This window comes from Microbispora sp. CSR-4, assembly GCF_008033685.1.
Taxonomy (GTDB): domain Bacteria; phylum Actinomycetota; class Actinomycetes; order Streptosporangiales; family Streptosporangiaceae; genus Microbispora.
On sequence record NZ_VJVX01000029.1, the window covers coordinates 56,570 to 101,258 of the forward strand.

At 72.5% G+C, this 44,689-nt stretch carries 52 protein-coding genes (1 of these 52 only partly in view); 28 read left to right on the forward strand and 24 right to left on the reverse strand.

The features are described 5' to 3' along the window. The 6 genes from FLV34_RS21665 to FLV34_RS21690 all read left to right on the forward strand — a co-directional run. A protein-coding gene (locus tag FLV34_RS21665) for a DedA family protein (protein ID WP_142646989.1) crosses the window boundary here: on the forward strand, positions 1-55 show its 3' portion. The gene continues 587 nt to the left of window position 1, outside the view; 55 of the gene's 642 nt are visible here — the last part of the coding sequence; the start codon falls outside the window, past its left edge; it ends in the stop codon at positions 53-55. A gap of 55 nt (positions 56-110) precedes the next feature. Then, entirely contained in the window at positions 111-641 is a 531-nt protein-coding gene (locus tag FLV34_RS21670) for a DUF1203 domain-containing protein (protein ID WP_147943909.1), read from the forward strand. Between the two features lie 101 nt (positions 642-742). Next, positions 743-1,204, forward strand: coding sequence for an SRPBCC family protein (locus tag FLV34_RS21675; RefSeq protein WP_142646991.1), 462 nt, complete (start codon positions 743-745; stop codon positions 1,202-1,204). Further along, on the forward strand, positions 1,201-1,551 hold the full coding sequence (locus FLV34_RS21680; RefSeq protein ID WP_142646992.1) for a metalloregulator ArsR/SmtB family transcription factor: 351 nt from the start codon (positions 1,201-1,203) through the stop codon (positions 1,549-1,551). The genes FLV34_RS21675 and FLV34_RS21680 overlap by 4 nt, the downstream gene beginning before the upstream one ends. Before the next feature lie 18 nt (positions 1,552-1,569). Next, on the forward strand, positions 1,570-2,013 hold the full coding sequence (locus tag FLV34_RS21685) for an SRPBCC domain-containing protein (RefSeq protein WP_147943910.1): 444 nt from the start codon (positions 1,570-1,572) through the stop codon (positions 2,011-2,013). Between the two features lie 99 nt (positions 2,014-2,112). Then, positions 2,113-2,733, forward strand: coding sequence for a YigZ family protein (locus tag FLV34_RS21690; protein ID WP_142646994.1), 621 nt, complete (start codon positions 2,113-2,115; stop codon positions 2,731-2,733). A 74-nt stretch (positions 2,734-2,807) separates the two neighbouring features. On the opposite strand, the gene FLV34_RS21695 is transcribed toward FLV34_RS21690, so the two are convergent. Then, positions 2,808-3,236, reverse strand: a complete 429-nt coding sequence (locus tag FLV34_RS21695; RefSeq protein WP_142646995.1) for a DUF2267 domain-containing protein — start codon at positions 3,234-3,236, stop codon at positions 2,808-2,810. 115 nt (positions 3,237-3,351) lie between these two features. After that, complete coding sequence (locus FLV34_RS21700; RefSeq protein ID WP_147943911.1) at positions 3,352-4,578, reverse strand: isochorismate synthase MenF; 1,227 nt, start codon at positions 4,576-4,578, stop codon at positions 3,352-3,354. 171 nt (positions 4,579-4,749) lie between these two features. Between FLV34_RS21700 and FLV34_RS21705 the strand changes: the two genes are divergently transcribed. Continuing rightward, entirely contained in the window at positions 4,750-5,565 is an 816-nt protein-coding gene (locus tag FLV34_RS21705) for a GDSL-type esterase/lipase family protein (protein WP_147943912.1), read from the forward strand. A gap of 38 nt (positions 5,566-5,603) precedes the next feature. On the opposite strand, the gene FLV34_RS21710 is transcribed toward FLV34_RS21705, so the two are convergent. Continuing rightward, positions 5,604-6,296 carry a FadR/GntR family transcriptional regulator gene (locus FLV34_RS21710; protein WP_147943913.1) on the reverse strand — a complete coding sequence of 231 codons (693 nt, stop codon included), beginning with the start codon at positions 6,294-6,296 and terminating at the stop codon, positions 5,604-5,606. A 168-nt stretch (positions 6,297-6,464) separates the two neighbouring features. Between FLV34_RS21710 and FLV34_RS21715 the strand changes: the two genes are divergently transcribed. Continuing rightward, a complete protein-coding gene (locus FLV34_RS21715; protein WP_315985207.1) occupies positions 6,465-8,231 on the forward strand; it encodes a 2-isopropylmalate synthase in 1,767 nt (588 codons plus the stop codon). Positions 8,232-8,353: 122 nt separating this feature from the next. After that, positions 8,354-9,337: a BtrH N-terminal domain-containing protein gene (locus tag FLV34_RS21720; RefSeq protein WP_147943914.1), complete on the forward strand. Its 984-nt coding sequence runs from the start codon at positions 8,354-8,356 to the stop codon at positions 9,335-9,337. Between the two features lie 39 nt (positions 9,338-9,376). On the opposite strand, the gene FLV34_RS21725 is transcribed toward FLV34_RS21720, so the two are convergent. Together FLV34_RS21725 and FLV34_RS21730 are read right to left on the reverse strand one after the other, a co-directional pair. Next, positions 9,377-11,107, reverse strand: a complete 1,731-nt coding sequence (locus FLV34_RS21725) for a GAF domain-containing protein (RefSeq protein ID WP_147943915.1) — start codon at positions 11,105-11,107, stop codon at positions 9,377-9,379. 125 nt (positions 11,108-11,232) lie between these two features. Beyond that, complete coding sequence (locus FLV34_RS21730) at positions 11,233-12,114, reverse strand: LysR family transcriptional regulator (protein ID WP_147943916.1); 882 nt, start codon at positions 12,112-12,114, stop codon at positions 11,233-11,235. A 72-nt stretch (positions 12,115-12,186) separates the two neighbouring features. Here FLV34_RS21730 and FLV34_RS21735 point away from each other — a divergent pair, with 72 nt between their 5' ends. Beyond that, positions 12,187-13,428: a hypothetical protein gene (locus FLV34_RS21735; RefSeq protein WP_222709576.1), complete on the forward strand. Its 1,242-nt coding sequence runs from the start codon at positions 12,187-12,189 to the stop codon at positions 13,426-13,428. Positions 13,429-13,460: 32 nt separating this feature from the next. Here FLV34_RS21735 and FLV34_RS21740 read toward each other — a convergent pair whose 3' ends face one another. Next, entirely contained in the window at positions 13,461-14,033 is a 573-nt protein-coding gene (locus FLV34_RS21740) for an ABATE domain-containing protein (protein ID WP_147943917.1), read from the reverse strand. Positions 14,034-14,054: 21 nt separating this feature from the next. Between FLV34_RS21740 and FLV34_RS21745 the strand changes: the two genes are divergently transcribed. After that, positions 14,055-14,498, forward strand: a complete 444-nt coding sequence (locus FLV34_RS21745) for a VOC family protein (RefSeq protein ID WP_142647003.1) — start codon at positions 14,055-14,057, stop codon at positions 14,496-14,498. 4 nt (positions 14,499-14,502) lie between these two features. Here the strand turns inward: FLV34_RS21745 and FLV34_RS21750 are convergent, their stop codons facing one another. From FLV34_RS21750 to FLV34_RS21770, 5 genes are all read right to left on the reverse strand, one after another. After that, entirely contained in the window at positions 14,503-15,108 is a 606-nt protein-coding gene (locus FLV34_RS21750; protein WP_142647004.1) for a response regulator transcription factor, read from the reverse strand. After that, positions 15,105-16,229 carry a sensor histidine kinase gene (locus FLV34_RS21755; protein WP_147943918.1) on the reverse strand — a complete coding sequence of 375 codons (1,125 nt, stop codon included), beginning with the start codon at positions 16,227-16,229 and terminating at the stop codon, positions 15,105-15,107. Before FLV34_RS21755 ends, FLV34_RS21750 begins: the two co-directional genes overlap by 4 nt. Before the next feature lie 20 nt (positions 16,230-16,249). Next, positions 16,250-16,975, reverse strand: a complete 726-nt coding sequence (locus FLV34_RS21760; RefSeq protein WP_147943937.1) for an ABC transporter permease — start codon at positions 16,973-16,975, stop codon at positions 16,250-16,252. Continuing rightward, complete coding sequence (locus tag FLV34_RS21765) at positions 16,975-17,871, reverse strand: ABC transporter ATP-binding protein (protein ID WP_142647006.1); 897 nt, start codon at positions 17,869-17,871, stop codon at positions 16,975-16,977. Before FLV34_RS21765 ends, FLV34_RS21760 begins: the two co-directional genes overlap by 1 nt. A gap of 111 nt (positions 17,872-17,982) precedes the next feature. Then, a complete protein-coding gene (locus tag FLV34_RS21770) occupies positions 17,983-18,717 on the reverse strand; it encodes a triacylglycerol lipase (RefSeq protein WP_147943919.1) in 735 nt (244 codons plus the stop codon). Between the two features lie 42 nt (positions 18,718-18,759). Between FLV34_RS21770 and FLV34_RS21775 the strand changes: the two genes are divergently transcribed. Then, on the forward strand, positions 18,760-19,719 hold the full coding sequence (locus tag FLV34_RS21775; RefSeq protein WP_147943920.1) for a YafY family protein: 960 nt from the start codon (positions 18,760-18,762) through the stop codon (positions 19,717-19,719). Positions 19,720-19,740: 21 nt separating this feature from the next. On the opposite strand, the gene FLV34_RS21780 is transcribed toward FLV34_RS21775, so the two are convergent. Further along, complete coding sequence (locus tag FLV34_RS21780; RefSeq protein ID WP_142647009.1) at positions 19,741-20,838, reverse strand: NAD(P)/FAD-dependent oxidoreductase; 1,098 nt, start codon at positions 20,836-20,838, stop codon at positions 19,741-19,743. Between the two features lie 145 nt (positions 20,839-20,983). On the opposite strand from FLV34_RS21780, the gene FLV34_RS21785 reads away from it, so the two are divergent. Further along, positions 20,984-21,469: a MarR family winged helix-turn-helix transcriptional regulator gene (locus tag FLV34_RS21785; RefSeq protein ID WP_147943921.1), complete on the forward strand. Its 486-nt coding sequence runs from the start codon at positions 20,984-20,986 to the stop codon at positions 21,467-21,469. Between the two features lie 79 nt (positions 21,470-21,548). Here the strand turns inward: FLV34_RS21785 and FLV34_RS21790 are convergent, their stop codons facing one another. Continuing rightward, positions 21,549-22,400, reverse strand: a complete 852-nt coding sequence (locus FLV34_RS21790; RefSeq protein ID WP_147943922.1) for a helix-turn-helix transcriptional regulator — start codon at positions 22,398-22,400, stop codon at positions 21,549-21,551. Positions 22,401-22,710: 310 nt separating this feature from the next. Here FLV34_RS21790 and FLV34_RS21795 point away from each other — a divergent pair, with 310 nt between their 5' ends. Beyond that, on the forward strand, positions 22,711-23,472 hold the full coding sequence (locus FLV34_RS21795; RefSeq protein WP_147943923.1) for an SDR family NAD(P)-dependent oxidoreductase: 762 nt from the start codon (positions 22,711-22,713) through the stop codon (positions 23,470-23,472). A gap of 33 nt (positions 23,473-23,505) precedes the next feature. Here FLV34_RS21795 and FLV34_RS21800 read toward each other — a convergent pair whose 3' ends face one another. From FLV34_RS21800 to FLV34_RS21815, 4 genes are all read right to left on the reverse strand, one after another. Then, a complete protein-coding gene (locus tag FLV34_RS21800; RefSeq protein ID WP_147943924.1) occupies positions 23,506-24,918 on the reverse strand; it encodes a glycosyltransferase family 4 protein in 1,413 nt (470 codons plus the stop codon). Between the two features lie 76 nt (positions 24,919-24,994). Then, positions 24,995-25,702, reverse strand: coding sequence for a methyltransferase (locus tag FLV34_RS21805; protein WP_222709577.1), 708 nt, complete (start codon positions 25,700-25,702; stop codon positions 24,995-24,997). A 124-nt stretch (positions 25,703-25,826) separates the two neighbouring features. Continuing rightward, positions 25,827-27,110, reverse strand: a complete 1,284-nt coding sequence (locus FLV34_RS21810) for an erythromycin esterase family protein (RefSeq protein WP_147943926.1) — start codon at positions 27,108-27,110, stop codon at positions 25,827-25,829. Positions 27,111-27,154: 44 nt separating this feature from the next. Next, on the reverse strand, positions 27,155-27,766 hold the full coding sequence (locus FLV34_RS21815) for a CatB-related O-acetyltransferase (RefSeq protein ID WP_147943927.1): 612 nt from the start codon (positions 27,764-27,766) through the stop codon (positions 27,155-27,157). Positions 27,767-27,926: 160 nt separating this feature from the next. Here FLV34_RS21815 and FLV34_RS21820 point away from each other — a divergent pair, with 160 nt between their 5' ends. Continuing rightward, a complete protein-coding gene (locus tag FLV34_RS21820) occupies positions 27,927-28,577 on the forward strand; it encodes a TetR/AcrR family transcriptional regulator (RefSeq protein ID WP_147943928.1) in 651 nt (216 codons plus the stop codon). 82 nt (positions 28,578-28,659) lie between these two features. Here the strand turns inward: FLV34_RS21820 and FLV34_RS21825 are convergent, their stop codons facing one another. Further along, positions 28,660-29,787 carry an Rv2578c family radical SAM protein gene (locus FLV34_RS21825; RefSeq protein WP_147943929.1) on the reverse strand — a complete coding sequence of 376 codons (1,128 nt, stop codon included), beginning with the start codon at positions 29,785-29,787 and terminating at the stop codon, positions 28,660-28,662. Positions 29,788-29,922: 135 nt separating this feature from the next. Between FLV34_RS21825 and FLV34_RS21830 the strand changes: the two genes are divergently transcribed. Beyond that, positions 29,923-30,180, forward strand: a complete 258-nt coding sequence (locus FLV34_RS21830; RefSeq protein ID WP_142647019.1) for a DUF3040 domain-containing protein — start codon at positions 29,923-29,925, stop codon at positions 30,178-30,180. Between the two features lie 70 nt (positions 30,181-30,250). Here FLV34_RS21830 and FLV34_RS21835 read toward each other — a convergent pair whose 3' ends face one another. Together FLV34_RS21835 and FLV34_RS21840 are read right to left on the reverse strand one after the other, a co-directional pair. Beyond that, a complete protein-coding gene (locus FLV34_RS21835; RefSeq protein WP_142647020.1) occupies positions 30,251-31,873 on the reverse strand; it encodes a penicillin-binding transpeptidase domain-containing protein in 1,623 nt (540 codons plus the stop codon). 59 nt (positions 31,874-31,932) lie between these two features. Then, the gene (locus tag FLV34_RS21840) at positions 31,933-32,595 is read right to left on the reverse strand and encodes a 1-acyl-sn-glycerol-3-phosphate acyltransferase (protein ID WP_260617189.1); all 663 of its coding nucleotides are present in this window, start codon (positions 32,593-32,595) and stop codon (positions 31,933-31,935) included. A 137-nt stretch (positions 32,596-32,732) separates the two neighbouring features. Between FLV34_RS21840 and FLV34_RS21845 the strand changes: the two genes are divergently transcribed. The 4 genes from FLV34_RS21845 to FLV34_RS21860 all read left to right on the forward strand — a co-directional run bounded on the left by FLV34_RS21845 (position 32,733) and on the right by FLV34_RS21860 (position 35,724). Further along, a complete protein-coding gene (locus tag FLV34_RS21845) occupies positions 32,733-33,290 on the forward strand; it encodes a TetR/AcrR family transcriptional regulator (RefSeq protein ID WP_142647021.1) in 558 nt (185 codons plus the stop codon). A gap of 28 nt (positions 33,291-33,318) precedes the next feature. Then, the gene (locus tag FLV34_RS21850) at positions 33,319-33,903 is read left to right on the forward strand and encodes a DUF4865 family protein (protein ID WP_205830070.1); all 585 of its coding nucleotides are present in this window, start codon (positions 33,319-33,321) and stop codon (positions 33,901-33,903) included. Positions 33,904-34,183: 280 nt separating this feature from the next. Then, positions 34,184-34,717, forward strand: coding sequence for a GNAT family N-acetyltransferase (locus tag FLV34_RS21855; protein ID WP_260617190.1), 534 nt, complete (start codon positions 34,184-34,186; stop codon positions 34,715-34,717). Further along, positions 34,717-35,724, forward strand: coding sequence for an NAD-dependent epimerase/dehydratase family protein (locus tag FLV34_RS21860; protein WP_240971245.1), 1,008 nt, complete (start codon positions 34,717-34,719; stop codon positions 35,722-35,724). The genes FLV34_RS21855 and FLV34_RS21860 overlap by 1 nt, the downstream gene beginning before the upstream one ends. A gap of 7 nt (positions 35,725-35,731) precedes the next feature. Here FLV34_RS21860 and FLV34_RS21865 read toward each other — a convergent pair whose 3' ends face one another. Then, positions 35,732-36,637 carry an alpha/beta fold hydrolase gene (locus FLV34_RS21865; RefSeq protein WP_222709578.1) on the reverse strand — a complete coding sequence of 302 codons (906 nt, stop codon included), beginning with the start codon at positions 36,635-36,637 and terminating at the stop codon, positions 35,732-35,734. 64 nt (positions 36,638-36,701) lie between these two features. Between FLV34_RS21865 and FLV34_RS21870 the strand changes: the two genes are divergently transcribed. Together FLV34_RS21870 and FLV34_RS21875 are read left to right on the forward strand one after the other, a co-directional pair. Beyond that, a complete protein-coding gene (locus FLV34_RS21870; RefSeq protein WP_142647023.1) occupies positions 36,702-37,259 on the forward strand; it encodes a helix-turn-helix domain-containing protein in 558 nt (185 codons plus the stop codon). After that, positions 37,256-38,080: a sulfite exporter TauE/SafE family protein gene (locus FLV34_RS21875; RefSeq protein ID WP_261985858.1), complete on the forward strand. Its 825-nt coding sequence runs from the start codon at positions 37,256-37,258 to the stop codon at positions 38,078-38,080. Before FLV34_RS21870 ends, FLV34_RS21875 begins: the two co-directional genes overlap by 4 nt. Positions 38,081-38,113: 33 nt before the next feature. Here the strand turns inward: FLV34_RS21875 and FLV34_RS21880 are convergent, their stop codons facing one another. The 3 genes from FLV34_RS21880 to trpB are packed head-to-tail and all read right to left on the reverse strand — an operon-like array spanning position 38,114 to position 40,883. Continuing rightward, the gene (locus FLV34_RS21880) at positions 38,114-38,869 is read right to left on the reverse strand and encodes a GntR family transcriptional regulator (RefSeq protein WP_142647024.1); all 756 of its coding nucleotides are present in this window, start codon (positions 38,867-38,869) and stop codon (positions 38,114-38,116) included. Then, positions 38,866-39,681: a tryptophan synthase subunit alpha gene (gene trpA, locus FLV34_RS21885; RefSeq protein ID WP_147943930.1), complete on the reverse strand. Its 816-nt coding sequence runs from the start codon at positions 39,679-39,681 to the stop codon at positions 38,866-38,868. Before trpA ends, FLV34_RS21880 begins: the two co-directional genes overlap by 4 nt. Further along, complete coding sequence (gene trpB, locus FLV34_RS21890; protein ID WP_205830072.1) at positions 39,678-40,883, reverse strand: tryptophan synthase subunit beta; 1,206 nt, start codon at positions 40,881-40,883, stop codon at positions 39,678-39,680. The genes trpA and trpB overlap by 4 nt, the downstream gene beginning before the upstream one ends. A gap of 190 nt (positions 40,884-41,073) precedes the next feature. Between trpB and FLV34_RS21895 the strand changes: the two genes are divergently transcribed. The 6 genes from FLV34_RS21895 to FLV34_RS21915 all read left to right on the forward strand — a co-directional run. Beyond that, positions 41,074-41,454 carry a PLDc N-terminal domain-containing protein gene (locus tag FLV34_RS21895; RefSeq protein WP_147943931.1) on the forward strand — a complete coding sequence of 127 codons (381 nt, stop codon included), beginning with the start codon at positions 41,074-41,076 and terminating at the stop codon, positions 41,452-41,454. Positions 41,455-41,754: 300 nt separating this feature from the next. Then, a complete protein-coding gene (locus FLV34_RS21900; RefSeq protein ID WP_142647027.1) occupies positions 41,755-42,411 on the forward strand; it encodes a maleylpyruvate isomerase N-terminal domain-containing protein in 657 nt (218 codons plus the stop codon). 20 nt (positions 42,412-42,431) lie between these two features. Then, complete coding sequence (locus FLV34_RS40620; protein ID WP_168065766.1) at positions 42,432-42,764, forward strand: hypothetical protein; 333 nt, start codon at positions 42,432-42,434, stop codon at positions 42,762-42,764. Beyond that, positions 42,719-43,084, forward strand: coding sequence for an NAD(P)-dependent oxidoreductase (locus FLV34_RS21905; protein ID WP_222709579.1), 366 nt, complete (start codon positions 42,719-42,721; stop codon positions 43,082-43,084). The genes FLV34_RS40620 and FLV34_RS21905 overlap by 46 nt, the downstream gene beginning before the upstream one ends. A gap of 943 nt (positions 43,085-44,027) precedes the next feature. Beyond that, positions 44,028-44,330 carry a hypothetical protein gene (locus FLV34_RS21910; RefSeq protein ID WP_147943932.1) on the forward strand — a complete coding sequence of 101 codons (303 nt, stop codon included), beginning with the start codon at positions 44,028-44,030 and terminating at the stop codon, positions 44,328-44,330. Then, positions 44,309-44,689 (forward strand): hypothetical protein (locus tag FLV34_RS21915; RefSeq protein WP_222709580.1); only part of this gene is annotated, 381 nt, incomplete at its 3' end. The genes FLV34_RS21910 and FLV34_RS21915, both read left to right, overlap by 22 nt.

Below are 44,689 nucleotides of genomic sequence, written 5' to 3' on the forward strand. Positions count from 1 at the left end.
CGCCAAGGCCGCGCACGAGGAGGAGACCGCGCCGGAGACCGTCAGCGCCTCGTAACGCGCCGTCCGTTTTCCGCCAGCCCTCGGCACGGGCACACGGCCACGATGAGGGCGTGACGTTCGAAATCAGGGCCATCGCGCCCGACGTGCTCGACCAGCTCAGGAAGACCGACGACGCCGGGCGCACGCCGCGCCGGACCGTCGAGGAGGAGGGCGGCAGCCCGCTGCGCTGCTGCCTGCGCCGCTCCCGGCCGGGGGAGGCGATCCTGCTCGCGGCCTACGCGCCGCTGCGCCGCTGGGCGCTGGACACCGGCGCCGACCCCGGGGCGTACGAGGAGGTCGGGCCGGTGTTCATCCACGAGGAGCCGTGTGAGGGGCCCCAGCCGGAAACGGGGCCCGGCTATCCGGCGGCCATGGGCGGGCCGCGGCGGGTCTTCCGCACCTACCGCGCCGACGGCTCCATCCTGGACGGGCACCTCGTCGGCGCGCATCGGTCGGCCGATCCCGTGGCGGCGTCGGCCTTGCTGGACACCCTGCTGGAGGACCCGGAGGCGGCGCTGGTCCACGTGCGGGCCGTGGAGTTCGGCTGCTTCCTGTTCGAGGTGCGGCGCGGCGGGCCGGGGAATCCCGCGCCGGTCCGCTGAAACGAACCTCGCGTGTGCGGCGGCTTTCGCGCAACCGATGGTTGCGCGTCGGCCGCCGTACGGATAGCCTCATGTGCAACCAAAGGTTGCAGGAGGCTGGCATGGAGTTCGGCACCATCGAGCGTGAGATCCACATCGAGGCGTCACCGGAGATCGTCTTCGAGGTGGTGAGCAGTCCCGGCCACCTCAAGGAGTGGTGGCCGGACGACGCCAGGTTCGAGGAGATCCCCGGGGCGGCGGGGGAGCTCGTCTTCGGCGACCCCGGCGCCGGCGGGGCGGTGGTGTCGTTCACCGTCCTCGACGTGCGGCCCCCGCGCACGTTCTCGTTCCGCTGGACGCACCCGGCCGGCGAGACGGCGGCCGAGGGCAACTCGCTGCTGGTCACCTTCGACCTGACCCCCTCGGGGGCCGGGACGCTGCTGAAGATGACCGAGTCCGGCTTCCGCGAGATGGGCTGGGAGGCCGCTGTCCTCGAACAGCAGTACCGGGATCACGTCGCCGGGTGGGACTTCCACCTGTCCCGGCTGGCGCCGTACATCGCGACGCTGCGGGTGCGGCCGTGAGCGCGCCGGCGGCCGAGGACGTCGACGACGACCTCTGGTCGGCGATCGGAGACCCGACCCGGCGGCGGATGCTCGACCTGCTGCTCGCCGAGGGCGACGGCACCGCGACCTCGCTGGCCCAGCGGCTTCCGGTCACCCGCCAGGCGGTGGCAAAGCACCTCGGCGTCCTCGACCGGGCGGGCCTGGTGCGGGGGACGCCGGCGGGCCGGGAGAAGCGCTATCGGGTGGACGACGCCCAGCTCGCCCGCGCGGTCGCCCAGCTGTCGTCCGTAGGGGCGGCGTGGGACGCCAGGCTGCGGCGGATCAAGCGGATCGCCGAGGCGATCCAGCGCACCCGGCAGGACTGACGAGACGAGGAGCCGAAGATGGCGGACATCCTGCACAGGCTCGGGGTCAAGGTCCCGGCGCCGGAGAAGGTGTACGACGCGCTGACGACCGTCGACGGCGTCGCCGGCTGGTGGACCGACGACACGAAGGGGAGCGGCGAGGTCGGCGGCGTGCTGGAGTTCCGGTTCCTGCCCGGCGGCTTCGACATGGAGGTGGTCGAGCTGCGTCCGTCCGAGCGGGTGGCGTGGCGGGTGGTCGACGGGCCCGAGGAATGGCCCGGGACGACGATCGACTGGGACCTCCGCCAGGACGGCGACTGCACGATCGTGCTGTTCAAGCACCAGGGCCGGCGGGAGCCCGTGGAGTTCATGCACCACTGCAGCACGAAGTGGGCCACCTACCTGATGAGCCTGAAGTCCCTGGTGGAGACCGGCGAGGGCGCGCCGTCGCCGCGGGACGTGCAGATCAGTGACTGGCACTGAACAGGACGGCATTGAACGGATCGGCGCTGGGGGGTTCGTCCGGTGCCACAAAGGCCCTACATTACTTTGTAAAGGCGGCCCGCTGAATAAGCTGACCTTGTGGCAGCGCCGTACCAGACGATCAAGCACCCCGTCGAACACGAGATCGAAGTCCGCCGTTCGCGTTTCATCTGCGCGCTCGCGCCCGCCGCAACGGAGGAGGCCGCGCGGGCGTTCGTCGCCGAGCGCAGGCGGCGATACGCCGACGCGACCCACAACTGCACGGCGTACGTCGTCGGCGAGCGTGTGCGCAGGGCGGACGACGACGGGGAGCCCGGCGGCACGGCCGGCACGCCGATGCTGGAGATGCTCACCCGGCGCGGCTTCGCCGACGTGGTCGCCGTCGTGACCCGCTACTTCGGCGGGGTGCTGCTGGGCGCGGGCGGCCTCGCACGGGCGTACGGCGGCGCGGTGGGGGAGACCCTCGACCGGGCTGAGGTGGTCGAGATGGTCCCCGCGGCGGTCGTGACCGTGTCGGTCGGCCACGCCCAGGCCGGGAGGCTGGAAAGCGACCTGCGCGCCTCGCCGTACGCGCTGCGGGGCGTGGACTACGGGTCGAAGGTCGCCTTCGAGGTGGCGGTGGCCGAAGACCGGCTGCCCGCCTTCGAGGAGTGGATCGCGTCGCTCACCGCCGGGCGGGCCGACACCGTCCGCGGCGGCACCGTTCATCTCGCCCGTTGACGCGATCGCGGTGCCCGTCCCCTCCGTGCATGCCGTCCGCGCACAGGCCGCGGTGTGTCACGGAAAGCGGTGTGTCACGGAAACTCGTCGGCCAGATCGCCGGGGATGCTCGACTTGACGTCCTCCCACTCTCCCTCGGCGATGTAGAGCCGCAGGGCATTGAGCACCGTCCTGATCAGTGATTCGACCCCGCCCTCGATCTCGAAGGGGAACTCCCGGCGCACCCGCGCGTGGAACTCCTCCTTGTGCATCTTCACGGGAACCCTGCTGGGATCCCATCCCGTGTAGTACATGCCGCGGACCAGCATCGGCAGTTGAGCGCCGAGCTGGGCGGCCTCCTCGACGGGCAGCCGGTCGCGCAACGCGTGCAGGACCGCGCGCAAGGCGGCCCAGGACTGGTGCCGCCTCTCCTGCGACCACCCGTAGGCCTGCTCGATCTCCTTCAGCAGGCGATTGGTCTTGTCGACCGTGGCGTTGATAGTCGAGTAACCCGTTTCCACCATCGGGGCCGCCTCCTCGAACGGTGCATCAGTGCGAGGCCCTACCCGCACCCCAAACCGTACAAACGGGCACATATCCCACCGATATGGGCGACCAGCGGGAGCCCGCCGTCGGCGCTCACCCCTCCAGGGCGTACCGCATCACGCGGAGCTTGGCCTGCGCCTCGGCGAGCTCGGCGGCGGGATCGGACCCGGCCATGATGCCGCAGCCGGCGAACAGCCGGGCCCGCCTGCCCGAGACGTACGCGCAGCGCAGCGCGATGCCCCACTCGCCGTCGCCACGGGAGTCGATCCAGCCGACCGGCCCGGCATAGCCCGCGCGGTCCATGCCCTCCAGTTCGCGGATGACGCCGAGCGCGGCGCCGGTGGGCGTCCCGCCGACGGCGGCCGTGGGGTGCATGGCCGCCACCACGTCGAGCACCGACGCGCCGTCGGACAGCCGGCCGGTGACCCGGCTGGCCAGATGCTGCACGTTGGGCAGCACCAGGAGCTCGGGCTCGTCGGGGACGTCGAGGGCAGAGCACAGGGGGGCGAGCGCCTCCCTCACCGAGGCGACCGCGCAGGCGTGCTCGTGGCGGTCCTTCTGCGAGGCGAACAGCGCGGCGCCGCGGGCGGCGTCCTCGGCGGGGCCGCCGCCCCGCGCCGTGGTGCCCGCGAGCACCAGCGACTCCACCTCCTGGCCGGTGTGGCGCACCAGCAGCTCCGGCGTCGCGCCGACCAGCCCGTCCACCGAGAACGTGTAGCACTCGGGGTAGCGCTCGGCCAGCCGGCTCAGCAGCACGCGGGGGTCGATGTCCCGCTCGGCGACGGCCGTCAGGTCGCGGGCGAGCACGACCTTGTCGAGCATGCCGTCCGCCTTGATCCGCCGTACGGCCTGCGCGACCCGGTGCTCCCACTCGGGCGCCGTCAGCGACCCGTCGGAGTAGCGGATGCGGCCGGGCTCCTGCGGCGGGGGGGCCAGGGCGAAGGCGCTGCCGCCGATCGTGGTGAGCCAGGCCCGGCCGCCGCGGCGGGCGAGCACCACGCGGGGGACGACCAGCACGGTCCCCGGGGCGTCGCCGTCGAAGGTGAAGGAGCCGAAGGCGACCGGTCCCGAGCCCGGCACGCCGACCTCATCCTCGATGAGCGCCCCGGCGAACAGCGAGGAGAGCCAACCGCGGGCCCAGTCGAACCGGCCAGGGCCGGGCGGAACCGCGGCCCGCGCCGCCTCTCCCCAGCCCACGAGCCCCTCGCCGTGTCTGATCCAGGCGTACGGCGCGGCGTCTGGCAGACGCGCCAGCAGATCGTCAGGGTCGCTCACCGCGACCGTGCGAACCACGAGGGGCCGGATAAGAGCGACACTCACCCGACTCACTCTACGCACGATCTGAACGTGTTCGACAAGAGCCCCCCCTTGCGATGCCGGGTCCACTGTGTCAAGCCGCGATAGGAACTTGGTCATGGAAGGCTCGACTTCCCTGGTGGCGATAGAGCGCACCTCCACGCGATCCCTACCTTTGATCTCCCGGAGGTGCCCATGATCAAGAAGATCACGCCGGTCCTGGCCACGGCCGTCCTGCTCGTGCCGACCGCCGCCAACGCCCGTACGACGCCCGCCGGGATGGCGGCGCTGGGCGACTCGATCAGCGCGGGGTTCAACGCCTGCGGCTGGTACGTCGCCTGCACGTCCCGCTCGTGGTCCGCGGGCGACTCGCCATCGGTGAACAGCCACTATCTGCGCCTGCTCGCCATGAGCAGCGCGATCAAGGGGCACAACCGGAACTTCGCCTCCCCGGGGGCGACCAGCGCCGACCTGGCCGGGCAGGCGCGGAAGGCCGTCGACGCCGGGGCGGGCTACGTCACCGTGCTGATCGGCGCGCAGGACGCCTGCGTGGGCTCCGAGAAGGAGATGACCCCCGTGGCCGCCTTCCGGCGCAACATCGACGCCGCCTTCGACGTGCTGCGGCCCACGGGAGCGCGGGTCTACGTCGCGAGCATCCCGGACGTCAAACGCCTGTGGCGGGTCGGCAAGGACAACGCGTGGGCGCGCCTGTTCTGGGGGATCGGCCGCATCTGCCAGTCGATGCTGGCCGACCCGAAGTCCACGGCCAAGAAGGACGAGGCCAGGCGCGACCGGGTGCGCGAGCGGGTGATGGACTACAACGAGCAGCTCAGGCAGGCGTGCGAGAGCTACGGCCCGGCCTGCCGCCACGACGGGGGCGCGGTCTTCGCCTACCCCTTCACGCTGAAGCAGGTGAGCGCGTGGGACTACTTCCACCCCAACGCCGACGGGCAGAAGGCGCTCGCCAAGATCACCTTTGACGCCAGGTTCTTCGCCGACGTCGAGCCCTGATCCGGCACCCTGCCCTGGTGGCGCGCCGGGCCGGTTCCTCAGCCCGCGCGGCGGAGGCGGCCGAGGGTCCGCTCCAGCTCCTCCTGCAGCGCCCGGCCCGCGGCGTCGGCGTCGCCGCGCTCGACCGCGCCGACGAACGCCGCATGGGAGTCGTCTCCAGGGTTCGGGTCGCCCGCCCGCAGGTCGAGCAGGTCCACCAGGGCGACCAGGCCCTCGCGCAGCCGCGGGACGAACTCGGCGAACAGGTCGGTCAGCACCGGGTTGTGCGCGGCGGCGACGACGGCCGCGTGCAGGGCGATGTCGGCGTCGACGAAGGCGGCGTCGGTGTCCCGGGCGGCGGCCCGCCGGGCCTCCAGCGCCGCGTGCATCGCCGTCACGTCGTCCGGCGTACGGCGCCGCGCCGCCAGCCGGGCGGCCTGCACCTCGACCAGCATGCGCACCTCGTAGACGTCGGCCACGGCGGCACGGCGCAGGCGGGCCGTCCAGTCCTCGGCGGGGCTGGTGGCGATGACGAAGACTCCGGCGCCCTGCCGCGCCTGGACCAGTCCGGCGCCGGCCAGCGCGCGCAGGGCCTCGCGGACCGTGGAACGGCCCACGCCCAGGGGCTTGGCCAGGGTCGTCTCGCCGGGAAGCCGGGTGCCGACCGGCCAGATGCCCTGCGCGATCTGGTCGCGCAGGCTCTCGACGGCCTGGTCGACGAGGGGGTTGCGCTGGAGCGCGCCGAGCGCCATCGCGTTTCACCTCTCAGGTTGTCTGAGGAGTTGTCGTGTGGTTACTCTACCGCCCATGACGCCGTTCGGCCTCCTTCTCGGTCGCCGCGGCGGGGTTTGATCCGATGACCGGCGCCCCGCCGCGGGGTGCCGTGCCGCCGGTCGCCCTCCGACCGAAGGATCATCATCGTGACCGCCGTCTTCACCGTCTCCACCGCTTTTCCCACGATTCGCACCCCGGCCGGCCCGGTGCCCGCCGACGCTCCCGCCTGGAATCCCCAGCGGGGCGGCGCGATGCCCCACCACCGCTACCGGCCCGCGCACGAGCGGGTCGAGATACCCGAGATCCGCCGCACCTGGCCGGGGCGCAGGATCGAGCGGGCCCCGCTGTGGGTGCCCGTCGACCTGCGCGACGGCAACCAGGCGCTGGCCGAGCCGATGGACACCCCGCGCAAGCGCCGCATGTTCGACCTCCTCGTCGCGATGGGGTTCAAGGAGATCGAGGTCGGCTATCCGTCGTCGAGCCGGACCGACTTCGACTTCGTCCGTCACCTGGCCACGAGCGGCGTGGTGCCGGACGACGTGACCCCTGTGGTGTTCACGGCGGCCCGCCGCGACCTCATCGAGCAGACCTTCGCCTCCATCCAGGGCATGCCCCGGGCGGTGGTGCACCTCTACACCGCGACCGCGCCGGTCTGGCGCGACGTCGTGCTGGGACAGGACCGGGCCGGGCTGCACGCGCTGATCCGGGAGGCCGCCGAGCACGTCGCGCGGCTCGCCGACGCAATGCCGGGGACGGCGGTGCGGTTCGAGTTCTCCCCGGAGGTCTTCAACTGCACCGAGCCCGACTTCGTGCTGGAGGTCTGCAACGGCCTCACCCGGTTGTGGGACGCCTCGCCCGACCGGCCGGTGATCCACAACCTGCCCGCCACCGTCGAGATCGCCACGCCGAACCTGTACGCCGACCAGATCGAGTACATGCACCGGCACCTCGAACGGCGTGACGCGGTCATCCTCTCGGTCCACCCGCACAACGACCTGGGCACCGGGGTGGCCTGTGCGGAGCTCGCCATGCTGGCCGGGGCGCAGCGCGTCGAGGGCTGCCTGTTCGGCAACGGCGAGCGCACCGGGAACGTCGACCTCGTCACGCTCGCGCTCAACCTGTACGCGCAGGGCGTCGACCCGATGGTGGACTTCTCCGACATCGACGTCATCCGGCGGACCGTTGAGGAGTGCAACCGCCTGCCGGTCCACGTGCGGCATCCGTACGGGGGAGATCTGGTCTACACGGCCTTCTCCGGCACCCACCAGGACGCCATCAGCAAGGGCCTCGCCCACCACGAGCGCGCGGCGGCCGAGCGGGGCGTGCCGGCGGGAGAGGCGCCCTGGTCGGTGCCCTACCTGCCGATCGATCCGGCCGACGTCGGCCGCACGTACGAGGCGGTCATCCGGGTCAACAGCCAGTCGGGCAAGGGCGGCATCGCCCACCTCCTCCAGGTCCACCACGGGCTCGACCTGCCGAAGGCGCTGCGCGCCGAGTTCTCCCGCGTCGTCCAGGACGCGACGGACCGCAGCGGGCGGGAGGCCACGCCGAAGGAACTGCTCCGGTTGTTCCGGGAGGCGTACATGGCGGAGGACGGGCCGGTCACGCCGGCGTCGCTGACCGCCGGTGGCGACGGCTTCCACTGCCTGGTGCGGCACGACGGGCGCGAGAGCCGGGGGACCGGCGCCGATCCGGCGGCGGCCCTCGCCGCCGCGCTGACGGCGGCCGGGGTCGCGGTGGAGGTGCTCTGGCAGGGCGGGCATCCGGCGGAGGGCGGCGCCGTCGCCTACGCCCGGTGCCGTGTCGGCGGCACTCCCGTCTGGGGAGCGGGCGAGGACGCCGACGCCGCGACGGCGTACACCCGCGCCGTGCTCGCCGCCGTCAACCGCGCCCTGGCCGGGCAGCGGAGGTAAGCGAGGTCGCGTGGCCTGAGGGCCTCCCGAGTGGACTCTCCCACTGTGGGAGGCCCGATGCTGCCGGTCAGGGACCGGGGCCGGGGCGAGCGTGCGCCGCCGTCAGGACGAGGAGAGCGAGCATGGCCATAGTGGAGGGCGTGGAGGCCCGTGGGACGCACCACTGCGAGACGACGGCGCTGGGGGTGCTTCTGCGGCACGAGGGGCTCGACCTGTCCGAGCCCATGCTGTTCGGGCTGGGCTCGGGCCTGTCGTTCGTCTACTGGGACGCCAAGGGCATGCCGTTCCCCTTCCTCGGAGGCCGCGTCAGGCCGTTCGAGCTCACCAGGAACCTGGCCGCCCGGCTGGGGCTGACGCTGACGACCGAGGAGACCACCTCGCCGCGCAAGGCGTGGCAGAACGTGGCCGCCCCGATCGACGCCGGCCGGCCGGTCGGGCTCCAGCTCGACTCCTACCACCTGGACTATTTCCGCTCCGCAGTGCACTTCGGCGGTCATGTCGTCGCGATGTACGGCTACGACGAGCACGACGTCCACCTCGTGGACACCGAGCAGCAGGGAGGAGCGGTGCGCACCAGCCGGGCCTCCCTCGCCCGGGCCCGTGCCGAACGCGGCCCGATGACCGCGAGGAACCGTTCCTTCACCATCACGGTGCCGCCCCGTCCGCTCGCGTGGCAGGACCGGATCGTCCCCGCCGTCAGAGCGTGCGCCGACGCCTTCCTCGCCGCTCCCATCGCGAACCTCGGCTGGCGCGGCATCGAGAAGGCAGGCGCGAAGGCGCCCGGCTGGCTGGAGCGTGCCGGGGACCCAGGGCGGGACCTGCCGCAGGCCGCCCTCCTCATGGAGAAGGGCGGCACCGGCGGCGCGCTGTTCCGCGCCCTCTATCGCGACTTCCTCGGCGAGTGCACCGAACTGATCGGCCACCACGGTCTCCGCGCCGGTCACCGGATGTACGGTGAGGCCGCCGTCCTCTGGACGCAGGTGTCCGAACTGATCGCGAAGGCGGGGGAGAGCGGCGACGCGGGCTGCCTCCGGCAGGCCGGGGCCATCCTCCGCGACCTGTCGCGGCTGGAGAAGGACGCCATGCAGGTGCTGAGCCGGCTATAGGAGTGCTCGCGGGGCCGGTCCCGCTGGACATGACGGTGCTCAGCCCAGCGGGACGCTCCACTCCAGGCGGGCGCCGCCGCCGTCCGGGGAGGCGAGGGCGAGGGCGCCGCCGAGGCGTTCGGCCCGGTCGGCGAGGTTGCGCAGGCCGCTGCGGCGGCCCTCGGCCGGGATGCCGACGCCGTTGTCCTCCACCACCAGGGTCAGCCGCCCGTCCGCCGCGTGGACGGCGACGTCGGCGCGGGTGGCCCTGGCATGGCGGACGACGTTCGAGAGCGCCTCGCGCAGGACGGCGAGCAGGTGCTCGGCGACCTCGGCGGGCACGTCGTTGTCGAGCCGGCCCTCCAGGGTCAGGCCGGGCATGAAGCCCAGATGCCCCCGGGCGCCCTCGACCAGGTCGACGACCTGGGCGCGCAGGCTGGGCGAGGCGTCCTCGTGCGGGGTCTGCAGGGCGAAGATCGTCGAGCGGATCTGCCGGATCGTGGTGTCCAGCTCGTCGATCGCGCTCTGCAGCCGGGAGGAGGCCTCCGGCCGTTCGACCAGGCGCACCGCGCTCATCAGCGTCATGGCCACCGCGAACAGGCGCTGGATGACCACGTCGTGCAGGTCCTTGGCGATGCGGTCGCGGTCTTCCAGCAGGCCGAGCCGCTCGGCGTCGCGGCGGGTCTCGGCCAGCTCCAGCGCGACGGCCGCCTGCCCGGCGAAGGCGTGCAGGGTGCGCAGCTCCGACTGGCTGAACGGCATCCGTCCCGATCGTTTGACCAGGGCCAGCACCCCGCGTACGGCCCCGGGCGCGCCCAGCGGCACGGCCGCCACCGGCCCGGGCTCCAGATCGCCGGCCCAGATCAGGTGCAGCCGACCGTGGTCGAAATCGTCCAGCGCCAGCGGCTCACCGCTCAGGAACACCCGGCCCGACAGCGAGCCCTCGACCGCGACCTCGTCCTCGACGAGCCGGACCGCCGGTCCGTCCCCGATCGGCCCGTCCTCGGCCGGCGCCACATCCTGCAACGCGACGCGCAGCACCTCGCGGTCGCGGTCGGGCAGCAGGATCGCCACGGCGTCGGCGTCGGCCATCTCGCGGGCGCGCCGGGCGATCAGGGTGAGGACCTCCCGCGGCTCGGCCCCCGACAGCAGCCGCGTGGTGATGTCGGAGGACGCCCGCAACCAGGTCTCCCGGCGGCGGCTCTCCTCGTACAGTCGGGCGTTCTCGATCGCCACGCCGGCGGCGGTGGCCAGGGCGACCACGATCGCCTCGTCGTCCTCGTCGAAGTTCCCGCCGCCGCGCTTCTCCGTGAGGTAGAGGTTGCCGAACACCTCGTCGCGCACCCGCACCGGCACGCCCAGGAAGCTGCCCATGGGCGGGTGACCGGGCGGGAATCCGTACGACTCGGGATGGCGGGAGATGTCGGCCAGCCTCAGCGTCTGCGGCTCCTTGATCAGCAGGCCGAGCAGGCCCAGCCCGTGCGGCCAGTGCTCGATCCTGGCGATCTCCTCCTCGCTCAGCCCTACGGGCACGAACTGGACGAGCGTGTTCTCCTCCCCGATCACGCCCATCGCGCCGTACGTCGCGTCGACCAGCGTCGTGGCGGTCTCCACGATGCGCCGCAGCACGACCTCCAGATCGAGGTCGCTGCCGATAGAGACGACCGCCTCCAGCAGCGCGTGCACCCGGTCACGGGTGGCCAGCACGGCCTCCAGACGTGACTGCAACTCCGCCAGCAGATCGTCCAGCCGCATGCTGGGAATCAGCGACCGAGGCTCGTTCTCCGTCATAGTGCGAAGTTTCGCACCGCCGACGTCCGGGTGCCCACCCCAGGTGGTCGTCCGCACCGTCGAAGCAGACGCGGAGCGAGGCCGTCAACGGTCTTCGGTGCGCGCGGACCGGGGTGCGTGGCCGTTCAGCCGGGCCGTCTCGCCGCCGGGCGCCGCAGGCCGAGGCGCCCGGGAAGCGGCCCGGCCATCGCCGTCAGCTCGTGCGGAGCCGGGCGGCGGGTCACCATGAAGAGCGTGAGGCGGCCGGGCAGGGGCGCGGCCGATATGCGATCTCCCTCCTGGGCATAGGCGAGCCCGAGCCCGCGGGGCAGGACGGCCGGGCATCTCAGCAGCCGCGCGAGCCGTACGGCGGTCTCCGCGGTGGCCGCCGCCCGGGGCCTCGCGCCGAGGCCGGACAGCCGCTGGTGCAGCGTGTCGGCGGACATGTCGTAGGTGTAGGCGACGACGTCGAGACCGGCGAACGGCCGCCGGCCGTCTCTCGCGGGCGCGCCCTCCGGCGTCAGGACGGCCAGCCGATCGGTGGCGACGGGTGTGGCGCTGACGGTGGCGGGCAGGCGCATCTGGTCGGCTACGGCGACGAACGCGGCGTCCAGCGACCCCTCGCCCACCCACTCCACGAGCCGGTCGCCGTGGTCGGTCACCTGGTCGACCGTCGCGCCGTCCATCAGCTCGTCGAGCGCGGGGAAGAGCAACGGGGCGAGGCTGCCCAAGGTGCCGACGCGGAAGGTTTTCGCCCGCGCCGCCGCCCGCGCCCGGTCGAAGATCCGGCCCAGATGATCGAGCACGTGAGCCGCCTCGGCGCACAGCGCACGACCGGCCGGCGTCGGCCGCGCCCCCGTCGTGTCCCGGTCGAAGAGCCGCTCGCCGACCCGCCGTTCGAGCGCGGCGAGGCGCTTGCTCGCGGCCGGCTGGCTGATCAGCAGCTCTCTTCCGGCGGCCCCGACCGAGCCGTGCCGGGCGATGGCCTCGACGAGCCGGAGGTCCTCGACCGAGGGGAATGAGCTCATATCCGGATGTTATGAGTTCTGATGGCGATTCGTCGCCTACCGGGGGATTCCGCTCGCCCGGAGGATGACGGCGTGAACACCGGACGCGACATCGTCGCCATGCTGACAACCACGTTCGTGACCTGGATGGGGCAGCGCACGACGGCCGTGGCGCTTCCGCTCGTCGCGCTCGCCGAAACCGGATCCACCTGGTCCACCGGGCTGGTCGGCGGAGCGGTCGGGCTGCCCATGCTCACCTCGCCCTGGTGGGCCAGAGGAATCCGGCAGCGGCTGACCACGGGCAGAGCCCTCGCCTGCGTGCTCGTCGTGCAGGTGGCCGGGCTCCTCGTCGTTCCGGTGGGCGCGGCAGCCGGCACGGTCGGCGCGGTCCACCTCGCCGCCGCCGGTGTCATCACCGGGTGCGCCACCGCGCTGAGCGGGCCGGGGCAACGTGCCCTGCTCTCGGACATCTGCGATCCCCTCGGTGCCACCATCACGACGAAGATGCTGGCCTGGCAGGATTTCATGCACCGCGTCACGATGATCCTGGCGCCACCGGCGGCGGGGTGGGCCGTGACCGTCGGCGGGCCGTCGCCCCTGCTGTGGGCCGAGGCCGCCGGCGTCGGCGTGGGAGCCGCCCTCCTGTGCACCGTGCGCGGCACCGCGACGCCTGCCGTGCATGTCGGCCCTGCCGCATCCGGCGGCCCGGCCGATGGGTCCGGCGCCCCGGCCCTGCGTCAGGTGCTGGCGCGGCACGGGGACATCCGGCGTGCGGTGACCATGTCGGGAGTCGGCGGGCTCGTGTGGTTCGCCTTCACGCTCGGCCTCGCGATCCTCGGAGCCGAGACCGGGCGGCCCGGACTGCTCATTTCGGCCGGCATGACCGGATATGGCCTGGGCTCGCTCGCCGGTGCCCTCCTGGCGCCGGCGCTCGTCCCGCGGATGCCGGCACTGGCGACCATGGCAGTGGGCTGGGCCGTTCTCGGCGTGACGTTCGCCGTCATGCCGGCGGCGGCGTCGTCCCTCGTCGTCCTCGGATGCGTGGCCGCGATCGGGGGCTTTTCCATGCCGCTCGGCATCGGCGCGCTGAACCGGCTCATCAGCACCCGCACCGACGGGGCGGAGCGGCGAGCGGCCTTCGCGGCGGAGAGCCTCGTGCACGACGGGGCGGTCTCGGTCGGCCTGCTCGCCGGTGGCGCGGTCATCGGCGTGGCCGGCGCGGGCCCGACTCTCGTCGCCGCCGGAGCCGCCCAGGTGCTCGTGGCGCTCCTCGCCGGTCCGTGGTCGGGTGCGGCACGACGCCTGGTCTCGTACTTCTCACCGGTCGCCGCCTGAGGCCCGGTCGGATCCCCGTGCGCCGCGGGGTTCTACCTTTCGCGGGAGCGGTGCGCGCGGACCTTGTGGCGGTTGCCGCACCGCTCCATGGAGCACCAGCGCCTGCTGCCCGGGCGTGAGGTGTCGACGAAGACGAGGGCGCAGTTGTCGCCCGCGCACTCCCGTACGCGGTCGGCCAGCGGGCCGGTGAACAGCTCGATCGCGTCCCTCGCGACGGTCGCGACCACCTGGCCGCCGGTCGCGGGGGTGGCCCAGGACCGCCGCCCGTCCGCCGTCATCACGGGCGTCAGCGGCGGCGCGGACGCCGCGAGGTTGACCGCGTCCACGTCCGCCTGCCGGGGCGTACGCCCGTGGATGTGGTCGCCGGCCAGCCCCCACAGGGCGGCGCGCAGGGTCTTCGCGCGGGTGAGCTCGCCGGCCGTCGTGTCCACCTCCGCCAGGCCGAGCCGGGACACGGCGGCCCACCGTGCCAGGTCGGCCGGCTCGTGCAGCGTCTCGTAGTGGGCGTAGACCCCCACGCCGCCGCTCACCAGGAACTCCAGGCAGAGGGCGTCCGGATCGAACCGGAAGGAGCCCCCGCTGCGCGGATGTAGCGTCAGAGTCATGTAACCACTATAAAGGGTTACATGACTCTCGAATGGAAGCTCGTCGTCGACTGCGCCGACCCGCACGCACAGGCCGCGTTCTGGGCGCAGGCCCTGGGCTACGAGGTGGAGGACAACAGCGCCATCGTCGGCCGGCTTCTGGCCGGCGGCGTCGTGGGGGAGGAGGCGGTGACCCCCGACCACACGGCCTTCCGCACGCTGCGGGCCGTACGGCACCCGGACGACCCGGTCGATCAGGACACCGGCACCGGCCTCGGCCGCCGGATCCTCTTCCAGGCGGTCCCCGAGCCGAAGGCAGGCAAGAACCGCCTGCACATCGACCTGCACGCGGGCCCCGAGCGCAGGGACGCCGAGGTCGACCGGCTCAAGGCGCTCGGCGCGACCGTGCTGCGCGTCGTCCAGGAGCCCGGCAGCCACCACGTGACCATGGCCGACCCCGAGGGCAACGAGTTCGACGTGCAGTGAGCCGCTACAGCCAGCCGTTGTGGCGGGCCAGGCGGGCGGCCTCGATCCGGTTCCTGGTGCCGGTCTTGCCGATGGCCGACGACAGGTAGTTGCGCACCGTGCTCTCCGACAGGTGCAGGCGGGCCGCGATGTCGGAGATCGTCGAGCCGTCGGCCGCCGCGGCCAGCACGTCCCGCTCCCGGTCGGTCAGCGGGCTCGGGCCGGTGCTCAGCGCCGCCGCCGCGAGCGCGGGGTCGATGACCCGCTCGCCGCGCAGCACGCGGCGGACGGCGTCGGCGAGATCCTCCACCGGGCCGTCCTTGACCAGGAACCCGCGCGCCCCGGCTTCCATCGCCCGGCGCAGGTAGCCGGGCCGCCCGAACGTCGTGAGGATGAGCACGGCGCAGCCGGGCAGGCGCTCGTGCAGGTCGGCGGCGTTCTCCAGCCCGCCGCGGCCCGGCATCTCGATGTCGAGCAGGGCCACGTCGGGCCGGGTCCGCAGGGCGGTGTCCACCACCTCGTCGCCGTGGCCGACCTGGGCGACGACCTCGATGTCCTGCTCCAGGTTGAGGAGCAGGGCCAGCGCGCCGCGCATCATGCCCTGGTCCTCGGCCAGCAGCACCCGGATCACTGACCGTCCTCCCTCGCGTACGGCACGGCCACCCGGAGCAGGAAGCCTCCGTCCGGCGGCGCCGTGGTCTCCACGGTGCCGGAGGCGGCCCTCACGCGCTCACGCAGGCCGATCAGCCCGTTGCCGTGCCCGTGGGCCTGCTGCGGCGGGCCGTCGTCGCGGATCTCCAGCACCAGGAGCCCGTCGTCGTCGCGCAGGCCGATCTCGCAGGCCGACGCGTGGCTGTGCCGGACGACGTTGGTCACGCCCTCGCGCACGGCCCAGCCGAGCAGGGCGTCGGCCTCGGGGCCGGGCCGTACGGAGGAGGTGCGGACGGTCACCTTGATTCCGGCGTCCGCGAGGGCGGCGCGGGCGGAGTCGAGCTCGGCGGTCAGTCCCCTGCCCCGATAGCCGGTGACGGCGGCCCGCACCTCGGTCAGCGCCTGCCGCCCGATCTGTTCGATGTCGGACGCCTGCTCGGCCGCCGCATCGGCGTCCACCCGGGTCAGCCGGCGTACGGCCTCGGCCTTGACGACCATGATCGAGAGGGTGTGCCCGAGCAGGTCGTGCAGGTCGCGGGAGAAGCGCAGCCGCTCCTCGGTCACCGCGGTCCGGGCCAGCTCCTCGCGGGTGGCCTTGAGCTCGTGGATGGCCTCCCACAGCCGGATGATGATCGCCGGGATCAGGCCCGCGGTGAACGTGCCCCAGATCATGGAGAGCACGCCGGTGAGGCTCGCGTCGGCCCGCACGGCCACGACCAGGGCGGCGACGCACTCGGCGATCAGTATCACCGGCAGGATCCTGCCGCGAACGGCGGTTCCGGTGGCGACGGCCAGCATCATGACCAGGTAGAGCCAGTTGCCCGCGAACCCGATCATAGACGCGAGGACCACCACCGCGAGCAGCCCGAGCGCCGGCAGGGCGCGCCGGTGGTCCGTGAACGCGAAGTGCGTGGTGGCCACGTACAGCCCGGCGGCGGCCAGCGCGGCCGGCCAGGCCAGCCAGAGGGGATGGGATCGGCCGTGCGCGATGTCCCACACGGGCGCCGCCGTCACGGCCACCCACATGTACATGCCCTTGGCGTCGGGGCCGCGCTCGCCCTCGCGCAGCGGATCGAGCCAGGTGCCGCGTTCTGTCGTCATCGGAATCGTCACACTAGCGGTCAGGCCCGGCGACCGGCACGACGGTAGCCGTACACCGCGTAGACGCCGAAGACCAGCAGCCAGGCCGACAGGAGCACGACCTGACGGAGGGTGGGGACGTCGCCGAACGCGATCCGCCACGACAGGCCCGCGTAGCTGTTCGACGGGGTCCACTCGGCGATCGCCGCCAGCCAGGACGGGAACTTCTCGACCGGCACCCACAGGCCGCCGAGGATCGACAGCGTCAGCATGGTCGCGATGTTGGCCATCGCCGCGGACTGGCCCGACAGGCGATAGCCGTTGCCGAGACCGAGCAGGGAGAACGGCACGGTGCCCGCCCACAGGAGCGCGATGATCACCAGCCACCGCTGCGGTGGGAGCGAGACGTGGTTGACCAGCACGCCGGCCAGCAGCACGGCTGCGATGCTGGGCACGACGGCGACCGCGCCGGTGACGACCTTCCCCGCCACGACTTCGGCCGGGGTCAGCGGGGTGAGCCGCAACTGGCGCAGCCACCCCGCCGCGCGGTCCTCGGCGATGCCGCTGCCGTTGTTGAACGCGCCGCCGAGCGCGCCGTACGCCGCCATGCTGACCATCGTGTAGATCGCGGCGTCGTGCTTGTCGCCGGGGGCCAGGCCGAGGTTGGTGAAGACGAGGTACATGACGACCGGCATCACGATCCCGAAGATCACATAGCCGCCGTCGCGGAGGGCCCTGGTCAGTTCGAGCCGTACGTATCCCCACATCACACGTTCTCCTTGGTCGTGAGGGCCACGAAAGCGTCCTCCAGGTCGGCCGGGGCGACTTCCAGATCGCGGATGGCGTCCGCGCGGGCGAGGGCCATGACGGTGGCGTCGGAGTCGCCGGTGCGCAGGTGGACCCGGCCGCCCCTGATCTCCATGTGGCGCACGCCCGGCAGGGTCGCGAGCCAGGCGGACTCGCCGTCGGCGGCCACGCTCACGGTGGTCAGCGCCGCCGCCCGCTTGATCTCCGCGCTGGTGCCGTCGGCGATCACCCGGCCGTGGCCGAGCACGACGACGCGGTCGGCATGCTCGTCGGCCTCATCGAGATAGTGGGTGCTGAACAGGATGGTCTTGCCCTGGCTGGCCAGCCCGCGCATGCCGTCCCAGAACTCGCGCCGGGCCTCCACGTCGAGCGCGGCGGTGGGCTCGTCGAGGACGATCAGGTCGGGGTCGCCGCACACCGCCATCGCGAACCGCACGCGCTGCGCCTGCCCGCCCGACAACCGGTCCACCCGGCGGTCGCGCAGGTCGTCGATCCGGGCGAGCGTGAGCACCCGGTCGAGGGGGAGGGGAGCGGGATAGGTCCCGGACACGAAGGTCAGCAGCTCGCGGACCGTGACCCGGGGGACCAGGCCGCCCTCCTGCGGCATCGCGCCCGCCAGGCCCTGCCTCACGGCCTGCTCGGGGTCGAGCCCGAACAGCGAGGCCCGCCCGGAGTCGGGCGGCAGCAGCCCGAGCAGCAGCGCGATGGTGGTCGACTTGCCCGCGCCGTTGGGGCCGAGGAGTGCCACCGTCTGGCCGCGGGGGATGGCGAGCGTGAGCTCGTCCACGGCCCGTACGGGGCCGAAGCGCTTGGTCGCCGAGGTCAGTGACACGGCGTCGGCGGTGTTCGTGGTCATGGAAACGACGGTAGGCAGGCGCCGTCGGCCCAGGTAGAGAGATCGATACGACCCTGGGCAGGACATTTGTCCTGCCCAGGAAATCTACAATGTAAAGGCGCGCGGGGTCGGTTACGCCGGTTTGGCGAGAAGCGCAGCCAGGTCGCCGGGGCGGGAGAGCATCGGCCAGTGACCGGTGGGCAGCTCATGCAGCTCCCACTCGGGCCCGCCCAGCGGCGCGAACGCCGGATGCCCGGCCGCGATCAGCCCTCTGACCTGGGCGAGCGGGAACGAGCAGCTCACCAGCGTCTTCGGCAGTGCGGCGAACGCCGCGGCGTCGTCACCCAGCGTGAGGGGCTGCGTGATCGTGCCGAGCGGCTGTGCGGTGGCCCGGGCGGCCATCAACGAGCGCTCGTGCTCGCCCAGCCCCTCCAGGCTCGCGCCCGACTCCTGCAGTTCATCCCAGGAAGGCATGGGGTAGCGCCAGTCGTCCTCGACGCGCTTCTCGACGAACTCCCGCCCGGTCAGGTCGATCTGGGCCATGCCGTCCGGCACCGGGCCGCTCTCGACGTACACGACCCGGCTCACGCGGCCGGCGGCGCGGGCGGCGGCCCCGGTGACCGCGGCGGCGCTGCCGCTGTGGCCGACCAGGACCACATCGCGCAGGTCCTCGGCCTCGGCGAGGCCGGTGATGTCGCGGATGTGGGTGTCCAGATCCAGGGCGGGGGAGGCGAGATGGGCGCGGTCGGCGAGGCCGGTGAGGGTCAGCGGGTGGACCTCGTGCCCCAGGCCGCGAAGCGCGGCGGTCACGTCCCGCCACGCCCACGCGCCGAGCCAGAAACCGGGAACGAGTACGTATGTCGTCATGCGTCGACGCTAGGGCCGAATCAGGGCAGAATCGGTCCTGATATGTCCACCAATCGCATCCTCGCCTTCCTGGAGCTGCTCCAGGCCAGGCCGGGGCTCACCGGTCCGGAGCTGGCCGAGCGCCTGGAGGTGGACGTGCGCAGCGTGCGCCGCTACGTGCGCAGGCTTGAGGTCCTCGGCATTCCGGTGGAGGCCGAGCGGGGACGCTACGGCGGCTACCGGCTCAGGCCGGGATATCGGCTGCCGCCGCTCATGCTGACCGGCGACGAGGCCGCCGCCGTGGTGCTCGGGCTGCTCGCCGGCCGCCGCGCGGGCCTCACGGTGGGCGAGGGGGCGGCCGAGAGCGCGCTCGCGAAGATCCAGCGGGTGCTGCCCGACGCCCTGCGCGACCGCGTCGGCGCCGTCGAGGAGATGGTCGGCCTGACCACCCGCACCGCCGCGACATCCCGGCCGAGCGGCGCCACCCTGCTGACGCTGGCCGACGCCGCCCGCCGTCGTCTCCGCGTACGGCTGGCCTACCGGTCCTTCCGGGGACAGGACAGCGAGCGGGCGGTCGATCCGTACGGGCTGGTGTTCCACTCGGGCCGCTGGTATCTGACCGGCCACGACCACCGCAGGGGCGAGGTGCGGACGTTCCGGCTCGACCGGATCGGCCGGGCGGAGACGACGGGGGAAGAGTTTCCCGCACCGGGGGAGTTCGACGCGGTCGCCCACGTCATGGAGTCGCTGGCCGCCGTGCCCTACCGGTACGAGGTCGAGGTGGTGCTGGCCACGACGATGGAGGAGGCCCGGCGGCGGATCCCGCCGGCGGTGGCCGCCCTGGCTCCGGTCGATGGCGGCGTACGGATGACCGGCCGGGCCGAGCGGCTGGACGGCATGGCCCAGGTGCTGGCCGGCCTCGGCGTGCCGTTCACCGTGGTCGGCCCGCCCGAGCTGCGTGAGGAGGTCCGGGCGCTCGCCCGTCGTCTGGAGCAGTGGGCCGACCGGCCTCCGAGGGACTGACGCGGCGACCGGCGGATCCGTTCAGGCGCGGCCGAACCGGGCGGCGAACCGCGCGGTGAACAGGTCGGCGCCCTTGCGTTCGAAGACCGTCTCGGCCGTGGCCGCGGCGACACCGTCCGGTGTGGGGAGCTGGCCGACGCCCCCGCGCGTTCCGAGCGGAAGCAGGATCCTCCGCTCGGACGTCGGGGTGTGCACCGCGTCCGGCCGGTCGCCGGCGAGCTGCGCCTTGAGGTTCCGCACCACGACGCCGGCATGGGTCATCGCATAGGAGGCCATCTTGGGGTCGGGGAGGGCGACGATGTCGCCGATCGCGTAGACGTGGTCGTAACCCTGGACGTTCAGCCGCTCGGTGACCGGGATCGTCTTCTGCTCGGTCAGCGGCGAGAGGCATCCGTCGGCGAGATAGCCGGTGTTGACCTCGACCCCGAAGGCGCGAAACCAGATGTCCGCCACGAGCTGTTCGCCCTTGTCCGTGGTGACGGTGAAACGGCCGGCCCGACCGGCCTCGACCGTCGGCAACGCGGTGAGACCGGTGTTCAGCCGCACGTCGATGCCGAGCTCGTCGAGCCGGCGGCGTAGCTCATCGCGCACCTCGGGAAGGAAGCCGGGGAGCAGCTGATCGGCCCTGTCGAGGACGAGCACGTGCTTGTCCGGCCAGACGTCCTTGATCTCCCCGGCGAGCTCCAGGCCGACCGGGCCGGCGCCGAGGATCAGCACGCGCCCGGCGCCGGCCAGCTCCCTGTGGGTCTCGCGCAGATCGTCCAGCTGCTCGGCGATGCTCGTCGACGCGTGGCGTGGTTTGGCCGGATATGTGTAGCCGGAGCCGGTGGCCAGAACCAGATAATCGGCCTCGACCCGCTCGCCCGAAGCGAGCGTAACGCCCTTCGGGTCGACCGAGACGGCCCGGTCGCGGATCACTCGTCCCCGCTGGAGCAGCGTCGCGAACGGGAAGAACGCGTTGTGCGCCCAGTCAGGGCGGGTCAGCGCCCGCAGCGACGCGGCCGCGTTGACGAAGGCCTCCCGTGGGTCGATGAGTGTGACGTCGGCCTCGGAGTCCAGCTCCTTGGCGACCATCGACCCGCCGTACCCTCCCCCGACGACCACCACGGTGTGATTCATCCTCGCTCCTCATCGCATTGCCGTTGTCGGGCGGCACGCGCGGCGCTCAGGACGAGGGGCCGTACGGGACACGCCCAGAGTTGACGTGACAACTTTAAGCCCGGAGTGAGTTGTCGCGTCAACTCCGGGTCGTTATGGTGGGCTCATGGAGAAGCCCCGCACGCTGGAACCCGAGCAGTGGGAGCTCTGGGACAGCTGGATGCAGGCGCAGCGTCTCCTGGCCCGTGAGCTGGACCGTGGCCTGCAGCGCGACCACGGCATCTCCAAGGCCGAGTTCAGCGTGCTCGTGACGCTTCACCGGACGGCCGGGGGCCGGATGCGCGTGACCGAGCTCGCCGAGTCGCTCGCCTGGGAGAAAAGCCGGGTGGCGCATCAGCTGACGCGGATGGAGAACCGTGAACTGGTCGACAGGACCGAGGACCGGTCCGGCCGCCGGATCGGGGTCGGGCTGACCGCCAAGGGCCGCAGCGCCGTGGAGAACGCCATCCTGGGGCACGCGGACAACATCCGCCGCTACTTCTTCGAGACGCTCACGCCCGAGCAGGCCGACGCCATCCACACGTGGAGCAGGCAGGTGGTCGCCCGCATCGAAGCGCGTTCCGGCGCGGACGCCGATCAGCCGGCTGTGTGACGGTCCCGATCGGGCGCGGCGGGCGTGAGCGGCAGGGTGCCATGAGCGGCAGGGTGCGAGGGGCCGGGGCTGGTCGCGACTATCGCCAGTCACCGTTGCCCAGCGTCTGACTGCCGATGACGGCGAGCAGGCGCAGCTTGTCGTAGCTTTCGGTGCCCGGCGTGGCCGTGTAGACGAGTAGCGCCTGCGACTGGTCGGGATCGAGCAGCGTCTGGCACTGCAGTTCCAGCACGCCGAGCTCGGAGTGCACGAGGCGCTTGGTGTCCGGGTGCCCGAGACCGACCTCGTGCCTGTCCCAGAGCGCGGCGAACTCGGTGCTGCGGCCGAGGAGATCGCGGGCGAGGGCGGCGGCCCGGGAGCGGGGTCCCTCGCGCGTGGTGGTCTCCCGCAACAAGGAGGTGAACACCCGTCCGTACATGGGGTGGTCGTCCTCCAGGTAGAGGCGCCGTTCGTCGGGGTCGGTGAACCACCGGTAGAACAGGCTGCGCGCCATGCCGCTGAAGACGGTCTGGTCGCCGAACAGGGCGACGGCGGCCGGGGTCTGCCGGAGCGTCTCGCCGAGTGCGGTCGTCACCATGGCGGGGGTGTCGCAGAGCCGGTCGAGGACGCGCATGATCCCCGGGTTCACGTGGTCGCCCCGCAGCGCCCGTTGGGGGGCGCTGTGCCCGGCGAGCCGGAAGAGGTGGTCGCGCTCGTCGAGGGTCAGGCGCAGCCCGCGGGCGATCGCGGCGAGCATCTGCTCCGACGGCTGCGGTCCCTTCAGGCGTTCCAGACGGCTGTAGTAGTCGCTGGACATGCCGCAGAGGGCGGCCACCTCCTCGCGGCGGAGGCCGCTGGTGCGCCGGCGCGGCCCGCGGACCATCCCGACGTCCTCGGGTTGCAGGGCCTCCCTGCGCTTGCGCAGGAAGTCCGCCAGTCCCTCGCGGTCCACCCTCTGCCTCCTCGCCTTCTCCCGTCCCCGCTCATCCTCGCGCGCCGGTCACCGCGTATCCACGGCCTGCCGATCCCCGGATAAGGAGGCCACGGCTGTACGGGCCGTGGTTGTGCGGGCCGTGGCTGCGTGAGTCCCGGCTGCGTGAGTCCCGGCTGCGTGAGTCCCGGCTGCGTGAGTCCCGGCTGCGTGAGTCATGGCCGCGTGAGCCATGGACATGTGGGCCGTGGCAGCCCGGCGCGCCACCCGGTGAACTGGGCGTGGCGGCCCCGCCAGGAGGCCGTCTCCCCGATGACCAGGAGCTTTCATCATGACCTCTCAGCGAATCGCCCTCATCACCGGCGGCAACCGGGGCCTCGGGCGGGCCACGGCGCTCGCCCTCGCCGAGCGTGGAGTCGACGTCGTCGTCACCTATCGGTCGGGCAAGGACCAGGCCGAGGAGGTGGTCGAGTCCGTGACCCGGCTCGGGCGCACCGTGGCGGCATTGCCGCTGGACACCGCGGTGGTGGCGGGATTCGACGACTTCACGGCCGAGTTGCGCCGCACCCTGCGCGAGCGGTGGCACCGGGACGACTTCGACCACCTCGTCAACAACGCCGGCATCGCGGTCACCGCGGCGTTCGCCGACACGACAGAAAGCGACTTCGACGCCCTGGTCGACGTGCACTTCAAGGGCGTCTTCTTCCTCACACAGAGGCTGCTGCCCCTCATCGCGGACGGCGGCCGGATCGTCAACCTCTCGACCGGGCTGACCAGGTTCGCGAGCGTGGGGCAGGCGGCGTACGGGTCGGTGAAGGGCGCGGTGGAGGTGCTGACGCGATACCTCGCCAAGGAGCTCGGGCCGCGCGGCATCGCCGTCAACACCGTCGCCCCCGGCCCGGTCGCCACCGACTTCGCGGGCGGGATCATGCGCGATGACGAGGGGTTCCGCGCCATGCTCGCGTCGCAGACCGCGCTGGGACGGGTGGGGGAGCCCGCCGACGTCGGGGGCGCGATCAGTGCCCTGCTCACCGACGGGAGCGGCTGGATCACCGGTCAGCGCGTCGAGGTCTCCGGCGGCATCTTCCTGTGACCGTAGTCGCCGACGCGGCCGCCCGCCCGTGGTTCACGCCCGCCGGCTGAGGCGTGCCGCCGGTGCCGCCGGTGCCTCCGGCGTACGGGCGACGTGGAGCGCGGCGGCGTCGGGAGAGCCGGGCCGTTCCCCGATGTCGTGGTCGCCCGCCCCGGCCGGCTCGTACGCGAGCGGGCCGCCGGGCGGGAGACCACGCCGCCGGGCCACCAGGCCGGCCAGCAGGTCCTCCCAGCGGGCGCCGATGACGTCGATGTCGTTGCGGGCGGCCGTCTTCAGCGCGTTGGCGCCCATCCGGCGGCGTAGGTCCTCGTCCTCGATCAGGGTGCAGATGGCGTCGGCCATCGCGTGGATCTTCCCGGCCTTCACGAGAAGGCCGTCGTGGCCGTGGGTGACCATCTCCCCGGGGCCGGTCGGGCAGTCGTAGCTGACGACGGGGACGCCCTTGCTCATCGCTTCGAGGACGACCATCGGCATGCCCTCGTGGCGGGAGCTCAGGACGAACATCGAGGCGTCCGCGAGCACGGCGCCGACGTCCTCGGCCGGGCCTTCGAGGAACACCCGCTCGGACAGCCCGCGCTTGTCGATCGACGCCTGGAGCTTCTCCCCCCGGGGGCCGCCGCCGTAGATCCGCAGCGTCCAGTCCGGGTGCCGGGCCGCCACGTGCGCCCACGCACGGATCAGCAGGTCGTAGCCCTTGCCCCAGGTCAGGCGGCCGACCGTGACGACGGTCTTCGTGGTGAGCGGGGAGACGCCGCCGCCGAGGCGGGGCGTCGCGTTGGGCACCCGCGCCAGCACGGCGGGCCGGTCCCCGCGTGCCTTCTCGAAGGCCCGCTCGTAGGCGCGCAGGTCGGCCCGCGTGAGGGTGACGACCGCGTCGTGCCTGCCATAGCTACGGGTGATCCGCTTGCGCACCTGCGGTTGGTGCGCGGACAGGTTCCCGTGCTCCTGGGCGACCGTGATGATCTCCGGGGGCGCGAAGCGCGCGGCGATCAGGTTCAGGCCGGGCCGCGTGCCGATGAGGATGCCGCGGCGGCGGGAGCGGATGTAGCGGACCAGCTTGAGGTCGGTCCGCAGGGTGAACCAGTGGTAGGCCGCCTCGTCCTTCGGCACCAGCCTGCTCGGGAACCGAGACAGCAGGCCCTTGCGGCGGGGCAGCCGGTCGTCGAGATAGCGGATGCGCACTCCGGGAGGAACGGGGAAGAAAGGCTCCTCGCGTTCCCGTACGACGCTCACGATCTCGACGTCGTGGGTCTGCGCCAGATGCCCGGCGAGGTTGAAGACCGTACGGATGGTGCCGCCCATGCCGTTGGCGTGCAGCAGCAGGATGCGGATCTCGTGACCGTCGGGCGGCGGCGCCGTCCGGGCGCGCCGCCGGTCGCGGGCCTCCAGCGCCCGCACGATCGCTCTCGCCGCTTTCCTGGCCACCCTGCGCTGAAGAGATGACACTGTTACGCCCCGATTCGTGTCAGATGAAGATCCCCTTTCCCTGTGACGTAACCGGCAGTTGTCGCGTTGTTGTGAGCTAGGTCACAGCGTGTGTGGAAAGCCGATATACGGTTGTCCGTTTGCTGGGGGTGTCCTCCAGGAAGGCCGGCACCTGATGCACGCCGACCTGCTCGAACACGCCCTCGGGGAGATAGGAGCAGGCGCGGTCGGGCGCTCCGATGAGGACCTCCCCGCCGGCCCTCGACAGGAACGGGGTGACCCGCCGGGCCAGCGGCTCCTCGTAGTAGACGTCCCCCGCCAGCACGACCTGCTGGGACGGCGTCCCGTCGAGCAGGTCGCCCGCGGCGACCCGCACCGTGACGCCGTTGGCGCGGGCGTTCACGCCGACGGCCGCCAGCGCGTACGGGTCGACGTCGTTGGCGACGACCAGGGCGGCTCCGGCCAGCGCCGCGGCGATCGCGACCAGCCCCGAGCCGGTGGCGAGGTCGAGGACGGTGCGGCCCCGCACGATCTCCGGGTGGTCGAGCACGTGGCGGGCCAGCGCCTGCCCTCCGGCCCAGGGGCAGGCCCAGAAGGGCAGCCGCCCGGCGCGCTCCCACAACTCGTACACGTGGTCGTCGCCGTCCACGTCCGGCCCTACGCCCGGCGCCCCGCCGGTGGGCACGCCGCTGGGCGCATTGCTGGGCGTGACCAGGTGCAGCCGTATCTCCGGCACGTACGGCACGGCCGCGAGCCGGGTATGCGCGCAGACGAAGTCCTCAGCGTCCTCGGCGACGTCCTCCACGGCCGCCGATCGTATCCGCACGGACACCCCCGCGGCGGGGCTATCCGCCCACGAGGAGGACATAAGCGGCCGGTGACGGCGGTCCCGACGAACCTGTCTTATCGCCCCGGATCTCTCTGGGGCGTCAGTTCTCGATGTCGCCGGCAACGGTGGAGACCGGCGTGTTGACGATGCCGTCGAACGCGTCGAGGACGGGGGTGTGCAGGTAGGCGCTCTGGATCCGGATGCGGTCGGGGCCCGCGCCGCCGGAGGCCTCCGCACGCGCCCGGCGGAGATCGGCCATGCTCAGCCCGAGCCCGGCATCCGCGAAGGCGGCCTCGATGCTGCCCTGCTCGGGCGGCTCCAGCTTGGTGTTGTCGATGGCGAATCCGAAGCGGGCGTCCTCATCGGGACGCATATCAGCGGTGTGCCCGGTGATGCTGGTCAGGGCGAGGGCGACGTATTCATCGGCCAGGCAGCGGTGGAGGTGCTGTCCCATGGGGAGCCCGGTGAGGTGGCCGTCGAAGGAGACCGGCGTCTTCTGAATGTGGGCGTTGTGGGCCGCCAGCACGATGCGGGTGCCGGGGCCGAAGCGCTCCAGGTGCCACAGGACCGACCCGGCCATGTAGACGTCGCGGGCCGAGGTGTCGGCGGTCAGGCCGGTGCCGGCGTACAGCCCGGCCATGGCACGAAAGCCGTAGTCGGCGTGGCAGGCGGCCTCGATCCGGCGCAGAGCGATCTCGTAACTTCGCCGGTCGCCGCGGGAGACGTACAGCACCTCGACGGCACGGAACCGGATGAGCAGGCGCATCAGGATCGCACTGAGAGCGTCCTGCTCGGCGGCGGCCAAGCGGGTCCAGGCCGGCGCGGCCGAGGCGGCGGACGCTCCGGCGAACGACTCGGCGATCCGGATGGCCTGCTGGACCAGCGGGAGGGTCTCGGGGTCGATCCGCCGCAGGTAGTCGGCGACGGGGGTCAGGGCGGGCAGCAGCGAGCCGCCGGCCGCGGGGACGTCGATCCCGGCGAAGCGCACCGGCACCTCGGCGGTGGCGTTGTGCCGGCGTATCCAGCGCAGCGGCTCCGCGACTCCCACAGGAATGGCCGCGGCGAGCCGGGCGTCCAGGTCGTCGTCCGTCCCCTGGCCCTGGGCCCAGGCGTCGAGAGGGAAGCCTTCGCTGAAGCCGTACTCGAAGGCCAGGACGGTGAAGCCGCAGCGTTCGGCCAGGAAGCGCAGGATGCGCCGGCGCAGCAGCGAGAACTCGGTGATGAAGTGCGAGTTCTCGCCGAGCGCGACGACGCGCGCATAGCCGATGATGTCGCGCAGCGGCTCCAGGTCGTCGAGCGGCGCCGCCGGGTCGAGGTGGGTGAGCGGGACGGCATGGGCGCGAAGCAGGTCGGCGAACGGGTTGCGGGGTGTGGAGGCAGGCATGCCGATGACTCGATTCGGAAGTGCTGGAACTCTGAAGCGCCGGATCATCCGTGGGGGAGCGGCGCCGCGTTCTCCAGGTCGTCGATGCTTCCGGACATGATCGTGCGGATGTGGTCGGTGATGTGCTGGAGCGGCCAGTCCCACCAGGCCAGCGCGAGGAGGCGCTCGATGTCCGTGTCGCCGTAGCGGCGGCGGATGAGCCTGGCGGGGTTGCCGGCGGCGATGCCGTAGTCGGGGACGTCGTCCGCGACGACCGAGCCGGAGGCGATGATCGCTCCGTGGCCGACGCGCACACCGGGCATCACCATCGACCGGTATCCGAGCCAGACGTCGTTGCCCACCACCGTGTCGCCCCGTCCGGGCAGGCCCGTGATGAGGTCGAAGTGCTCAGCCCAGGACCCGCCCATGATCGGGAACGGGAACGTCGAAGGTCCGTCCATGCGATGGTTGGCACCGTTCATGATGAACCGCACGCCCTCACCCAGAGCGCAGAACTTCCCGATGACCAGCTTCTCGGGCCCGTAGTGGTACAGCACGTTGCGGGTCTCGAACGCGGTCGGATCGTCCGGGTCGTCATAGTACGAGAACTCGCCGACTTCGATCAGCGGCGAGGTGATCAGCGGCTTCAGCAACACCACCCGCGGTTGCCCGGGCATCGGATGCAGCACGGTCGGGTCGGGGGGGCACAGCCGGCATCGCGCGTCGTTTCCTTCCTGGCCAACGCTTCGAAGAGGGTCGATGGCATCACTACTGCGACAGTTGGTGCGTTAAGATCCTTGCATGCCGCCGTTCCATTGAGCAACCGGACCACCAGCGATGACTTCTTCCACACCAGAGCCGGAGGGCGCCAGGCCCGTGCCGCCGCCCCGGCGCCGCCCCGGCGGCCGTACCGCCCGTATCCGCAGGCAGGTGCTCGACGCGGTGCTCGCCGAGCTCGGAGAGCACGGTTATGACGGGCTCACCGTCGACTCCGTCGCCGCCCGCTCGGGTGTGCACCGCGCGACGGTGTACCGGCGCTGGGGAGACGTCGGCGGCCTGCTCGCCGACGTCCTGGACGCGGCGGGCGACGACGCCTGGCAGCCCCCGGACACTGGTTCTCTGGAGGGCGACCTGGCGGCACTGAACCGCGAGATCCAGGACGCGCTCACCGCACAGCCGCCGATCGTGGCGGCCCTGATCGCCGCTTCGTTCCGCTCCGAGCAGGCCGATCACGCCCAACGGCGGCTCTGGGAGGACCGGTACGCCCGGTGCGAGGTCATCGTCCGCCGGGCAGTCGAGCGCGCCGAACTCCCGCCGGGCACGGACGCCCGGCGACTGCTCATCGCCGCCACGGCCCCCGTGTATCACCAGTTGGTGCTTCTCCGCACGCCGCCCGGCCCGGACCTGCCCGGCCAGGCGGCCAGAACCGCCGCTCTCGCCGCATCCGCCGGTGCCTTCGCCGTGCCGCCATCGGCCGGTGACACCTGACCGGCCCGTCCGCTCCGGGGCCGAGCAGGAGCGGCCGCACCGCCGCCTATCCCCCCGACGGCCGCTTACCGCCAGCGGTTGCCTAAAGGAGCGTGAGCTGTTCGGGCGGCGCGGGGGGTGCGGGCGAGGGAGCCGGCCGCTCGCCGGGCCGTCGCCAGGAACGGGCGCCACCCGCGTCGGCCGCGGCGTTGCCACCCGCCTCGGCGGCGCGATCGCCGCCGCCCGTTCCTGGTGCCTGATCGCCGCGCGGGGTCGACCGGCCGATGCCGTACTTGCGGGCGAGCGCGCGCACGGCGTGGCCGATCCGTTCCTGGTATGCCTTGGGGGCGTAGGCGCCCCGGCCGTACAGCTCCAGGTAACGGGGGACGAGCCGGGGGTGCTCGCGCGACAGCCAGGCCATGAACCACTCGCGTGCGCCCGGCCGCAGGTGGAGCACGATCGGCGTGACGTGCGTCGCGCCGGTCTCGGCGATGCGGCGCACGGTGGCCTCCAGCGCCTGCGGGGAGTCGCCCAGATAGGGGAGGATCGGCGCCATGAGCACGCCGCAGGGGATGCCGTGCTCGTTCAGCGTGGCGCACACCTCCAGCCGCTTGCGCGGGGAAGGGGTGCCCGGCTCGACGGCCCGCCACAGCGACTCGTCGGTGAACCCGATCGAGACGGCCGTGCTGACGTCGGTCACCTGTGCGGCCTCGGCGAGCAGATCGAGGTCGCGCAGGATCAGTGAGCCCTTGGTGAGGATCGAGAACGGGTTGCGGGCGTCCCGCAGCGCCGCGAGGATGCCCGGCATCAGCCGGTATCGGCCCTCGGCCCGCTGGTAGCAGTCGACGTTGGTCCCCATGGCGATGGGGTGCCCGCCCCACCGGGGCGCCGCCAGTTCCCTCCGTACGAGGTCGGGGGCGTTGACCTTCACGACGATCTTCGAGTCGAAGTCCCGCCCGGAGTCCAGGTCGAGATATTCGTGCGTCCTGCGGGCGAAGCAGTACGTGCACGCGTGGGTGCAGCCCCGGTAGGGATTGATCGTCCACTCGAACGGGACCCGGCTGGCCGAGGGGACCCGGTTGATGATCGACCGTGCGTGGATCTCGTAGAAGGTGACGCCCCGGAACTCCGGGGTGTCGAAGGTCCGGGTCACCGCCGACCGCGCGAACAGGGGAGTCGTCTCTCCCTGTGCGCCTTCCCCCGTTTCGAGCCGCAGCCCTTCCCACCGCACCCTCAGATTAGAACAGAGGTTCGATGGAGATCGCAACTTACAACGCGTCGTAAATCGCGGCCCTGGAAACGGCTAACGATCTTCATGGTTGGGCAGAACGTCGGCACATACCTTGCGTTCTGGGAGAGTTGCGCGATGGCCTGGTCGCAGGACGAAGAGCGGATGCTGGCGATGATCGAGCGGCACCTCACGGATGAGGACCCGAAGCTTGCGGCCAGGCTCGAGTCGTTCAACCACCGTGCGGAGCGCGGACGGCAGGGGCGAGGCACGGGCCGCCGCCTGCCGGGCCGCTCCACCGTGATCATCGCGGTGAGCTGGTTGCTCATCGCCACGTTGATCGCGACCCTGCTGGTCATGGCTCTGCGGCACGACGCCGCCGCTCTGCCGGTTTAGCGGAGCCCACGAGGCGCCGTGAAGCGGCGACCTCGATGCGGCCGTCACGTGACGTGCGCCCTCGGCCTCATCAGGACAGGGACTTGAGGAAGTGCGCGGCGACCGGGGCGGCGACCGAGCCGCCCATGCCGCCGCCCTCCACGACGACGGCGAAGGCCAGGTCGCCGCGGAAGCCCATGAACCAGGCGTGCGAGTCGAGCTTGGGCCCGGTGCCGAACTCGGCGGTCCCGGTCTTGCCCGCGGTCCCCGCGGGCAGCCCGGCGCCGTGGGCGGTGCCCTTGGTGACCACGGCCCGCATCATCGACCGCAGGGGCTCGACGACCTCGTCCGGCAGCTTCTCGGGAGCGGTCTTCTGCTGCAGCGAGGGCACCAGGGTGGGCGGCCGCCAGGAGCCGTCGGCCACCGCCGCGGCCACGGTCGCGATCACCAGCGGGCTCGCGGTGATCCTCGCCTGCCCGAACGCCTCCGCGGCGAGCTCGGCGTCGCTGGTGGCCTTCGGCATGCTGCCGGGGGTCGCCGGGACGCCGATGCGCAGCGGCCGGTTGAAGCCCAGGTTCGTCGCCATGTCGTACAGCTTGCGCGCGCCCAGCTTCTGCGCGGCGAGCGGCGCGAACGTCGTGTTGCACGAGTGGGCGTAGGAGTCGAGGAACGACAGCGACCCGAACGCCTCGTGGTCGGAGTTGCGGATCTTCAGCCCGCCGACGACCGCCTCCTTGGGGCAGGTCACCCGGCTCGACGGCGTCAGTCCCTCGGCCAGCAGCCCGGCGGCAGTGACCGTCTTGAACGTGGATCCCGGGGGGTACTTGCCGTCCAGGGCGCGGTTGAAGCCGCCCCTGTTGTTCACGACGGCGAGGATCTCGCCCGTCGAGGGCCTGACGGCTACGAGCGAGGCGGGTTTGTCCAGATCGCGTACGGCGTCCGCTGCGGCCTGCTGCACCTTCAGGTCGAGGCTGGTCCGCAGGTCCTTGCCGGGGGAGCCCTTGACGGTGTGCAGGGTCTTACGGCTGTCGCCGACCACCTGGATCTCGGTGGTCGGAGTGCCGGCGAGCTGCTTCTGGAACGTCTCCTGCAGGCCGCCGCGGCCCACGGCGTCGCCCTTCTTGTAGGCGGTGCCCAGCTTCTCGACGTCCTTGTCCGTCGCCTTGTCGAGGAAGCCCACGAGCTGCTGCACCGAGCCGCCCACGTCGCCGCCGTCGATGCGGTCGCCGTTGGCGTCGGTGATGGCGGCCCGCTGCGGCCACGACGTCTTCAGCGCCAGGTGGTTGGTCCCGTCGAGCGCGGGGTGGACCGCGGACGGCGACCAGTCGACCTTCCAGTAGTGGTCCTTGACCACGAGCTTGAGCGAGCCCTGGTAGGTCCAGTCGCCGACGTTCTTCACCGTGGCGGTGGCGGTGTAGGAGGCGGTCGCCCGGTCGTCCTTCGCCGCGCCGGCCCGCACGTCGCGCACGGTGACCTTCGCCACGCCGAGGTTCTTGGTGAGCTCGGCGTACGCCGCGTCGAAGCCCGCGGCGGGCGTGGCGAGCTCGGCCTTCATGGCCGCGAGGTCGCCCTTCGACCAGGCCGCGGTGAACCGCGCGGCCGTCTCCTGCGGAGTGCCGCGCGTGTGGAACACGTAGTAGGCGCCCCCGGCGGCCGCTCCGGCCACCACGACGGCCACGGCTGCGGAGATCGCGATGGTACGTCCTCGCGGCACGCGCACTCCCAACGACGGCCCTGCGGTCGGGTTCAGAGCCTAGCGGGGTCCGCCGTCGTTCACACTCCGGCTTCGCCGGAGCCCTTGACGCTGGCGCCGTACCGGGGGACGTACTCCTGGCCGGACAGGCGCTGGATCGCGGCCATGACCTCGTCGGTCACCCTCCGCCGGTCGCGGGCGTTGCCCGCGTCGCCGGTGAAGGTCATCGGCTCGCCGAACCGCACGCCGATGCTGTGCAGGCGCGGCACCGAGGTGCCGGGCGGCAGCACCTTCTCGGTGCCGATCATGGCGACGGGCACGACCGGGGCGCCGGTGGTCAGCGACAGCCAGGCCACGCCGACCTTCCCCCGATAGAGCCGGCCGTCGGGGGAGCGGGTGCCCTCGGGGTAGATGCCGAACAGCTCGCCCGCCTTCAGCACCTCCACCGCGGCGTCGAGCATGTCCTGGGCGGCGGAGACGTTCTCCCGGTCGATCTCCATCGCCCCCATCGCGCGCATCCACGCCGCCACGACGGGGTTGCCGGTGAAGTACTCCTTCTTCGCCACGAACCGCACCATGCGCGGAACGACGGCCGGCATGAAGAACGAGTCGAGCACGGACAGGTGGTTGGAGGCGAGGATCGCGGGCCCGTGCGCGGGGACGTGCTCGCGTCCTTCCGTTCGCGGCCGCCACAGTGCGTGCATGACGGGAACGCTGACGAACTTCAGGGCGGGGTAGAGCACGGCCTCTCCTTCTCCGGTCCGACGGGAATACCCTAGGCCGCCCCGACCCCTGCTCAGGTGTATGACCCCTGCAACACACCGCCTCATGTTTTGTACGGCTTCACCAACAGTTCTCTGTACCTACTAGTATGTACGGCGTGAGCACACCGGACCGCCTGATCGAGAGCACCCGCGAACTGCTCTGGGAACGCGGCTACGTCGGCACCAGCCCGCGGGCCATCCAGCAGCGGGCGGGAGCCGGTCAGGGCAGCATGTATCACCACTTTTCCGGGAAGCCCGACCTTGCGCTGGCCGCGATCACCCGTACGGCGGAGGAGATGCGCGCCGGGGTGGAGGAGATCCTGGGCGGCCCGGGCACGGCCGTCGAGCGCGTGTCGGCCTACCTGCGGCGCGAGCGGGAGGTGCTGCGGGGCTGCCCGATCGGCCGGCTCACCCAGGACCCCGACGTCATGGCCGATCCGGCGCTGCGGCGGCCGGTGGAGGAGACGTTCGCGTGGCTGCGCGACCGGCTCGCGGAGGTGCTGGCCGAGGGACGCGACCTGGGCGAGCTCGACGCCGGTCTCGATCCGGGCGCGACCGCCGCGACGATCGTGGCGGTGCTGCAGGGCGGATATGTCCTGGCCCGCGCGGCCGGCACGCCCGAGCCGTTCCACCAGGCCGTCGAGGGCGTGCTCGCCCTGCTGTCCCACCCCTGAGCCACCGGAGAGACCCGCCGTGTATGCGATGCAGTACGAGATCACCCTGCCCGCCGGCTACGACATGACGATCATCCGCGAGCGGGTGGCCACGCGCGGCCACGCCCTCGACGACCGGGCCGGGCTCGGCCTGAAGGCCTACCTGGTCCGCGAGCGGGGCGTCGCCGGGTCGCCGGTCAACCAGTACGCGCCGTTCTACCTGTGGAACGACCCCGGGAGGATGGGCGAGTTCCTCGTCGGCGGGGGCGGGTTCCAGGGCATCGTCGCCGACTTCGGCAGGCCGGTCGTGCGGCACTGGACGGGCCTGGCCGCCGAGGCCGGTCAGGCCCGGGAGACGCGGCCCCGCGCGGCGTCGCGACGGCTGACCGAGCTGCCCGCCACGGCCGGCCTTGAGGATCAGGTGACCGCCGCCCTCGCCGAACTGCGTGATCTGGGCCGCGCCGGGGGCCTGCACACCGCCGCGCTCGCCGTGGATCCGCACCACTGGCGGCTGCTGACGTTCGCGCTGTGGGAGCGGGAGGTGCCCGGCGCGTACGCGGACGCGGACCGCTACGAGGTGCTGCACCTGTCCGCGCCCGGCCTGGCGCACCTGCCCGCGGGCCGGGCCTGGTGAGAAGACGCAGTTGAACGACCGGGAAAGAGAGCGGCGCCCCGCGAGAACGAGTCTCGCGGGGCGCCCACGTCGAGGGCCGATGTGGCGGTCGCCTCCTCAGCGAGATGCACAACACGGCTCCAGCCGGACGGGATTCCGTGAAGGCGGTGATTGCGGCCCGGGGGACACAAACCACATCGGCCACGAACGACTCTAGCCGACTTCCGCCTCTGCTTTCTCCCGCCCCCCGCATCGGGGACCGTCATCGGGGGCCAAAGCCTGCGTGCACTATCGTCGGCGGGTGGCCGATTCGATCAGGACAGAACGGCTCGTGCTGCGGCGCTGGCGCGAGGACGACAAGGAGCCCTTCGCCGCGCTGAACGCCGATCCCGTCGTCATGGAGCACTTCCCGGCCACGCTCTCCCGGGAGGACAGCGACGCGCTGGCCGAGCGCATCGAGGCCGGGTTCGACGAGCACGGGTTCGGTCTGTGGGCCGTCGAGGCCGACGGCGAGTTCATCGGCTTCACCGGGCTGTCGGTCCCGAGGTTCACCGCCCCCTTCACGCCGTGCGTGGAGATCGGCTGGCGGCTCGCCCGCTCCGCCTGGGGCCGGGGGTACGCCACGGAGGCGGCGCGGGCGTCGCTGGAGGACGGGTTCGGCCGGGCCGGGCTGACCGAGGTCGTCTCGTTCACCGCGGTGCAGAACGTCCGCTCGCAGGCGGTCATGCGGCGGCTCGGGATGACACACGACCCGGCCGATGACTTCGACCACCCGGCGCTCCCCGCGGGTCACCCGCTGCGCCGCCACGTTCTCTACCGGATCAGGAGACAGTGATGAACGGCATGCGGTTGCTGGTGCTGGGCGGCACGACGTTCGTCGGCCGGTGGGTGGTCACGGCCGCCGTGGAACGCGGCTGGCACGTCACCACCTTCACGCGCGGGCGCGCCGGATGGGCCCACCCCGAAGCCCGGGCGGTGACCGGCGACCGGCTCCGCCCGGCCGGCCTGGCCCCGCTCGCCGAGGGCCGGTGGGACGTCGTGGTGGACACCTGGGCCGGCGCGCCCCGGGTCGTACGCGACAGCGCCCGCGCCCTGGCCGGGTGCGCGGACAGGTACGTGTACGTCTCCAGCCGGGCGGTGTACGCGCCCCCGACGCCGGCCGGCCTGAACGAGGACTGGCCCACGGTCGAGGCGTCGGCGGACGCCGAGGACGTCGACTACGCCCCCAACAAGCGGGGCGGCGAGCTCGCCGTGGAGGAGGCGTTCGGCGACCGCGCCGTGCTGGCCCGCGCCGGGCTGATCCTCGGGCCGCACGAGCTTCCCGGGCAGCTGCCGCACTGGCTGCTGCGCGCGGCGCGGGGCGGGGAGATGCTCGCCCCCGGCCCGGCCGGCCAGCCGTTCCGCTACGTGGACGTACGCGACCTCGTCGCCTGGCTGCTCGACGCGGCCGAGCGCGGGGTGCGGGGCCCGGTCAACCTGGTCAACCCGGAGGGGCACTGCACGACCCGCGACCTGCTGGAGTCCGCGGTCGCGGTCACCGGCGGGCTCGCCGAGCCGGTCTGGGTCGAGCCCGAGGCGATCGAGGCGGCCGGGATCGACCGGTGGGCGGCGCTGCCGGGCTGGATCCCGCCCGGTCCCGCGCTGGCCGGGTTCATCCGCACCGACGTCGGCCGGGCCATGGCGACCGGCCTGCGGTGCCGTCCGGTGGTGGAGACGGTCGCCGACACCTGGGCGTGGCTGACCGGGTCGGGCGAGATCCCGGCGTTCCCGCCCGGGCTCGATCCCGACGAGGAACGCGCGGTGATCGACGCCTGGCGGCGGTCGGCGGGCGCCGCCTTGTGACGCGGGCTCAGATGGCCGTCATGAGGTCGCGGATCGCCCGCAGCACCTCGTCGGCCCGCTCGACGTGCAGGTATTGGTGGGAGGCGCCGTCGACCACGCGCTGCCGTCCCCTGGGCACCGAGCGGGCCATCGCCGCGTGCAGGGCGCGCACCCCGTCGTGCGCCTCGCGCATCACCTCCTCGGGCAGGAACTTCGCCCAGTAGGGGTTCACGCCGCCCGCGGTCAGCACGATGAGCGGGACGTCGGGCAGCGGCCCGCCGGCCCGCAGCTCGTCGTAGACCTCGGTCTCGAAGTTCTCCGTCTCGCGCAGGCTCGTCCGCCACGACGCCAGGTGGTGGCCGATCAGCGCCTCGCGCACCGGCGCGGGCCACTCGGCGTACAGGCGGGCGTACGCCCCGCGGGCGGCCCACCGCTGCTCGCCGGTCAGCTCCGGCATCCGCGCCGCGTCGGGCCGCATCCGCTCGGCCAGGTCGGCGGCCTGTGCCGGCATGTGGTCGAGGATGTCCTCATGGCCGGGGTCGAGCAGGAGGAGCCCGGCGACATCGTCCGGGAAGAGCTGCGCGTAGCGGCGCGCGTAGAACGCGCCGAGGGAGTGTCCCACCAGGAGGAACGGCCCGGGAACCGCCGTGGCCCGCAGAAGGCCGCGCAGTTCGGCGGCGACCTCGGTCGCGCGGCGGGGGAGAGGCGCCGGCTCGCTCCAGCCCGTGCCGCCACGGTCGTAGAGCACGCTCGTGGCGAAGGCCGCGGCGCCCTCCTGGACGTTCAGGAAGTCGAGGCCCACCAGGCCCGCGCCGGGCAGGAACACCACGCTCGACCCGCCCGAGCCCGAGCGGTGCAGCATCAACCGCCGCTCTCCGACGTCGTACAGGCGCCCCAGGGGCGGGGCCGTCGTCTCCGATGCCGGTCGTCCCATGCCGCCCTCTCCTCTGATTGTTCGCATTTCTGCGAACGGTAGCACACGTGCGATCATTCGGACCATGGACGTGATGGAGGTGCTCGCGCATCCGGTGCGGCTGCGCGTCGTGCAGGCGCTCGCCGGTGGGCGGGTCCTCACGACCGCGCAGTTGTGCGAGCGCATATCGGAGGTGCACAAGGCGACCGTCTATCGCCACGTCGCCGCGCTCGCCGACGCCGGCGTGCTGGAGGTGGACGGCGAGCACCGGGTGCGCGGCGCGGTGGAACGGCGCTACCGGCTGCGCGAGCGGGTGGTGATCGACGCCGGCACCGTGGCGGCGATGACGCCGGAGGACCACCGGCGCACGTTCGCCACGGCGATGGCCGCGCTGATCTCCGAGTTCGACGCCTACCTCGGCCTGGACGGCGCCGATCCCGCGGCCGACGAGGTGGGTTATCGGCAGCACGTGCTGTGGCTGAGCCCGGAGGAACGCGCCGAGATGATCGCGGAGCTGCGCGCGGTCATCGTCGCGCGGATGACGAACGAGCCCGCGCCGCGGCGCAGGCGGCATCTGCTCAGCCCGATCCTGTTCCCGGTCGAGACGCCCCCGCCGGACGCCGGGGCGCGCCCGGCCTCGTGACGGGCACTGTGACCGGGCTCGTGACAGGGCTCGTGACAGGGCTCGTGACGGGGCTCGTGACGGGGTTCGTGACGGGGTTCGGGGACGCCGTGCTGCTGGCCGCCGCAGGGGTGCTCGCCGGGCTGGTCGGCACCGCGGGCGGCATCACCTCGCTCATCTCCTATCCGGCCCTGCTCGCGGCGGGCCTTCCCGCCCTCGCGGCGAACGTGGCCAACATCGTCGCGCTCGTCGCCTGCTGGCCGGGCTCGGCCCTGGCCTCCCAGCCCGAGCTGCGCGGGAGGGCGCCGTGGCTGCGGCGGTGGGTGCCGCTGGCGGCGCTCGGCGGGGCGGCGGGGTCGGCGTTGCTGCTGTCCACCCCGCCCGGTGTCTTCGCCCGCGTCGTGCCGTTCCTCGTGGCCGGGGGTTCGCTGGCGCTGCTCGCGCAACCCCGCCTCGCGCTGCGCCACGAACGGCGTGGTTCACCCGACGCCGTCCTCCCGCTCGGGCTGACCGCCCTGTCGGTCTACAACGGATATTTCGGCGCGGGGTCGGGGGTGATGATCCTCGCCCTCCTCTTGGTGACCGCCGAGCCGCGGCTGCCCGCCGCCAACGCCCTGAAGAACATGCTCCTCGGTGCCGGCGCCCTGGTCTCCGCCGCCGGATTCGTCCTCTTCGGGCCCGTCGAGTGGGCCGCCGTCGTCCCGCTCGCCGTGGGGCTGTTCGCCGGATCGACGCTCGGTCCGCTGGTCACCCGGCGGCTGCCGTCCGGGCTGCTGCGCTGGCTGGTCGCGCTGATCGGCCTCGGCCTTGCGGTCCGCCTGTGGGTCGCGCCGGGTGTCTGACCGCCTTACCGGCCGGACGAGGTCGGGCGCGATTCAGCTGGTGGCGCCCCAGGTGAGGGACAGGCCGGTGGCGGCGCGTTCGGTGCGGATCTCCATCATGCTGCCGAGGATGGTGGCGTGGTCGGACACCACGGGCGTGGCGTCGAGGGTGTAGGTGATGCGGGTGCTGACGAGCACCGGGCTGCCCGGCGGCTCGTGGAGGTGGCGGGCGGCGGCGGCGTCGAGCAGGCCGGGCCGCACCACCTCGGACGCGCGTGCGACCGTCACCCCCGCGTCGGCGAGGGCCGTGTAGAGGGAGACGACGGTGAAGTCGCGGTCGCGGATCCGGTCGGCCACCGGCCGGCGGACCCACGACACCTGATGTACGGCGGGGCGTCCCTCGAACTCCCGGACCCGCTCCAGCCGCAGCGCGCTCTCGCCGGGACGCAGCCGCAGCTCGGCGGCGATCCGGGCGGGGGCCCGGCGCACCGCCCGCCCGGCCACCGAGGTGCGTACGTCGTGGCCCTGTTTGCGCAGGTCGTCGACGAGGCTGCGGAGCGAGTCCAGCTGGTATGCCAGGTGGGGCGGGGCGACGAACGTGCCCTTGCCGGGTTGCTGCACGATCAGCCGTTCGTCGCTGAGCTGCCGCAACGCCTGGCGCAGCGTCATGAGGGTCACCCCGTAGGAGGCGCTCAGCTCGCGCTGCGGCGGCAGGGCCTCCCCCGGGGCGTAGTGTCCCGACCGGATCTTCGCGGCGAGGTCGGCGGCGATGGCGCGGTATCTCGCCTCGTGCCCGGCGTCGGGGGTCATCGTGGTGGGTCACACTCCTGGTCGAGGGCCTGCCGCAGGGTCGTGAGGAAGACCCGCAGGTCGTCCGGTCCGGCCCCGTCGAGCACCCGCCGCATGACCGCGGCACCGACCACCACGCCGTCGGCGTGCCGGCGGGCTTCGCGTGCCTGGTCCGGGGTGGAGATGCCGAATCCTAGCAAGACCGGCAGGTCGGTGACGCGCCTGATCCGCCCGGTGAGCTCCGCCGCCGAGGCGGCCAGGACGGCCCGCTCACCGGTGGTGCCCATCAGGGACACCGCGTAGACGAACCCGCGGCTGTGGCGCGCGATCTCCGCCAGCCGCGGTTGCAGGGTCGCGGGCGAGGCCAGCAGGGCCGGCTCGATCCCGGCGCCGGCGGCGGCGCCGGTCAGCTCGTCCGCCTCGTTCACCGGCAGGTCGGGCACGATCAGGCCGGTGACGCCGGCCCGGCGCAGCGCGGCGCAGAACGCCTCGGGGCCGTCGTGCAGCACCAGGTTGTAGTAGGTGCTGGCGACCAGCGGCACACCCAGGTCCGGCAGTGCGGACAGGTCGTCGAGGATCCGGCGGGTGCTCGCCCCCCGGGCCAGCGCGAGGTCGCTCGCCTGCTGGATGGTGACGCCGTCCAGCGTGGGGTCGGAGAAGGGCAGGCCGACCTCGATCGCGTCCGCCCCGGCGTCGGCGAACGCCCGCAGATGGTCCGTCCAGCCGGGCGCGATCCCCCCGGTGACGTACGGCATGAGCAGCCCGCGGCCGGTGTCGCGGCGGGCGCGCAGGTGGCGTTCGACCGCTCCCGCGGCCAGGGGGGGGTTGGTCACAGCAGCTCCTTCAGGGTGGAGACGTCCTTGTCGCCTCGGCCGGACAACGTCATGAGCACCGTCGATCCCGCGGGGAGCTCGCCGTCGCCCGCCGCGCGGATCACCCAGGCGAGGGCGTGCGCCGACTCGAGCGCGGGGAGGATGCCTTCGGTGCGTGCGAGCCGTACGGCCGCGGCGACCGCCTCGTCGTCGGTCACCGTGACGTAGCGGGCCCGGCCCAGGTCGCGCAGGTGGGCGTGCTCCGGGCCGACACCCGGATAGTCGAGCCCGGGGGCGATGGAGTGCGCCTGGGTGATCTGCCCGTCGCCGTCCTGCAGGAACAGCGAGCGGCAGCCGTGCAGGACGCCGAGCCGGCCGCGGGCCGCCCCGGCGCCGCCCTCCGCCTCGACGCCGACCAGGCGTGCCGCGGTGTCGGCGAATCCGGCGAACGTGCCGGCCGCGTTGGAACCACCGCCGACGCACGCGACCACGTGGTCCGGCACGCCGGTGCGCAGCTCGGCGGCGCACTGCGCGCGGGCCTCGTCGCCGATGACCCGCTGAAACTCCCTGACCATCCAGGGGTACGGATCCGGCCCGACGACCGAGCCGATGCAGTAATGGGAGTCGCCGGTCGCGCCCACCCACGCCCGCATGGCCTCGCTGGTCGCGTCCTTGAGCGTACGGCTGCCCGAGGTCACCGGGATGACCTCGGCGCCCAGCATGCGCATCCGGAAGACGTTCAGCGCCTGCCGCTCGATGTCGCGCTCGCCCATGAACACCGTGGCCTCCAGCCCGAGCAGCGCGGCGGCGGTCGCGGTGGCCACCCCGTGCTGGCCGGCTCCGGTCTCGGCGATCAGCCTGCGCCGTCCCATGCGGACGGCCAGCAGGGCCTGGCCCAGCACGTTGTTGATCTTGTGGGATCCGGTGTGGGTGAGGTCCTCGCGCTTGAGGCAGAGCCGTACGCCCAGCTCGTCCGACAGGCGGAGGGCGGGGGTGAGCGGGGTCGGCCGCCCGGCGTGGACGGCGAGCAGCCGTGCCAGGGCGCCCCGGAACCCCGGATCGGCCCAGGCCTCCCGGAACGCCTCGCCCACCTCACGGCACGCCTCCACCAGGGACTCCGGCGCGTACCGCCCGCCGTACGCGCCGAACCGGCCCCGCGCTCCGGGCACGCCCATCGTCCCGTCGGGCGGGGCCGCCTCACCCCACGTCAGCACATCTCGCATGTCATGCTCCTATCGTTCTATAACTCCTCGAAGAGTTCTATAACAGTGAGTGTGACACGGGCACGTGCGGGCGCGCCACCGCGGGGTCCCGGGATTCACCGCATCGGGAAAGATCACGTGTCGGGGAAAGGCCCGTCAGCCGAAGATCGGAGCCGCTACGCTCTGCGCGTCTGAAACTGGAGGATTCGGGATGCCCCTCTTATATGGCGGGTTCGGTCTGGTTCTGCTCGCCTTGTGGATCTTCTGTCTGCTCGACGTGATCGTCACGGCGGAGGAGGACTGCCGGAACCTGCCCAAGGGGGCGTGGATCCTGATCGTCCTGTTACTTCCCGAGGTCGGGTCGATCCTGTGGCTGCTCGCGGGCCGGCCGCAGACCGTGACGCGGCCCGGCGGGCTGCCGTACAGGGGCAACACCGGGAGCTTCCCCGAGTACGACCGGCCGGGCCGGTTCGTCCCCTCCAACCCGGACGACGACGAGGACTTCCTCCGCCGCTGCCGGGAGCGGGCCGAGGAACAGCGTCGCGCCTACCGCGAGCAGCAGCGTCAGGCCGAGGGGAACCAGGACCAGTAGAGGCGGACGGTCTCACGGTGCCGGCGGGTCTGCGGGCCTGCCCTGACGTCCGCCGGTTTTCGCGGCACCGGCAGTTCCCCAGGCCCGGCCCCGACGGTCGCCGGTTTCATGGCGGCGGCATCGTTCGGGACTTCGGTGCCGGGCGAGCCCCGGGGCGCCCTCGACGGCCGCCGGTCTCATGGCGACACGGTTGGAACCGGCGGGAACCGCGGCCGGGTGCCGGCTGTCGCGTGCCGTGCACGCGAACAGGCCGCCCGAATGCGGTTGTCCGCCGTCGGGGCACCGCACTACCGTGCCGGTGTGGATCTCTTCGCCCACTCGTGGACGGCGCTGCGCAGGGCGGTCGCCGAACTGCCGGACGAGGACTTCGCGCGGCCGTCCGGATGTGCCGGCTGGCTCGTGCGGGACCTGGTGTGCCATCTGGTGATCGATGCTCAGGACGTCCTGATCACCCTGGCGACCCCGGAGGAGAAGGAACCGACCCGTGACGCGGTGACCTACTGGGAGGTCTCGGCGACGCCGCCGACCGGCGACGATCCGCTCGACGCGCTGATCGTCCGGCTGGCCGCCGCCTACGAGGAACCTCGGCTGCTGAAGTTCCACCTCGACGACGTCGGCTCCGCCGCGGGCCGTGCCGCGGGGCTCGCCGACCCGCGACTCCGGGTCGGCACCCGGGGCGAGGTTCTCACCGCCGGCGACTACCTTTCGGCGTACGTCCTGGAGTGGACGCTGCACCACCTCGACCTGATCGCGCACCTCCCTGGTGTGGCCGGGCCGCCCGCCGAGGGGCTCGCCCGGTCGCGCGAGATGCTGGAGAAGATCGTCGGCGCCGCCTTCCCCGCGTCGTTCTCCGACACGGACGCGTTGCTGGTCGGCACCGGACGGCGTGCCCCGGCCGAGGCCGAGAAGGCGGCACTCGGCGACCTGGCCGCAAGGCTTCCCTTCGTACTCGGCTGATCGACTCGAGGGGAGAAGCTGTGCATGCGCCCAAAACCAGCATCATGGTGCTGGCCGGATTTTTCGTGCTCTCATGTACGACCGCTGAGCCCCGGCCGTCCGGGCCCTTGCATTCTCTGGACAGGCGGCAGGCATGCATCGAAGCGCCCAATCCGAGTGATGAAAAAGCCGTCCAGTGCTACCCGTTGAACCTCCGGCGGGTAGCCGATCACGCCGCGACACGGGCTGCCTGGGCCGACCGGGTGGACTTCACCGACTTCGACGCCTTCGACGAGTCCGCGCTGATCGCCGAGACCGCACCAGTGACGTGGTCTCCCTGCATCTGCCACTCACTCCCCAGACCCGAGGGCTGATCGGGCGGGCGGAGCTGGCGCTGATGCGTCCGCGGTCGATCCTGCTGAACACCGCCCGGGGCGGGATCGTCGACGAGCAGGCCCTGGCCGACGCGCCGCGCGACCCCGCACATCCGCTCGCGGCAGCCGCTGTCGACACCTTCGAGCACGAGCACGCCGCCTTCACCTCGCCACTCTTCGGCCTCCCCAACGTCCTGCTGACCCCGCATGTCGCCGGGATGATCAGGAACGCCATGGCCACGGCAGCTCTCCGCTGCGCGGACCACATCGCGGCCCTGCTCGCCGACCGCCCGGACGGCGTACCCGTGGTGACCGTGTAACAGTCGCCCTCAATGCGACAGTCCCGCCGCCCACATGTCGGACGACTGACTGCCCGTCTGCGTGGCACCTCGGAGATTGGCGATTGCGGCCGGGAACAGCGCATCCCCGATCTGCGCCCACGCTGCGTGAGGCACGACCTCGAATCCTGTCCGCGGCCATGGAGAAGTGGGCCAGGCCCACACGCGCCTGGCCGTTGGCGGATCCTGTCTGGCTCGCGTCGGGCGCAAGGTCGTCGCTGCGTACGGCTTCGTCCCGGGCGGCAGCATGCCGTTCAGCTCCTCGGGATGGGGTCCGCCCCTCAGATGACATCGATCTGTTCAGCTCTCGTCGCGGCCTCCCGCTGAAGCCCAAGCCGGCCCGGCGCCAGGCACACCCCGGCACGCCCGTGTTTTTTCGGGGCTACCTGAGGCTCCAGCCATTCGCTTCGCACAGTTGCCACTCGCTCACGGACTGTGAGAAAATCCATACGTCAGTTCGAATCGAGCGAGGGAGGTGTGATGGATCCGTTCGGTATCGATCCTGAGCGCCTTCGTCATTCGAACACTCCTGATGACGGCTGGTGGGACCGTCTGATCGCCAATTCGCCGCTGTGGTCCTCTGATGGCTCGTCCGCCCGCGAGCCCTTCCCGATCATCAACTTCGAGCCCCGGCAGCGCACAGGTGCGCCCAGCAGCGGTAGCACCACCAGCCCAGGCACCGAGACCACGGACGGCCCAGGCACCCATACTGACGGCGCGGATGCCACGCGTTGGGCTGCCGCCGGTGCGGCTGCCGCTGGTGTGAACGACACTGGCGCGGATGCCACCCATGGGAATGCTGACGGTGAGGACGCCGCTGGCGCGGATGCCGCGCGTGGGACTGCCGACAGCGTGGATGCCACGCGTGGAGCTGCCGCCGAGGCGAATGCCGCCGGCACGAACGGCGCTGGCGCGAATGCCGCGCGTGGAGCTGCCGATCGTGCGGCTGCTGCTGGCGTGGACGGCGCTGGAGCGGATGCCGCTGGCACGAATGCCGCGCGTTGCGCCGCCGACAGCGCGGGATCTGACGCGGGTGCCGCCCGTGGGGATGCCGCTGGCGCGAATGGCGCTGGCGCGGGCGGCCCGGGTGCGGGTGCGGGTGCTTCCGAGGGTGTGGGTGGGCGTGATCGTGGCCGGGGTCGTGGTCGTGGTCGTGGTCGGGGTGGTGTGCGGTCGTCGTGGGTGGTGGTGGGGTCGGTTCGTGAGGTGGCCCAAGAGCTGGCGCTGACCCCGCTGCCCGACGACGTGGACATGTGCCTTGCCGAGGCGGAGGAGTTGCTGTTCGCCCGGGATCGGATCACCTGCGCCCTGGCCGATCGGGTGGGGCGGGTGCATCGTGCGGGGCAGGCCAGGCAGCACGGCCATGCCTCCACCCGCTGCTGGTTGCGCACCAGTGGGGGGATGACGGTGGGCGGTGCGGGCCGCCTGCTCACCCTCGGCGCGGAACTGCCCCGCCTCCCCGTCGTGCGGGAGAAGTTCGCCACGGGTGAGCTGGCGGCGGGGGTGGTGGAGGCCATCTGCGCCGCCGTGGCCGGACTAACCGACGAGCAAGCCACCCTGGCGGAGCCGATCCTGGTGGACCTGGCC

What these genes read in the sequence shown, in the direction of transcription:
- FLV34_RS21675 (WP_142646991.1), top strand. Translation starts at nt 743, where the DNA reads ATGGAGTTCGGCACCATCGAGCGTGAGATCCACATCGAGGCGTCACCG.
- FLV34_RS21685 (WP_147943910.1), top strand. Translation starts at nt 1,570, where the DNA reads ATGGCGGACATCCTGCACAGGCTCGGGGTCAAGGTCCCGGCGCCGGAG.
- FLV34_RS21695 (WP_142646995.1), bottom strand. Translation starts at nt 3,236, where the DNA reads ATGGTGGAAACGGGTTACTCGACTATCAACGCCACGGTCGACAAGACC.
- FLV34_RS21705 (WP_147943912.1), top strand. Translation starts at nt 4,750, where the DNA reads ATGATCAAGAAGATCACGCCGGTCCTGGCCACGGCCGTCCTGCTCGTG.
- FLV34_RS21710 (WP_147943913.1), bottom strand. Translation starts at nt 6,296, where the DNA reads ATGGCGCTCGGCGCGCTCCAGCGCAACCCCCTCGTCGACCAGGCCGTC.
- FLV34_RS21720 (WP_147943914.1), top strand. Translation starts at nt 8,354, where the DNA reads ATGGCCATAGTGGAGGGCGTGGAGGCCCGTGGGACGCACCACTGCGAG.
- FLV34_RS21725 (WP_147943915.1), bottom strand. Translation starts at nt 11,107, where the DNA reads ATGACGGAGAACGAGCCTCGGTCGCTGATTCCCAGCATGCGGCTGGAC.
- FLV34_RS21730 (WP_147943916.1), bottom strand. Translation starts at nt 12,114, where the DNA reads ATGAGCTCATTCCCCTCGGTCGAGGACCTCCGGCTCGTCGAGGCCATC.
- FLV34_RS21740 (WP_147943917.1), bottom strand. Translation starts at nt 14,033, where the DNA reads ATGACTCTGACGCTACATCCGCGCAGCGGGGGCTCCTTCCGGTTCGAT.
- FLV34_RS21745 (WP_142647003.1), top strand. Translation starts at nt 14,055, where the DNA reads ATGACTCTCGAATGGAAGCTCGTCGTCGACTGCGCCGACCCGCACGCA.
- FLV34_RS21755 (WP_147943918.1), bottom strand. Translation starts at nt 16,229, where the DNA reads ATGACGACAGAACGCGGCACCTGGCTCGATCCGCTGCGCGAGGGCGAG.
- FLV34_RS21760 (WP_147943937.1), bottom strand. Translation starts at nt 16,975, where the DNA reads ATGTGGGGATACGTACGGCTCGAACTGACCAGGGCCCTCCGCGACGGC.
- FLV34_RS21765 (WP_142647006.1), bottom strand. Translation starts at nt 17,871, where the DNA reads ATGACCACGAACACCGCCGACGCCGTGTCACTGACCTCGGCGACCAAG.
- FLV34_RS21770 (WP_147943919.1), bottom strand. Translation starts at nt 18,717, where the DNA reads ATGACGACATACGTACTCGTTCCCGGTTTCTGGCTCGGCGCGTGGGCG.
- FLV34_RS21775 (WP_147943920.1), top strand. Translation starts at nt 18,760, where the DNA reads ATGTCCACCAATCGCATCCTCGCCTTCCTGGAGCTGCTCCAGGCCAGG.
- FLV34_RS21780 (WP_142647009.1), bottom strand. Translation starts at nt 20,838, where the DNA reads ATGAATCACACCGTGGTGGTCGTCGGGGGAGGGTACGGCGGGTCGATG.
- FLV34_RS21785 (WP_147943921.1), top strand. Translation starts at nt 20,984, where the DNA reads ATGGAGAAGCCCCGCACGCTGGAACCCGAGCAGTGGGAGCTCTGGGAC.
- FLV34_RS21795 (WP_147943923.1), top strand. Translation starts at nt 22,711, where the DNA reads ATGACCTCTCAGCGAATCGCCCTCATCACCGGCGGCAACCGGGGCCTC.
- FLV34_RS21810 (WP_147943926.1), bottom strand. Translation starts at nt 27,110, where the DNA reads ATGCCTGCCTCCACACCCCGCAACCCGTTCGCCGACCTGCTTCGCGCC.
- FLV34_RS21815 (WP_147943927.1), bottom strand. Translation starts at nt 27,766, where the DNA reads ATGCCCGGGCAACCGCGGGTGGTGTTGCTGAAGCCGCTGATCACCTCG.
- FLV34_RS21820 (WP_147943928.1), top strand. Translation starts at nt 27,927, where the DNA reads ATGACTTCTTCCACACCAGAGCCGGAGGGCGCCAGGCCCGTGCCGCCG.
- FLV34_RS21830 (WP_142647019.1), top strand. Translation starts at nt 29,923, where the DNA reads ATGGCCTGGTCGCAGGACGAAGAGCGGATGCTGGCGATGATCGAGCGG.
- FLV34_RS21850 (WP_205830070.1), top strand. Translation starts at nt 33,319, where the DNA reads ATGCAGTACGAGATCACCCTGCCCGCCGGCTACGACATGACGATCATC.
- FLV34_RS21860 (WP_240971245.1), top strand. Translation starts at nt 34,717, where the DNA reads ATGAACGGCATGCGGTTGCTGGTGCTGGGCGGCACGACGTTCGTCGGC.
- FLV34_RS21865 (WP_222709578.1), bottom strand. Translation starts at nt 36,637, where the DNA reads ATGGGACGACCGGCATCGGAGACGACGGCCCCGCCCCTGGGGCGCCTG.
- FLV34_RS21870 (WP_142647023.1), top strand. Translation starts at nt 36,702, where the DNA reads ATGGACGTGATGGAGGTGCTCGCGCATCCGGTGCGGCTGCGCGTCGTG.
- FLV34_RS21880 (WP_142647024.1), bottom strand. Translation starts at nt 38,869, where the DNA reads ATGACCCCCGACGCCGGGCACGAGGCGAGATACCGCGCCATCGCCGCC.
- trpB (WP_205830072.1), bottom strand. Translation starts at nt 40,883, where the DNA reads ATGCGAGATGTGCTGACGTGGGGTGAGGCGGCCCCGCCCGACGGGACG.
- FLV34_RS21895 (WP_147943931.1), top strand. Translation starts at nt 41,074, where the DNA reads ATGCCCCTCTTATATGGCGGGTTCGGTCTGGTTCTGCTCGCCTTGTGG.